General features: G+C 45.0%; 60 protein-coding genes and 1 pseudogene (1 of these 61 running past the window's edge). 44 read left to right on the top strand and 17 right to left on the bottom strand.

All coding sequences use genetic code 11. The features are described from left to right. The 7 genes from D4N35_RS01985 to D4N35_RS01955 form a co-directional block, all read left to right on the top strand. Nucleotides 1-941 carry the 3' portion of a fatty acid--CoA ligase family protein gene (locus tag D4N35_RS01985; protein WP_120069171.1) on the top strand. The gene continues 577 nt to the left of window position 1, outside the view, so the window shows 941 of its 1518 coding nt (coding positions 578-1518); its start codon lies beyond the left edge, outside the window; the stop codon is at nucleotides 939-941. 102 nt (nucleotides 942-1043) lie between these two features. Continuing rightward, nucleotides 1044-1820, top strand: a complete 777-nt coding sequence (locus tag D4N35_RS01980) for an enoyl-CoA hydratase-related protein (RefSeq protein WP_120069168.1) — start codon at nucleotides 1044-1046, stop codon at nucleotides 1818-1820. Between the two features lie 38 nt (nucleotides 1821-1858). Continuing rightward, on the top strand, nucleotides 1859-2038 hold the full coding sequence (locus D4N35_RS01975; RefSeq protein ID WP_120069166.1) for a hypothetical protein: 180 nt from the start codon (nucleotides 1859-1861) through the stop codon (nucleotides 2036-2038). Beyond that, the gene (locus tag D4N35_RS01970; RefSeq protein ID WP_120069163.1) at nucleotides 2031-3098 is read left to right on the top strand and encodes an NAD(P)H-dependent flavin oxidoreductase; all 1068 of its coding nucleotides are present in this window, start codon (nucleotides 2031-2033) and stop codon (nucleotides 3096-3098) included. The genes D4N35_RS01975 and D4N35_RS01970 overlap by 8 nt, the downstream gene beginning before the upstream one ends. A 100-nt stretch (nucleotides 3099-3198) precedes the next feature. Beyond that, nucleotides 3199-3921 (top strand): AzlC family ABC transporter permease, encoded by a 723-nt coding sequence (locus D4N35_RS01965; RefSeq protein ID WP_120069160.1) that lies wholly within the window; start codon nucleotides 3199-3201, stop codon nucleotides 3919-3921. Beyond that, nucleotides 3914-4225, top strand: a complete 312-nt coding sequence (locus tag D4N35_RS01960) for an AzlD domain-containing protein (RefSeq protein ID WP_120069157.1) — start codon at nucleotides 3914-3916, stop codon at nucleotides 4223-4225. The genes D4N35_RS01965 and D4N35_RS01960 overlap by 8 nt, the downstream gene beginning before the upstream one ends. Nucleotides 4226-4533: 308 nt before the next feature. Next, nucleotides 4534-5805 carry a M48 family metallopeptidase gene (locus tag D4N35_RS01955; protein WP_208646258.1) on the top strand — a complete coding sequence of 424 codons (1272 nt, stop codon included), beginning with the start codon at nucleotides 4534-4536 and terminating at the stop codon, nucleotides 5803-5805. An 83-nt stretch (nucleotides 5806-5888) separates the two neighbouring features. Here D4N35_RS01955 and D4N35_RS01950 read toward each other — a convergent pair whose 3' ends face one another. Then, entirely contained in the window at nucleotides 5889-6116 is a 228-nt protein-coding gene (locus tag D4N35_RS01950) for an IDEAL domain-containing protein (protein ID WP_120069151.1), read from the bottom strand. 229 nt (nucleotides 6117-6345) lie between these two features. Between D4N35_RS01950 and D4N35_RS01945 the strand changes: the two genes are divergently transcribed. Then, complete coding sequence (locus D4N35_RS01945; RefSeq protein ID WP_120069147.1) at nucleotides 6346-6897, top strand: competence protein ComK; 552 nt, start codon at nucleotides 6346-6348, stop codon at nucleotides 6895-6897. Between the two features lie 11 nt (nucleotides 6898-6908). On the opposite strand, the gene D4N35_RS01940 is transcribed toward D4N35_RS01945, so the two are convergent. After that, on the bottom strand, nucleotides 6909-7289 hold the full coding sequence (locus tag D4N35_RS01940) for a YhjD family protein (RefSeq protein ID WP_120069145.1): 381 nt from the start codon (nucleotides 7287-7289) through the stop codon (nucleotides 6909-6911). A gap of 183 nt (nucleotides 7290-7472) precedes the next feature. On the opposite strand from D4N35_RS01940, the gene D4N35_RS01935 reads away from it, so the two are divergent. From D4N35_RS01935 to addA, 3 genes are all read left to right on the top strand, one after another. Then, nucleotides 7473-8081 (top strand): TVP38/TMEM64 family protein, encoded by a 609-nt coding sequence (locus D4N35_RS01935; RefSeq protein ID WP_120069143.1) that lies wholly within the window; start codon nucleotides 7473-7475, stop codon nucleotides 8079-8081. A gap of 173 nt (nucleotides 8082-8254) precedes the next feature. Beyond that, nucleotides 8255-11749 carry a helicase-exonuclease AddAB subunit AddB gene (addB, locus tag D4N35_RS01930; RefSeq protein ID WP_120069141.1) on the top strand — a complete coding sequence of 1165 codons (3495 nt, stop codon included), beginning with the start codon at nucleotides 8255-8257 and terminating at the stop codon, nucleotides 11747-11749. Further along, nucleotides 11739-15485, top strand: a complete 3747-nt coding sequence (gene addA, locus D4N35_RS01925; protein WP_120069139.1) for a helicase-exonuclease AddAB subunit AddA — start codon at nucleotides 11739-11741, stop codon at nucleotides 15483-15485. The genes addB and addA overlap by 11 nt, the downstream gene beginning before the upstream one ends. 95 nt (nucleotides 15486-15580) lie before the next feature. Here addA and D4N35_RS01920 read toward each other — a convergent pair whose 3' ends face one another. From D4N35_RS01920 to D4N35_RS01890, 6 genes are all read right to left on the bottom strand, one after another. After that, nucleotides 15581-15799: a spore germination protein gene (locus D4N35_RS01920; RefSeq protein WP_120069137.1), complete on the bottom strand. Its 219-nt coding sequence runs from the start codon at nucleotides 15797-15799 to the stop codon at nucleotides 15581-15583. Nucleotides 15800-15810: 11 nt separating this feature from the next. Beyond that, nucleotides 15811-16209: a spore germination protein GerPE gene (locus D4N35_RS01915; protein ID WP_120069135.1), complete on the bottom strand. Its 399-nt coding sequence runs from the start codon at nucleotides 16207-16209 to the stop codon at nucleotides 15811-15813. A 16-nt stretch (nucleotides 16210-16225) separates the two neighbouring features. After that, complete coding sequence (locus tag D4N35_RS01910; RefSeq protein WP_120069133.1) at nucleotides 16226-16399, bottom strand: spore germination protein GerPD; 174 nt, start codon at nucleotides 16397-16399, stop codon at nucleotides 16226-16228. Beyond that, entirely contained in the window at nucleotides 16389-17003 is a 615-nt protein-coding gene (gene gerPC, locus D4N35_RS01905; RefSeq protein ID WP_164876261.1) for a spore germination protein GerPC, read from the bottom strand. The genes D4N35_RS01910 and gerPC overlap by 11 nt, the downstream gene beginning before the upstream one ends. A 605-nt stretch (nucleotides 17004-17608) precedes the next feature. After that, nucleotides 17609-17815: a spore germination protein GerPB gene (locus tag D4N35_RS01895; RefSeq protein ID WP_120069126.1), complete on the bottom strand. Its 207-nt coding sequence runs from the start codon at nucleotides 17813-17815 to the stop codon at nucleotides 17609-17611. Nucleotides 17816-17836: 21 nt separating this feature from the next. Then, nucleotides 17837-18058, bottom strand: coding sequence for a spore germination protein (locus tag D4N35_RS01890; protein WP_120069123.1), 222 nt, complete (start codon nucleotides 18056-18058; stop codon nucleotides 17837-17839). 242 nt (nucleotides 18059-18300) lie between these two features. Here D4N35_RS01890 and D4N35_RS01885 point away from each other — a divergent pair, with 242 nt between their 5' ends. The 5 genes from D4N35_RS01885 (at nucleotide 18301) to D4N35_RS01865 (ending at nucleotide 25386) form a co-directional block, all read left to right on the top strand. Then, a complete protein-coding gene (locus D4N35_RS01885; RefSeq protein ID WP_120069121.1) occupies nucleotides 18301-19500 on the top strand; it encodes a DUF418 domain-containing protein in 1200 nt (399 codons plus the stop codon). Next, a complete protein-coding gene (locus tag D4N35_RS01880; protein WP_120069118.1) occupies nucleotides 19481-20377 on the top strand; it encodes a fumarylacetoacetate hydrolase family protein in 897 nt (298 codons plus the stop codon). Before D4N35_RS01885 ends, D4N35_RS01880 begins: the two co-directional genes overlap by 20 nt. A 91-nt stretch (nucleotides 20378-20468) precedes the next feature. Continuing rightward, nucleotides 20469-20840, top strand: a complete 372-nt coding sequence (locus D4N35_RS01875) for a YisL family protein (protein WP_120069115.1) — start codon at nucleotides 20469-20471, stop codon at nucleotides 20838-20840. A gap of 1132 nt (nucleotides 20841-21972) precedes the next feature. Continuing rightward, complete coding sequence (locus tag D4N35_RS01870; RefSeq protein ID WP_120069112.1) at nucleotides 21973-23409, top strand: vWA domain-containing protein; 1437 nt, start codon at nucleotides 21973-21975, stop codon at nucleotides 23407-23409. A 456-nt stretch (nucleotides 23410-23865) separates the two neighbouring features. Beyond that, complete coding sequence (locus D4N35_RS01865) at nucleotides 23866-25386, top strand: alpha-amylase family glycosyl hydrolase (RefSeq protein WP_120069109.1); 1521 nt, start codon at nucleotides 23866-23868, stop codon at nucleotides 25384-25386. Nucleotides 25387-25467: 81 nt separating this feature from the next. Here D4N35_RS01865 and D4N35_RS01860 read toward each other — a convergent pair whose 3' ends face one another. Both D4N35_RS01860 and D4N35_RS01855 read right to left on the bottom strand, forming a co-directional pair. Beyond that, nucleotides 25468-26331 carry an SDR family oxidoreductase gene (locus D4N35_RS01860; RefSeq protein ID WP_120069106.1) on the bottom strand — a complete coding sequence of 288 codons (864 nt, stop codon included), beginning with the start codon at nucleotides 26329-26331 and terminating at the stop codon, nucleotides 25468-25470. Nucleotides 26332-26419: 88 nt separating this feature from the next. Beyond that, nucleotides 26420-26911, bottom strand: a complete 492-nt coding sequence (locus D4N35_RS01855; RefSeq protein WP_120069104.1) for a YajQ family cyclic di-GMP-binding protein — start codon at nucleotides 26909-26911, stop codon at nucleotides 26420-26422. A 66-nt stretch (nucleotides 26912-26977) separates the two neighbouring features. Here D4N35_RS01855 and D4N35_RS01850 point away from each other — a divergent pair, with 66 nt between their 5' ends. From D4N35_RS01850 to D4N35_RS18010, 7 genes and pseudogenes are all read left to right on the top strand, one after another. Continuing rightward, nucleotides 26978-27325, top strand: a complete 348-nt coding sequence (locus tag D4N35_RS01850) for a hypothetical protein (protein ID WP_120069101.1) — start codon at nucleotides 26978-26980, stop codon at nucleotides 27323-27325. Between the two features lie 9 nt (nucleotides 27326-27334). After that, nucleotides 27335-28525 carry an RHS repeat domain-containing protein gene (locus tag D4N35_RS01845; RefSeq protein ID WP_120069098.1) on the top strand — a complete coding sequence of 397 codons (1191 nt, stop codon included), beginning with the start codon at nucleotides 27335-27337 and terminating at the stop codon, nucleotides 28523-28525. 15 nt (nucleotides 28526-28540) lie between these two features. Beyond that, nucleotides 28541-29887 (top strand): annotated as a pseudogene (locus D4N35_RS01840) (polymorphic toxin type 8 domain-containing protein); the annotation flags it as partial. Between the two features lie 12 nt (nucleotides 29888-29899). After that, nucleotides 29900-30277 (top strand): DUF2750 domain-containing protein, encoded by a 378-nt coding sequence (locus D4N35_RS01835; protein ID WP_120069093.1) that lies wholly within the window; start codon nucleotides 29900-29902, stop codon nucleotides 30275-30277. A 62-nt stretch (nucleotides 30278-30339) separates the two neighbouring features. Next, entirely contained in the window at nucleotides 30340-30684 is a 345-nt protein-coding gene (locus D4N35_RS18585; RefSeq protein ID WP_306463611.1) for a hypothetical protein, read from the top strand. A 199-nt stretch (nucleotides 30685-30883) separates the two neighbouring features. Further along, entirely contained in the window at nucleotides 30884-31069 is a 186-nt protein-coding gene (locus tag D4N35_RS18575; RefSeq protein ID WP_328591053.1) for an RHS repeat-associated core domain-containing protein, read from the top strand. A 66-nt stretch (nucleotides 31070-31135) separates the two neighbouring features. After that, nucleotides 31136-31564, top strand: coding sequence for a hypothetical protein (locus tag D4N35_RS18010; protein WP_164876260.1), 429 nt, complete (start codon nucleotides 31136-31138; stop codon nucleotides 31562-31564). Between the two features lie 644 nt (nucleotides 31565-32208). On the opposite strand, the gene D4N35_RS18335 is transcribed toward D4N35_RS18010, so the two are convergent. Then, on the bottom strand, nucleotides 32209-32421 hold the full coding sequence (locus tag D4N35_RS18335) for a DUF4871 domain-containing protein (protein WP_235870261.1): 213 nt from the start codon (nucleotides 32419-32421) through the stop codon (nucleotides 32209-32211). 684 nt (nucleotides 32422-33105) lie between these two features. On the opposite strand from D4N35_RS18335, the gene D4N35_RS01820 reads away from it, so the two are divergent. The 7 genes from D4N35_RS01820 (at nucleotide 33106) to rbsB (ending at nucleotide 39651) form a co-directional block, all read left to right on the top strand. Continuing rightward, nucleotides 33106-33522, top strand: a complete 417-nt coding sequence (locus D4N35_RS01820) for a hypothetical protein (protein ID WP_120069089.1) — start codon at nucleotides 33106-33108, stop codon at nucleotides 33520-33522. Between the two features lie 437 nt (nucleotides 33523-33959). Beyond that, nucleotides 33960-34943: a LacI family DNA-binding transcriptional regulator gene (locus D4N35_RS01815; RefSeq protein WP_120069086.1), complete on the top strand. Its 984-nt coding sequence runs from the start codon at nucleotides 33960-33962 to the stop codon at nucleotides 34941-34943. Between the two features lie 13 nt (nucleotides 34944-34956). After that, nucleotides 34957-35853: a ribokinase gene (gene rbsK / locus D4N35_RS01810; RefSeq protein WP_120069083.1), complete on the top strand. Its 897-nt coding sequence runs from the start codon at nucleotides 34957-34959 to the stop codon at nucleotides 35851-35853. 4 nt (nucleotides 35854-35857) lie between these two features. Beyond that, entirely contained in the window at nucleotides 35858-36253 is a 396-nt protein-coding gene (gene rbsD / locus D4N35_RS01805) for a D-ribose pyranase (protein WP_120069080.1), read from the top strand. A 1-nt stretch (nucleotide 36254) separates the two neighbouring features. Next, on the top strand, nucleotides 36255-37757 hold the full coding sequence (locus D4N35_RS01800; RefSeq protein ID WP_120069077.1) for a sugar ABC transporter ATP-binding protein: 1503 nt from the start codon (nucleotides 36255-36257) through the stop codon (nucleotides 37755-37757). Beyond that, a complete protein-coding gene (locus tag D4N35_RS01795; protein ID WP_120069074.1) occupies nucleotides 37754-38692 on the top strand; it encodes an ABC transporter permease subunit in 939 nt (312 codons plus the stop codon). The genes D4N35_RS01800 and D4N35_RS01795 overlap by 4 nt, the downstream gene beginning before the upstream one ends. A gap of 20 nt (nucleotides 38693-38712) precedes the next feature. Continuing rightward, nucleotides 38713-39651 carry a ribose ABC transporter substrate-binding protein RbsB gene (gene rbsB, locus D4N35_RS01790; protein ID WP_235870258.1) on the top strand — a complete coding sequence of 313 codons (939 nt, stop codon included), beginning with the start codon at nucleotides 38713-38715 and terminating at the stop codon, nucleotides 39649-39651. Between the two features lie 212 nt (nucleotides 39652-39863). Here the strand turns inward: rbsB and D4N35_RS01785 are convergent, their stop codons facing one another. Together D4N35_RS01785 and D4N35_RS01780 are read right to left on the bottom strand one after the other, a co-directional pair. Further along, entirely contained in the window at nucleotides 39864-39998 is a 135-nt protein-coding gene (locus tag D4N35_RS01785; protein WP_120069071.1) for a DUF3941 domain-containing protein, read from the bottom strand. A 64-nt stretch (nucleotides 39999-40062) separates the two neighbouring features. Then, nucleotides 40063-40923, bottom strand: coding sequence for a DegV family protein (locus D4N35_RS01780; protein ID WP_120069068.1), 861 nt, complete (start codon nucleotides 40921-40923; stop codon nucleotides 40063-40065). A gap of 113 nt (nucleotides 40924-41036) precedes the next feature. Between D4N35_RS01780 and D4N35_RS01775 the strand changes: the two genes are divergently transcribed. Next, complete coding sequence (locus tag D4N35_RS01775; protein WP_120069065.1) at nucleotides 41037-41891, top strand: YitT family protein; 855 nt, start codon at nucleotides 41037-41039, stop codon at nucleotides 41889-41891. 62 nt (nucleotides 41892-41953) lie between these two features. On the opposite strand, the gene D4N35_RS01770 is transcribed toward D4N35_RS01775, so the two are convergent. After that, the gene (locus D4N35_RS01770; protein WP_120069062.1) at nucleotides 41954-42142 is read right to left on the bottom strand and encodes a DUF3813 domain-containing protein; all 189 of its coding nucleotides are present in this window, start codon (nucleotides 42140-42142) and stop codon (nucleotides 41954-41956) included. 1 nt (nucleotide 42143) lies between these two features. Then, the gene (locus D4N35_RS01765; RefSeq protein ID WP_120069060.1) at nucleotides 42144-42296 is read right to left on the bottom strand and encodes a competence protein; all 153 of its coding nucleotides are present in this window, start codon (nucleotides 42294-42296) and stop codon (nucleotides 42144-42146) included. A gap of 193 nt (nucleotides 42297-42489) precedes the next feature. Between D4N35_RS01765 and yjfP the strand changes: the two genes are divergently transcribed. From yjfP to clpB, 3 genes are all read left to right on the top strand, one after another. After that, a complete protein-coding gene (gene yjfP / locus D4N35_RS01760; protein WP_120069057.1) occupies nucleotides 42490-43257 on the top strand; it encodes an esterase in 768 nt (255 codons plus the stop codon). A gap of 75 nt (nucleotides 43258-43332) precedes the next feature. Beyond that, nucleotides 43333-43641 carry a metal-sulfur cluster assembly factor gene (locus D4N35_RS01755; protein WP_120069054.1) on the top strand — a complete coding sequence of 103 codons (309 nt, stop codon included), beginning with the start codon at nucleotides 43333-43335 and terminating at the stop codon, nucleotides 43639-43641. A 393-nt stretch (nucleotides 43642-44034) separates the two neighbouring features. Then, entirely contained in the window at nucleotides 44035-46629 is a 2595-nt protein-coding gene (gene clpB / locus D4N35_RS01750; RefSeq protein ID WP_120069051.1) for an ATP-dependent chaperone ClpB, read from the top strand. Nucleotides 46630-46654: 25 nt separating this feature from the next. Here the strand turns inward: clpB and D4N35_RS01745 are convergent, their stop codons facing one another. Next, nucleotides 46655-46837: a YjzD family protein gene (locus tag D4N35_RS01745; RefSeq protein WP_120069048.1), complete on the bottom strand. Its 183-nt coding sequence runs from the start codon at nucleotides 46835-46837 to the stop codon at nucleotides 46655-46657. 443 nt (nucleotides 46838-47280) lie between these two features. On the opposite strand from D4N35_RS01745, the gene D4N35_RS01740 reads away from it, so the two are divergent. From D4N35_RS01740 to D4N35_RS01715, 6 genes are all read left to right on the top strand, one after another. Next, on the top strand, nucleotides 47281-47829 hold the full coding sequence (locus D4N35_RS01740; RefSeq protein WP_120069045.1) for a Rossmann-fold NAD(P)-binding domain-containing protein: 549 nt from the start codon (nucleotides 47281-47283) through the stop codon (nucleotides 47827-47829). A 105-nt stretch (nucleotides 47830-47934) separates the two neighbouring features. Beyond that, nucleotides 47935-48867, top strand: coding sequence for a beta-ketoacyl-ACP synthase III (locus tag D4N35_RS01735; protein WP_120069041.1), 933 nt, complete (start codon nucleotides 47935-47937; stop codon nucleotides 48865-48867). Between the two features lie 125 nt (nucleotides 48868-48992). Continuing rightward, nucleotides 48993-50231: a beta-ketoacyl-ACP synthase II gene (fabF, locus tag D4N35_RS01730; RefSeq protein WP_430722758.1), complete on the top strand. Its 1239-nt coding sequence runs from the start codon at nucleotides 48993-48995 to the stop codon at nucleotides 50229-50231. An 88-nt stretch (nucleotides 50232-50319) separates the two neighbouring features. Next, complete coding sequence (locus D4N35_RS01725) at nucleotides 50320-51123, top strand: DUF2268 domain-containing putative Zn-dependent protease (protein WP_120069038.1); 804 nt, start codon at nucleotides 50320-50322, stop codon at nucleotides 51121-51123. 95 nt (nucleotides 51124-51218) lie between these two features. Continuing rightward, on the top strand, nucleotides 51219-51428 hold the full coding sequence (locus tag D4N35_RS01720; RefSeq protein ID WP_120069035.1) for a YuzI family membrane protein: 210 nt from the start codon (nucleotides 51219-51221) through the stop codon (nucleotides 51426-51428). Between the two features lie 90 nt (nucleotides 51429-51518). Next, complete coding sequence (locus D4N35_RS01715; RefSeq protein ID WP_120069033.1) at nucleotides 51519-52268, top strand: YjbA family protein; 750 nt, start codon at nucleotides 51519-51521, stop codon at nucleotides 52266-52268. Between the two features lie 201 nt (nucleotides 52269-52469). Here D4N35_RS01715 and trpS read toward each other — a convergent pair whose 3' ends face one another. Then, the gene (gene trpS, locus D4N35_RS01710) at nucleotides 52470-53456 is read right to left on the bottom strand and encodes a tryptophan--tRNA ligase (protein ID WP_120069030.1); all 987 of its coding nucleotides are present in this window, start codon (nucleotides 53454-53456) and stop codon (nucleotides 52470-52472) included. Between the two features lie 287 nt (nucleotides 53457-53743). Here trpS and D4N35_RS01705 point away from each other — a divergent pair, with 287 nt between their 5' ends. From D4N35_RS01705 to D4N35_RS01690, 4 genes are all read left to right on the top strand, one after another. Further along, on the top strand, nucleotides 53744-54952 hold the full coding sequence (locus tag D4N35_RS01705; protein WP_235870256.1) for a putative glycoside hydrolase: 1209 nt from the start codon (nucleotides 53744-53746) through the stop codon (nucleotides 54950-54952). A 295-nt stretch (nucleotides 54953-55247) separates the two neighbouring features. Next, nucleotides 55248-55643, top strand: a complete 396-nt coding sequence (gene spxA, locus D4N35_RS01700) for a transcriptional regulator SpxA (protein WP_120069027.1) — start codon at nucleotides 55248-55250, stop codon at nucleotides 55641-55643. A 345-nt stretch (nucleotides 55644-55988) separates the two neighbouring features. Continuing rightward, on the top strand, nucleotides 55989-56648 hold the full coding sequence (gene mecA / locus D4N35_RS01695; RefSeq protein ID WP_120069024.1) for an adaptor protein MecA: 660 nt from the start codon (nucleotides 55989-55991) through the stop codon (nucleotides 56646-56648). Nucleotides 56649-56751: 103 nt separating this feature from the next. After that, a complete protein-coding gene (locus tag D4N35_RS01690) occupies nucleotides 56752-57663 on the top strand; it encodes a competence protein CoiA (protein ID WP_164876259.1) in 912 nt (303 codons plus the stop codon). Nucleotides 57664-57671 lie beyond the last annotated feature (8 nt).

The following is a 57671-nucleotide window of genomic DNA, read 5'->3' as shown; positions in this document are numbered from 1 at the left end:
GCGACTATTTGAAAATGGGCGGGGAAGATACGGTCATTACAACATTGCCGATGTTCCATGTATTCAGCCTGACCGTCGTTTTGAATGCGCCGCTTATAAGCGGATCGACTTTGATCATCTTACCAAAATTCAGCCCGAAGGAAATTTTCCGTGTGGCCAAGAATTTTAAAGCGACCATTTTTGCAGGGGTGCCGACGATGTATAATTTTCTGTACCAGTATCCGGAAAGCAATCCTGATGATTTCTCTTCTATAAGGCTCTGCATCTCGGGAGGGGCTTCCATGCCGGTCGCTTTGCTGAAAAACTTTGAGGAAAAATTCAATGTCGTCATTTCCGAAGGGTATGGACTATCGGAGGCGTCACCTGTCACAAGTTTCAACCCGCTCGACAGGCCGCGGAAGCCCGGATCAATCGGCACTTCCATTATGAACGTGGAAAATAAGGTGGTCGATGAAGCCGGAAACGAGCTTCCTGCAGGCGAGGTGGGAGAACTGGCAGTCCGCGGGCCGAATGTCATGAAAGGATATTATAACATGCCTGAAGAAACGTCAAAGGCGATCCGTGACGGCTGGCTGTATACGGGAGATTTGGCGAAAATGGATGAAGAAGGCTACTTTTATATAGTTGACCGCAAGAAAGACCTTATCATTGTTGGAGGCTATAATGTATATCCGAGAGAGGTGGAGGAAGTCCTGTATGGACATCCGGGTGTTCTGGAAGCAGCAGTGATCGGCGTGCCCGATGCAGATCAGGGAGAAGCCGTGAAAGCTTTTATCGTACCAAGGGATGAAAAAGTGGATAAGGCGGAGCTTCATCAATTTCTTGCTGAAAGGCTGGCTTCGTACAAACTTCCTAAATCCATTGAATTTATTGAGGAACTCCCGAAAAATTCTACGGGCAAAATTATGAAAAGGGAACTGAAGAACCGGATTCTTCAATGATCACGGATGTTTTCTTCCGTGATTTTTCCATTGAAAGAAAGGTTTTTTTAAATATATCAAGAAATATATAATGGTGAGATCAATGAAGGAAGGGGATTAACCATGAAATATATTCAGTTGGATGTTCAAGATTTTATTGCGACTGTAACGATTAACCGTCCCGATTCTTTAAATGCTTTTAATTACGAAACACTGTGTGAATTGGGAGAAACAGCAGAAATATTAAAAACAGATAAAAATGTTCGGCTGGTGATTTTTAAAGGAGCCGGTGATAAAGCATTCAGTGTCGGTGCTGATTTGAAGGAAAGAAAGACATTGTCGGAGCAGGAGGTCCGCCGCAATGTCAATAAAATCGGAGATGTGTTCCATGCGGTTGAAAAGCTGCCGCAGCCGACTATTGCCGCGATGAATGGCCATGCTTTTGGAGGAGGTATGGAGCTTGCTCTGGCATGCGATTTCAGGATTGCGGCAAAAGGAGCGATGATGGGGTTGACGGAAACAAGCCTGGCCATCATCCCGGGAGCCGGGGGAACCCAGAGGCTTCCGCGCCTGATCGGGGAAGCCAAGGCGATGGAATTGATCTTGACAGCAAGGAGGTTGACGGCAGAAGAGGCATATACATATGGAGTTGTTACCGATATTGCGGGGCAGGAAGAACTGATGGGCAAGGTAATGGACCTTGCGGACGCGATTTTAGCCAATGGTCCGATTGCCGTACAGCAGGCAAAGTACGCCATCAAAACGGGAATGAATACAGACCTGCAAACAGGGCTGGAAATTGAAAGGAAAGCCTACGAGCTGACCATCCCCACCGAGGACCGCCTTGAAGCGCTTCAGGCATTCAGCGAAAAAAGGAAGCCGGTTTATCAAGGGAAATAGGAAATGCTCTTTCGGCCAAATGGAACGGGGTGCGGGTTATGAAGAAATATCATTGTTGTGCAACATGTATTCATTTTGTTGCTGAAAGAAAGGATGGAAAAATGAGCTATTATTGTAAAAGACTTGGATATGAAACGAAGACCCATTATCAATTCAATTGCTGGACACCCAAAGAAAACGTCCGCAGACTGATGGAAAAGGATGGAAAAAATGCTTAATTTAAAAACTTCCGTTTGTGATTTGTTAAACATCCAGCATCCGATTGTCCAGGCAGGGATGGCCGGCACTGCTACAGCCAAGCTTGCAGCTGCTGTTTCTGCAGCGGGGGCCCTCGGTACTCTGGGAGCAGCATATATGACGCCTGATGAAATGAGAAAAAATATCAGGGCCATTAAAGAATATACTGACAAACCTTTTGCGGCTAATTTATTCTGTGTCGATATGGAAGATCATTGGGAAGGCGTCGAGCAGGCTCAAAAAGTGCTGAACCGATTTAGAGCAGAACTGGGAATTGAAGAAGCAGAAAATTATTCAACGGCCAATATGTTTGATGACCAGTTTCAGGTTTTATTGGATGAAAATGTCCCGGTGATCAGCACTGCCTTCGGCGTTTTGCCTGAAGATAAATTGTCTCTGGCGAAGGAAAAAGGAGCCATCATCATTACGATGGCAACAACGGTCGATGAAGCAGTCCAGGCGGAGCGGTCAGGAGCGGATCTCATCGTGGCCCAGGGAAGCGACGCAGGTGGACACAGGGGGACATTCGATATAAGCAGGCAGCCATACGGTGCGAATATAGGGACTTTTTCGCTTGTTCCGCAAATCGCTGACAATGTCAGCGTCCCTGTCATTGCGGCAGGCGGCATCATGGACGGAAGAGGCCTTGTGGCCGCGCTGGCATTAGGAGCTTCGGGGGTTCAGCTCGGAACGGTTTTTCTGCCTTCGGATGAATCGGCTGCCCATCCTGTATACAAGCAACAATTGTTGGAAAGCACAGAAGAGAGCACCGTGATCACAAAAAGCTTTTCAGGGAGGCCGGCAAGAGGAATCAAAAACAAATTTATCAGAGAGTTTGAAGAGTCTGCAGAGCCGGTGGCGTTTCCCTCTCAAAATACCCTGACATCAGATATAAGGAAAGCGGCGGCAAAGCAGGATAATCCGGAATATATGTCCCTGTGGGCGGGGCAGGGTACGCGGCTGCTCCGTTCACGGAAGGAAAGCCGGGCTTCAGATATCGTAGCGGCCATTATGGAAGAGGCAAAAGAAATATTGGGATAGCGGGCTTTACTGGTCTTTTTCGCAAGTTTCCTTCTCTTGATGAAAAAAAAGTTCCTGTTTATAATGAGTAGATTAGTTGATTGTTTTGGAGGGAAGGAGATTGGAAGCAGTACAGAACGTAAAGTCCTCACAATTCCGCCTCGGTCTCCAGGATGGAGTGAGCATAGCGATCGGATATGCCCCGATTGCCCTCACCTATGGACTTTTGGCAAAAACAGCGGGTCTTTCGCTGTTTGAAACAGTCTTGATGAGCCTCATCGTGTTTGCGGGGGCTTCACAGTATATGGCGCTCAGCATGTTTGCTCTCGGTACAGGAGCAATTGAAGTGATCATGACGACCTTCATTGTGAACATCCGGCATTTTCTTATGTCTGCTTCATTGAATGAAAAAGTGGAGAAGGAAGTTCCATGGAAAAAAGCCGTCTATGCATTTGGAATTACAGATGAAACCTTTTCCGTTGCTGCTACGAAAGCGGGCACTGTTTCGACCGGTTATTTATTTGGAATCATTTCTTTGGCATATGGCAGCTGGGTTGTTTTTTCAGGCGTTGGCTACGGCATCGGGGCCAGCCTCCCGCAGGTGCTACAGGAAAGCATGGCCATCGCGCTTTATGCCATGTTTATCGGTTTGCTTGTACCTTCCATGAAAAAGAGTGCAAAGGTCATTTATCTTGCCCTTCTTGCTGCTGTTTTTAACAGTGTTTTTGTTTTTTGGAATGTAATGGGAAAAGGCTGGGCCATTGTGGCGGCTACCCTTCTGGCCTCAGTTTTGGTTGAAGCCGTTGAAACCATTAAAAACAGGGGGGAGTCAGCCGGTGACTAGTTCGTTGATCATTTTCACCATTATCGGCATGGCGGTTGTTACATACATACCTAGAATGATTCCGTTCGTGATGTTCAGGGGCAGGGAACTCCCGCCCTTTATTCAGGGAGTATTGCAAAATGTTCCATTCGCCACACTTGGCGCTTTGATTTTTCCTGCTGTCCTCCTTATTAATGAAGGAAACCTCCTTTACGGTGTGGTGGGAGCCGCTGCTGCTTTTATCATTGCATTTCTCGGTGCCAACGTCATCATCGTTGTCATCGGCGCTATCGCGGTTTTGAGCATTTATTCGCTGTTTATTTAACTTTGGCGGAGGCTTTTTTAAAATAAAAATTATTTGTTTTTAATGAATTTAATAGTAAGGATTCGTACGCGCTTTGTCCAGCTCCAGCGCCTAGCCCCTCGAGGTCACAAGCCGCTTCCCTGTGGTGGCTGAGGAACTGCCTCCTCGGGAATCGGCTTGTGCTTGTCGGGGCTAATCAAGGCGCTTTCGCTTTTCTTTTTAGCCTCCCGCTTATTTTTTTCTTTTGGGGAGACAATATGAGGTACCCGTTTTGTTCTGCCGGCTATTTATTCTACATATAATAATGAATGGACAAGGAGGGGAGACCATTGGTCAGAAAATGGGCATTGCGGGCAGTGATCGCTTATTTTTTGTTTGGTGCGGCCATGTATGTGTATCTGTTTTTCTTGGCGGACACTGCCATTCCGGATATGTATAAAGGGACGAGTATAGATCCCGCGACTTTTTTAAACAGCAGGGAACTGATGCTCAGCGAGGAATATTCAAGAATCCGGAACCTGATGTTTTTCCTTGCGACACCCTATCAGTGGCTGTTTTATTACCTGATTCTCCTGTTCGGCATATCAGCGATGTTTGAGCGATGGGCCGGAAAAACTGCAAAATGGTTCCCGCTTCAAACAATCATTTATCTGTTTTGGCTGTCGCTTGCCACATTTGTCGTCACCTTTCCGCTTGCCTACACATCCTATCTTTTTTCTAAGACATATAATATTTCCACGCAGCATTTCTCTTCATGGATGAAGGACCAGTTTCTGGACTTTTGGGTCGGCTATGCAACGATGTGTGTTGTGGTCCTTGTCATTTATTCGATGATGAAAAAGTTCAAAAAGAAATGGTGGCTGGCCGTCTGGGTGTTGTCCATCCCGTTTTCAATCCTCATGATGTTCATCCAGCCGGTCGTGATTGACCCGCTTTACAATGACTTTTACCCGCTAAAAGACAAGCAGCTTGAAATGAAGATCCTTTCGCTTGCGGATGAAGCGGACATTCCGGCCGAACACGTATATGAAGTGGATATGTCCAAAAAGACGAACGCATTGAATGCCTATGTGACAGGCGTCGGCTCAAATTCCAGGATCGTCCTCTGGGATACGACCTTAGAAAGGCTTGATGACGAAGAAGTTTTGTTCATCATGGCGCATGAGATGGGCCATTATGTGGAGAAGCACATCTATAAAGGGATTGCGGGATATGTACTGCTGTCTTTCGTCGGTTTGTGGCTGACAGCGAAGCTGATGGAGTTATGGGTCAGGAAGAGGGGAAAGGTCTGGAAAGTGGACAGTATGACCAGTATCAGCTCACTCCCGGCTTTTCTGCTGATTACATCCATTTTGCTTTTTGCCGCAAGCCCGCTGACAAACTGGGTATCGCGTTACCAGGAAATGCGTGCGGACCGGTATGCTTTGGAAATGACGGAAGACCGTGACGCTGCGGTGCGGACATTTCAGGATTTGACAAGAGCCGGGTTAAGCCAGGTCAATCCGCCGTATTTGGTAAAAATATTCCGGTACGGCCATCCCACAATGCTGGAGCGGATCAAAATGGCCGACGAATTTGAAAAACAGAAGGATGAAGATTAGGAAACAGAGATGGCTGCCGTTTTCATGGGACCCGAAGCCATCTGTAAGCAAAAAAATCCCCCTTTTTAAAGGGGGATGAGTTTTTATTTGTCCATGTGGCTTATGAGTTCTTTTGAAAGCTTCATAAAAGCTTCCTCGTCTCTTTGATCCAGCGCAAGATCAATTTCCGCACGCAGCTGTTCCTCTCTTCGCTTTTGCAAAAGATCATTTAGGAAAATTTCTGTGTACCATTCCAACGCTTTAGCTTCTTTTTGATTCTGTGTCATCGTGTACTCTTTCAACAGTTCCTGATAAGTTTTCTTCCTCTCCATCGATGATCACCTCGGAACCTTTTTTTAATTATACACGGATTTAGGCAAAAACACAAGAGAGGAATTTAAATTTTCTGATGCTTTTTCATTTGCTTTTTTATTAAAAAAATACAGATGGTTCTTTTATCCTAAAATACGTTTTGATTTTTTAGAATTTTGATGACATTTTTGGGAATCTATGTTATTATTATAGGCAAATTGTATTAATGCTGTAGAAAGGGGCAGAAAAATGGCGGAAAAAGGCAGAGTGCTGTCAAGTTATGAAATTAATCCTTATACGATGATGATTCGGCCGGCGGGCGATGAATACTCGGAAGTGATTGAAGCAGGCGCCCGCTATTTAGTCTCTTGCAGACCCTTTGACATTGTAAAAAGAAGCTGTGCATATTTTGGAAGCTCTTACAGCGGAAGGAGGGATGGGACAAAACAGTTAATCGGCATCACTTACAAGGCACCCATCATTGTAGACCCCTATACTTCCATCTATCTATTTCCAACCGCATCACCGGCTAGTCCTCAATGTGTATGGATTTCCCATGATTATATTGCTTCTTATGAAAAAAATGGTCCTTATGCAACAGTCGTCACGTTCCAAAACAGCGAAAGCTTTGATCTCCCGGTTTCTTTTTATTCCTTGGAAAATCAGGTTTCGCGTACAGCCATGCTCAGGATCAAGTTTACACAGAATATGAAGAGAATGGAAAAATTCAACAAAAAACCGGCTCACTTATTACATAACCGGGCATCTGAGCCTAATGGAGCCTATTGGATCAACGAGTAGAAGAAGGGCAGTCACGCCTTCTTCTCTTTTTTTTGAAAGGAACGGGGGCTTAAATAAAGGGACATTAATTCTTCGACCCTGTTTCGCAGCCGGGGATTGAAGTAATTATGGTGTTCTTCGTATCCCTTATACAGGAACAAGTACATCGTAAAAATTTCGTCCGATTTCAACCGTTCCACCCGAATGTTATTTTTGTGCAAATACCGTTTTACTTCCGCCAGCTCTTTCTGCACTTCCCGTATGGTGCTTTCAATCAAATGCTGATAGGGCTTTGGCAGTTTGAACGGGCTTTTTTCAACAACGGACAAATCACGCTGTAAAACTGTCAGCAGCATGGGCAAATAGATCGCTTGTTCAATGATATCCCGTTCATTCTCCGGAATTCTTGTCATTGAGCAGTCTCCTTTTCGCGAACGTATGTTCTCTATTTATCTTACTAAGGGATGAAAAAAATAGCAAGCTGAAAATTTTTCCTGCTGCAAGATGCCGGATAGAACAAGCAGGCCCGGCTATGATATAATTTATAAGAAATCAAGCTGCTGGCCCATTTACCTGCTTGGAATAGAGGAATGTTCATGGATTTGTTCTCATTCGAAGACTGGATCACGATAGAAAATATAATTGAACTGATTGAAAAATACCGCTCATTCGGCCCGCTTCCAGGAGTTTTGCTTCCTTTTTTGGAGGCTTTTCTCCCTTTTCTGCCGCTTTTCCTATTTGTTATGGCAAATGCCAATGCCTTTGGACTGGGATGGGGCTTTCTTTTTTCCTGGATCGGGGCTTCGGGAGGAGCCTACGTTGTATTCCTCCTTATTAGAAGGTTTGGCGAAGCAAGAATTTTTGGGCCTCTCCGCCGAAACACCAAGGTGCAGAGCCTGACGGCATGGGTGGAAAGACGCGGATTCGGCCCGCTGTTTCTTTTGCTTTGCTTCCCGTTTACTCCATCGGCGGTCGTCAATATTGTGGCGGGGCTTTCAGGGATCGGAATTTATCAATACATGCTGGCCGTATTGACAGGAAAAGCAGTGATGATCTTCATCATGAGTTTCATCGGCTACGATGTCATCTCATTGATCAGGCAGCCGATTAGGACGGGGATTGCTCTCGGGGTCATCGCGATTTTGTGGTATATCGGGAAGCGGATTGAAGTAAAGCTGAAACAAAAGAAATATGAACGGGGATAGTTATACATACATATATGCCAAAAACGCATAAATGGAAGCTGCTGCAGGATATAGCGGCTTTTTTTCGTCTTGCCGACAGGGAATATATGTTCGTTTTTTGCATTCCGTATATGGTATAATCCATATAAGAAAAATTAAAACGATGTTTTTTCAATAAAAGAGGGGTTGAAAGCATGTCACTACGCTTTGTCATTGGCCGTACAGGAACGGGAAAAACAACTTTAATCCAGGATGAAATCAGAAAAAAGCTGGCAGAGCAGCCTGATGGCCCTCCGATCCTGTATATCGTCCCGGAGCAAATGACTTTTTTATCTGAATATGAATTGGTCCAATCAAAGGGCCTTGCGGGAATGATCCGTGCACAGGTATACAGCTTTACCCGGCTTGCATGGCGCATTTTTCAGGAAACCGGCGGAGCAAGCCGAAACCATGTGACCAGCACCGGACTGAATATGCTCATAAAAAAAATAATTGAAGAACATAAAAATGAGTTGAAGCTGTTCAGGCAGGCGTCCGATAAAACAGGATTCATTCAGGAAGTTGAACAGATATTTACGGAGTTCAAACATTACTGCGTCAAGCCGGAAGATCTCGCCCAAAAGAGGGAAGAAGTGGGCTTTTTCCAATCTCAAAAAGCGCTTGCTGACAAGATGCATGACCTTGAATTGATCTACAGGCATTATGAAGATGCCCTATCGGGAAAATATCTGGATTCAAACGATTACCTGCGCCTGCTGGCGGAGTCGATTGATAAATCCCGTTTTCTGAAAAATGCCGAAGTGTATATAGATGGATTTCATAGTTTCACACCCCAGGAATATTTGGTTATCGAACGCCTTTTGACTGTTTGCAGCCGTGTATCTGTGTCCCTTATGCTCGACCGTCCATTCAAAAGTGAAACGCCTGATGAACTATATTTATTCAGGATGACGGGAGAAACATATGAAAATTTATATGAACTGGCATCCCAGGGGGGGATAGCAGTCGAAGATGATGTGATCCTTAGGGAAACTTTTAAATTTAAACATGACAGCCTGAAATTCCTGGAATCGCGGCATGCCGACAGGCCGGCGGGCCAGTATTCCGGCAGGCCTGCCGTCAGGCTGATGCAGTCCGTCAACAGGCGTGCGGAAATCGAAGGGATTGCAAGGGAAATACGGCGTCTCGTCATGGAGGAAGGCTACCGGTACAAGGATATCGCGGTGTTGATGCGAAACGGGAATCAATATCAGGGTGAAATGGAAACGATCTTTTATGATTATGATATTCCTTACTTCATCGACCAAAAGCGCTCCATGCTTAACCATCCGCTTGTTGAACTTATTCGATCCGTACTGGAAGTGATCAGCAGCAATTGGAGATATGAGCACGTGTTCCGTGCCATAAAAACCGACCTGCTTTTTCCGACGGAAGGTGATTTGAACAGTCTTCGGGAGCAGATGGACAGGCTTGAAAACTATGTCCTGGCCTATGGGATCAAAGGAAATGGCTGGACGAAAAAAGACAGATGGACATACCGCCGTTTCCGCGGATTAGAATTGGACAGCATGGTGCAGACGGATGAAGAAAAGGAAATTGAAAAGGAGCTTGCTGTATCAAGGGATATTGTCGCCCTGCCCATCCTCAGGCTTGCAAGGCGCCTGAAAAAAGCTGAAACAGGACGGGAACTGTGCGAAGCCGTCTATTTCTTTTTGGAGGAGCTTGAAATTCCCCGGAAACTGGAACTGCTCAGTGAAGATGCAGAAGAAAAAGGACAGCTTGTTGCATCAAGAGAACATGACCAGGCTTGGAATGGGGTAATGGAACTGCTCGACCAGTTTGTGGAAATACTCGGGGATACAAAAATGACATTGGAAGATTTCATCCCGGTGATTAACGCCGGCCTGGAAGAGATGAAGTTCTCCCTCATTCCGCCGGCAATTGATCAAGTTTTTGTGGCAAACCTTGAGCAGTCTCGCCTTTCACACGTTAAGGTTTCATTCGTCGCCGGGCTGAATGATGGCGTCCTTCCCGCCAAGTTCAGCGAAGGGGGAGTATTTTCGGATGAAGACCGGGCATCGCTGATGGATGCCGGCATGAATATCGCCCCTGACAGCAGAAGAAGACTTCTCAATGAGGAGTTCGTCGCCTACAGGGCATTTACTTCGGCGGAGGAGCAATTGCTGCTTTCCTGGTCTCTGGCGGATGATGAGGGAAAAGCTCTCCAGCCATCACCGTATATTGAAAGAATAAAAGGAATGTTTCCTGAGATAGTTGAAACAACTGCCGTGAATGATCCGGCAGAGTTAAGCGGCGATGATCAATTTGAATACATCTCCCACCCTGATTCGGCAGCGGCCTATTTGACGGGTCAATTGAACCTAAAGAAAAGAAATTATCCTGTTGAGCCGTTTTGGTGGGATGTCTACAACTTTTACATGTCCGACCCGCTTTGGAAAAGAAAGGCTGATAGGATCCTGTCGAGCCTGTTCTTTAAGAATGGGACGAAAAAGCTCTCCGAAGATACAAGCAAAGACCTGTATGGGGAAAGCATTACCGCAAGTGTATCGAGAATGGAGCTTTTTAACAGCTGCCCTTTCTCCCACTTTGCATTGCACGGCTTAAAGCTCCGCGACCGTGAAATTTTTAGGCTTGAAGCGCCGCATATCGGTGACTTATTCCATGCCGCCTTGAAGTGGATTTCAGACCAGGTGAACAAAAACAACTTGAAGTGGGCAAACCTGACGAAAAAACAATGTGAACAACTGGCCATGGAAGCCGTTGCGTTTTTGGCGCCCAAACTTCAAAATCACATTCTGTTAAGCTCCAACCGCTATAACTATATTAAAAGAAAGCTTGAACAGGTGATTGGAAGGGCATCTTATGCAATGAGCGGGCATGCGAAGGAAAGCGGCTTTTCACCTGTCGGATTAGAGCTGGCCTTTGGTCCGAAACAGCAGCTTCCGCCTTTGGCCTTCACATTGAAAAATGGAATGAAGATGGAACTGCAGGGCCGGATTGACCGCGTGGATAAAGCGGAGAATGACAATGGGATTTATTTGCGGGTCATTGACTATAAATCCAGTGCAAGAGAGCTGGATCTGAGTGAAATCTATTACGGGCTTTCATTGCAGATGCTGACGTATTTGGACATTATCATCACTTATTCAAAGCAATTGATCGGAAAAGAAGCATTTCCAGCGGGCGTATTTTATTTCCATCTGCATAACCCGATGATCCAGACTGATAAAATCATGACATTATCTGAAATAGAGGAAGAAATATTCAAGAAGTTCAGGATGAAAGGACTGGTCCTGGAAGATCCAGAGCTCGTCCGCCTGATGGATTTTTCCTTGGAGACAGGCGAATCCAATATCATTTCGGCGGGGATAAAAAAAGACGGTACGCTCAGTGCGAGATCGAAATCCGCAACGAAGGAAGAGCTTGGATTGCTGAGGCGCCATGTGCGCTCCCTTTATCAGCAGTCGGGGAATGGAATCATATCGGGGAAAGTGGACATAGACCCATATCGGATGAAGGATAAAACGCCGTGTAAATTTTGTCTGTACAAACCGGTGTGCCAGTTTGACCCGGCTCTGCCGGAAAATGAATTCCGGCTGATCCAGCCGGAGAAGCGGGAAACTGTCATCACACGTATCCGGGAAGAAGGTGAAGAACTTGAAAACTGATATTCCAATTAAGCCTGAAAATAAGACATGGACGGACGAGCAGTGGAAAGCCATTTTTGCAAAAGACCAAGATATATTGGTGGCAGCGGCAGCCGGTTCCGGAAAAACCGCAGTGCTTGTCGAGCGGATCATCCAAAAAATAATTGCAGAGACAGATCCGCTTGATGTCGACCAGCTGCTCGTGGTTACTTTTACAAATGCCGCAGCAGCAGAGATGAGAGCGAGAATAGGGGACGCGCTGACCCAGGCAATCAATGAGCGGCCGGAATCCGGCCATTTAAGGAAGCAGCTCGGCCTTCTGAACAGAGCATCCATTTCAACGCTCCATTCCTTTTGCCTCGATGCATTAAGAAAGCATTATTACATGATTGATATCGATCCTCGCTTCCGGGTGGCTGACGATAATGAAATCGCCCTCCTTCGTGATGAAGTCCTGGATGATCTGTTTGAAGAAGAATACGGAAAAGAGAAGAATGATCAGTTTTTCAGGCTGGTCGATACTTTTACAGGGGACCGGAGTGATGAAGAGCTTCAGGTACTCGTACTTAAATTATACGATTTCTCCAGGTCTCACCCGTATCCGGACCATTGGCTGGACGCTCTTGTTGACATGTATGATGTTCCGGAAGGTACCGGCATCCAGGAGCTTCCATTTACGCAGATATTGTTGTCTGATATCGAGCTGCAGCTTACAGGCGCAAGACAATTGCTTGAAGAGGCTTATGAAATGACCCAAATGCCGGGAGGCCCGGCTCCAAGGGCTGCCAACTATCTGGAAGATTTGGAAGTAGTAAGCCGTATGCAAAAAGCAGCAAATGAAAGCTGGGCAAGTCTCCACAGCGAGATGAACAACTGGAAGTTTACCAGAGCGAAAAGCTGCCGCGGGGATGAATATGACCAAGAACTTCTGAAAGATGCCGATGCACTTCGCAAAAAAGCAAAGGGTATTTTGGAAAAGACGGCCAAGGATATTTTTTCAAGAGAAGCGGAAAGCTTTTTGCGTGACATGCGCCGAATGCATCCGATATACCAGGCCCTGGTCCATTTGGTAAAGTCATTTGCCGACCGCTTCGCTCTTGAAAAGAAAGAGAGAGGCATTGTTGATTTTGCTGACCTTGAGCATTTTGCCCTGCATATTTTAGTGGACGGCGATCTTTCGGATAATGAAGTCCGACCTTCAGAAATTGCCCTTGGATACCGGAATCAGTTCAAAGAAGTGCTTGTAGACGAATATCAGGATGTAAACATGGTTCAGGAAACGATTCTTCAGCTTATTTCGGCCGACGGTGAATCCGACGGGAATTTATTTATGGTCGGGGATGTGAAGCAGTCGATTTACCGATTCCGGTTGGCCGAGCCGAATCTGTTTTTAGAGAAATACACCAGGTTTACCCCTGATGGAGAAAATAACGGCCTTCGGATTGACCTGTCCAGAAACTTCCGGAGCCGGGCAGAAATATTGGACGGCACGAACTTTTTATTCAGGCAGATCATGGGAATAAATGTCGGGGAAATTGATTACAACAAAGATGCCGAGCTTGTTCCCGGTGCACGTTATCCTTCAGATGACGTTTACCCGATAGAGGTGGCAATTATCGATCAATCGGAAGAGCCCGATTCAGAAAATAGTCTCCAAGAGGGAGGATTCGATGAAGAGGAAATCGAGCAGTCCCGCTTGGAAGCCAGATTTTTGGCCAAGAAAATCAGGGAGATCATCGATGAAGAAAGGCCCGTATATGATCCGAAAACCGGGCTGCATCGTCCGGCACAGTATAAAGATATCGTCATACTGATGAGATCCCTCACCTGGGCTCAGGATATCATGGATGAATTCAAACACGAAGGAATTCCTGTATATGCGAATCTTTCGTCCGGTTATTTTGAAGCGACAGAGGTAACGGTGATGTTATCGCTTCTGAAAGTCGTCGACAACCCGGATCAGGATATACCGTTGGCGGCGGTCCTGCGTTCTCCTATTGTCGGCCTTGACGAAGAAAGCTTGGCCCGAATCAGGGTGAACTTCAGGAAGGGCAGCTTTTATGAAGCTGTAAAAAAATTCATTAAAAATCCGGGTGACGCAGCCGACGAGAGGATAAGAACAAAGCTTATTTCATTCATTGAAAACCTTCACGGCTGGAGGAGTATGGCGAGAAGCGGGGCGCTTTCCAGCTTGATTTGGCAGTTGTATCGGGATACGAACTTTTATGAATTTGCGGGCGGGCTTCCCGGCGGAAAGCAAAGACAAGCCAATCTGAGGGCACTTTATGACCGGGCTTCCCAATATGAGGAAACGTCCTACAGAGGTTTGTTCCGCTTCCTGCGCTTCGTTGAAAGGATGCAGGACCGCGGTAAGGATTTAGGGGCAGCCCGTGCACTGGGAGAGCAGGAGGATGTTGTTCGGCTGATGACGATCCATTCCAGCAAAGGATTGGAATTTCCGATTGTATTTGCTGCCGGTTTAGGCCGCCAATTCAATATGAAGGACATCAACAGCCCGTTTTTGTTCGATAAGGACTTCGGCTTTGCCAGCAAATATATTGATTCGGAAAAGCGGATCTCTTATCCATCCCTGCCCCAACTGGCATTGAAAAGAAAAAAGAGGATGGAACTTGCTGCAGAGGAAATGAGAGTTTTATATGTAGCCCTCACGCGTGCAAAGGAAAAGCTGTACCTTGTTGGAATCGTTAAAAACCTGGAAAAAGAGATTAAAAAGTGGTCTAAAGGAAGCCTTGGGGGAGAATGGCTCCTGAAGGATTTTGACCGGGCATCCGCCACGGCATTCATGGATTGGATCGGACCTGCGATCATCAGGCACAAAGACTGCAGCATTGCCCGCTCCCCGGCTGATAATGGGGATGTCAGCGGTCATCCTTCAAGGTGGAAAGTGGATATATTGCCTGCTTCCATCCTGCAGCGGACAGAAGAGGAAGAGACAAAAGAGCCTGACGTCTGGCTTGAGACAGTGAAGGAAGGGCTGCCCAGCAGCATCCAATCACCTTTGAAGGAGAAGGTGTTTTCAAGGCTCAGTTGGAGTTATCCTCATTTGATTGCTTCAAAGAGGATGTCCAAACAAACGGTTTCGGAGCTGAAGAGAATGGCGGAAATAAAAGATGAGGCCAGCGCTGCAACGTTAATGGGTGGAAGCCCTCGGACGAGTGCCCCGATTTTTAATAAGCCGAAGTTTCTTGAAAAGCAATCCATATCGCCGGCTGAACGCGGAACAGTCATGCATGCGGTCATGCAGCATATCCCTCTTAATGAAGTTCCGACACTGATGTCTGTTGAACATCTGCTGGACGACTTGATTCAAAAAGAAATTCTTACGCTTGAACAGGCGGATTCCGTTTCAGTGGAGCAAATTGTACAGTTTTTTCAAAGTGATCTGGGCAGGCGGCTTCTGCAAGCGTCCGAAACTAAACGGGAAGTGCCTTTCACCATGGGTATCCAGGCAAAAGAAGTCTACTCCGACTGGGATGGTGAAGACGAATCTGTCATTGTCCAGGGAATGATTGACTGCATAGTGCTGGAAGAGGATGGCGCCGTATTGCTCGATTACAAAACGGATGCTATCAGCGGCCGGTTTCCGGGAGGCTTCGATCAGGCTAAGAGGGTGCTTGAAAAAAGATATCAGATGCAAATTCATTTATATGGACAGGCTATCGAACAAATCTGGAAGAAGAAAGTGAAGGAGAAGTATCTATATTTCTTTGATGGCGGCCACATTTTAAAAATATAATAAAAGAGTGCCAAGTTGGAGGCGAATCAGCCCCTCCTTGGCACTCTTTTTTGTCCGCTTTAGCGCGTTAACGCAGCGGGGGCCTGGCCCCTGGCTTAGTTATTGCCGACAGTCGGCTGGTCAACCAGGTTTGTATCAAGTGTATTAGTTCCACTGATTCCATTATTCGTGACGATAAAACCGCCGGTGCTGGAAGAACCGGAACCTTCAAACGTTTTTGAGGCGCTTTTTGGAGAAATGACAGCTGTGTCTCCAAAGTGAACAACGCCTCCCCCGACATTAAAAATTTGGATTGGTCCAACGATTGCAGGCATTTGTCATCTCCCTATCTTTTTTTTATGCTATCCTTTTGGATCCCAGGGGAAATCTGCCGAATATGAAGAACCCTTGCTTCAGTATTAATATGATTTGTAGTGCCTATTTGCACGATGGCAGATGAAGAAATCGTAATAATATGGACATTGCCGACTTTGATATCCGGACACTCGTTATACTTTGTAATAGACGGCGGCGGAACGGGAAGAGAAGGGATTGGGATAGGCTTGTTGAACGCATTGTAATTTCTGAAGTTGCCTTCGTTGACAAAAAACAATTCTTTATTTCTCTGAACAGCCAAAGCATCTGTGAATGCTTTCAAATGTACAGTGTCGCCGATTTCAACGACGGAGCCGAAGATCATACTTTTAATATCCATTGTCTTTACGACAGAACCTCTTAGCGGCATAATTGCATCTCCTTATTTAACGGGAAAGAGGAACAAAAGGCCCGATGATCAAAGATTCCGGCGGTGTGTCAAAAACGGACGCCAACTGGATTGTATTCGCATCTCCTACCAGCAGAACGGATGAAGCACTCACCCCGATCACCCGGATCTGCCCGACACATAATTCACGGTTCACCACATTAAGTTCCATGGGGGTTCGCCCCTCCCTGTTGATTTGGAATTTGAGAAATGAAGCCATGTACAGCTTTGTTAATATCCGCCAGTAATGTCTTGTATACTTTTTCGTACAATTCTTCTTCTTTCAGATCTGCGCCCGGCTGCGCGCTGAAGAAGCCCAGATAATGATCGGCTCTTGCGGGAATCTGTTTGCGGATATCTTCCTTGATTATGTCGATATAGGGCTCTTCAAGATTCCTGCCGATCTGTTTTTCTGTATCTTTTATCAGGGTGTCCAATTCATTATCGATATAATGATTCAGTTTTTCCAGTGTCTCATCATAAAGGTCGGGATGGCGTACAAAAGCCTGGGTTTGCTGCGACCCTGGCGGTACTGAAAAATCTTCCACAGAATCCAGGTCAGCAGGGTTGATACCGATATTTAAAGTTCCCTCCAATGTTTCCACTTTTAACTGGTCAAACTTATATTCTAGCCTTTCCACAGTCACAGCGGGCTTTTCTTTCATTTGTTTCAGTTCATTTGTCAGGAATTGGATTGACTTTCTCAGTTGGGTAATCTCCTTCTGCTGCCTTTCTATGAAGAAATATAATTGCTGCATCGTGTAATTTGTCTGCATTTTGTACATCCACCACCCTTTTTTAAAAATTATAAAATGCTAAGGTTGTGAGTAACTTATTTGTCACTTAATGCTGTGTCCGGCTCCGACGGACAGGAGGTTCTAGTGTCGCCGGCGCCACAGGACGTGGCGCCTTAAGGCGGCCAGCGCCTAGCGACTAGCAAACTTCGACCTCCTTTCCTCGAAAAAGCTTTGCTTTTTCTGCGTGGATGTTTATTCGAGGAAGTTGCTCAGAGCACTACGATAAGTCAACATCGGCTCCGACGCACAGGATGTGCTAGTGCAGGCGAAGCGACAGGACGTCGCTGCTTGAGCCTGCCTTCGTCGCCGTGTTTCCTTTATCTCATTGCGGAGGGCTCCAGTTTGTACGTCGCTAAACAAGCGCTTGCGCCTTTGTTCTCAGAGTAAGGAAGCATAAGATTTTTTAGCATTAAAATTTTGAACAAAGCCTTTTGTTGTCTAGCTCCAGCGCCTATCGACTAGCAGACTTCGCACCTCCTCCTACGATAAGTCAACATCGGCTCGTTCCTCGCCGTGTTTCCTTTATCTCGTCGGAGGCCACTCCAGTCTGTACGTCGATGGGCAAGGCGCTTGCGCTTTTCTAATTATAATGGAATTAAGCTGATTTCCTGCTGCGCCAGTTCGGTTTCGCCTGTTGCAGCAGGAGCAGGAGTAGTATAACCGCCCGTATTATATAAATGGGAAGAAGGGGTTATGACTCCCGCAGTACCGATTTGCAGCACCGAAGAGTTGGTAATACCGCCGATTTTGATCATTTGTATATGAATGGTCTGCTGAACATTTACAATCATGGCTTCCTCCTGTGCCATTATTTATAGGTTCAATAAGATGCCCTGATCCAGCCCGTCGGCATCATAACTGTTAGTGGCAGAGTTTTGGTTCCGAATCCTGATTCCTTCACCTGTATTAAATGATCCTGCACCCGCAAACGTTTTGGCATAGGAAATCGGATGGATTTGAAAAACATCCCCAATATTGAATGTCGCTCCTGTATTTACATTGATAATTTGAACGGCACCAACGAATCCGGGCAATACCGTTCACATCCTTCCATATCTCCGTATTGATCCATGCAATGTATTTTATGAAAAAAAATCGAATTGGTGATATTGCTTCTATTTTATGCATGATAGCCTCCATCCAAAAAATTCATCGCAGCAAGTATTATTGATTGTAGTTTTTTAGACAAACTTATACGATGGTGGTATAAAGAAATACGGAAGGGTTATGAAACTATTCTCATAAGGGGGCTTGGAATGGCCTGAAAGGAGTTGCGATGAATAAACATTTGGAACCGGTAAATGCAATGGAGAGAATCCAGGCTCTCGATGTTCTCAGGGGTCTTTCCCTGCTGGGGATTCTGCTGGTGAATATGATCGGCTTCCATTCGCCATATGGTTACTATAATCCATATGAATGGTGGAAGTATGGGGACCTGACAGTGTATGCGTGGCTGGATGTTCTGGTACAGGGAAGTTTTTATCCGATCTTTGCGATGATGTTTGGCTATGGATTGGTGATCATGCAGAGGCGTTCCGCAATCAGGGGAACTTCTTTTTGGAAAATCAGTTTAAGAAGACTTTCCGTTCTGCTCATTTTTGGAATCATACATGCTTTTTTTATTTGGTATGGAGATATTTTGATTACATATGCGTTGATGGGAATGGTCCTGCTCATGTTTTTGAGGCTGTCCGGTCCATGGCTGATGGCATTGGGCTGGGCGCTTTATTTGCTGCCGCAGCTATTCCTTTCGGGCATGCTTGTCCTAGCGTCACTGTTTGATACTGCATCCCTCGCGGATTATATTGATATTGCGGGCCTCCAACAGGCTGAGATCACATATTCAAGCGGGAGCTTCATGGATATTACAATCCAGAGGATTGCAGACTGGAAGGCGAGCAATTTATCGGGTGGCCTTATCATATATCTGTTTTTAATATTGCCGATGTTGATGATCGGGGCAGGGGCCGGGAAAATGCAATGGCTGGAAAAAGCAGGCAGCCAGTGGAAGAAGTGGCTTGTCATTTTACTTATTGCCCTTCCTGTCGGTATTGCCGTAAAAATGCTGCCTTTTTTCGCAGGTCTTTCCATCAGTTTTCAATACATACAAGATGCAATTGGCGGGCCCATTCTCGGCATGGCCTATGTAGCCGCCATTGTTTTAATTATGAGGAGCGCCAAAGCTGCAAAATGGCTGCATCCGCTCAGTTCAGCGGGACGGATGTCGATTACGATCTATATCATGCAGTCCGTGATCGGGACATTGATATTTTATCATTACGGATTGGGGCTTTACGGAGAAGTTTCACTGGCGACGGGGACTTGGCTTGCTTTTGCCATTTATATTATTCAAGTAATATTCGCCGAAATCTGGCTCGCCAAATTTAAACAGGGGCCCATTGAGAAGTTTTGGCGGTTTTTAACATATGGAAATAATAAAAAAAGAGGTGCAGTCAATGAAGTTAATGAGCTTTAAATTTGAAGGTACAGAAAAATATGGAGTTGTTGACGACAGCGGCCAAAAGGTTTGGGATGTGCCTGCATTGGCGGAGGCAGCAGGCAAGGAAATGCCGGCTTCCATTCTCGCAGGTATCGAAAGCGGCGGCCAATTTTACGAAAATGTAAAAGAGCTTGTTGAGTGGGGTGTGCAAAATGGAAAAGAGGAGTGTTTGCATTCGTTGGAAAGTATCACATGGATGGCGCCTATTCCGAGGCCAAGAAAAAATATTATGTGCGTCGGAAAAAATTACCGCGACCATGCGATAGAAATGGGGAGCGAAGCGGATATACCGGAGCATATCATGGTTTTCACCAAAGCTCCTACAACTGTTATCGGGCATGAAGCGCCTGTCGATGCTCACACAGAAGTGACCAATGAGCTTGATTATGAGGGAGAGCTGGCTTTGATCCTCGGAAAGGAAGGGAAAAATATTCCTGAAAATGAAGCGCTCGACTATATTTTCGGCTATACAATCCTTAACGACGTAACAGCGCGTGATCTTCAAAAAAGACATAAGCAATTTTTCATCGGAAAAAGTCTCGACACCACCTGTCCGATGGGGCCATGGATTGTGCACCATTCAGAAATCGATAATCCGAATGAACTTGCCATCCAGACGAAAGTCAACGGTGAAGTCAGGCAGGATTCCAACACGAAGCATTTCATCTTTCCGACGGAAGAAATTATTTCTACATTGTCACGTGGAATGACGCTTGAACCTGGGGACATCATTGCCACCGGCACTCCGGCAGGAGTAGGGAAAGGCTTCAACCCTCCGCGTATGTTAAAAAGCGGGGATCAGATCGAGATTACGATAGAAGGCATCGGCAAATTGCACAATTCTGTGAAATAGCATGTTTCCATTTGTCCGCCAATGCTAGTATGATAAGATTGAAAGGGAATCTATGGAAACAGCAAACACGTTTTTCGGGAGGGAAGTTTATATGTTTGATTCGACTCATGCCCACATCACAACATGGGCAATTGCTCTCATTTTATTTGTCGTCGTTTTGGTGCTGCAAAAAGGCGGCAATCATAAAGGTGCCAAAATCACGCAAATGATACTGCGGGTCTTTTATTTGCTGATTATCGCAACCGGAGTGCTTCTTTTCTCAAAACACCAAAGCTATAATCCTGCACTCTACGGAGTAAAGTTCTTGGGCGGCGTCATTGTCATTGTCATGATGGAAATGCTTCTTGTCAGAACGGGGAAGGGAAAGAATACCGGCATTCTTTGGGCCGTATTTGTCATCGCCCTGGCCATCACTTTTTTCCTGGGGCTGAAATTACCGCTCGGATGGAATATGCTTTCATAGAAATTGGAAAAAACCGTTGATGATCAGCGGTTTTTTTGTTGTTTAGGAAATTATAAAATGCTCAGGTTGTTAGTAACTTATTTGTCAATTAGTGCTGCGTCCGGCTCCGACGGACAGGAGGTCCTAGTGTCGCCGGCGCCACAGGACGTGGCGCTTTAAGGGGGCCAGCGCCTATCGACTAGCAGACTTCACGCCTGGTGTGCTCCTGCGGCGTAGCTTATTCGAGGATGTTTGGCTCACCTCGTCGCAAAGCTGCACGACCCCAACTCAAGGAAGCATCACACGAGGCCATTTCAAGTAGTAGCTTTCCTACGATAAGTCAACATCGCTCCGCTCCGCTGCGCGTGCTGTCCGGCTGCGAGAGCCATCGGCGCAAGGATTAAGCCAATCGCTGCTGAAGGCAAACTACGCCTTCTTCAGCGCTCGTCTAGCTTTGCGCCGATAAGCAGGCACTCTCCGCCTTTCCTTATCCTTTATCTCGTCTTAAGCGCTCCAGTCTGTACGTCGCTAAACAGGCGCTTACGCCTTTGTTCTGATATGGAAATCAAAAAAACTTCAGCATTTAAATATTCTTCCTCACTGAAACCTCTCCCCATTGAAATGGGGAGGTTCCCGGACCCTAAAGGGTCACGGTTCCATTGCGGTAAATCGCAATGGCGCGTGTGTACTTTGTGCTTTTCCCTTTCCGGATGAGGTTCTGGCTGCGGACTGGAGCTTTTCCACACGACGTTCGCGCACAAATCGTTCTGTCGAACGAGGGACTCGCTCGAGGCTTCCCTTGCGGTCGGCTCTCACAATTTAACGTACGCATCCGGTGTTTGACCTATACAACACCAATAGACATTTGCATCCACTGTCTTGCGACAGGAGATATGCCTATCTTTCGTGGGTTTCATCACGACAAAGGTTATATCTTTCGAACTCACGTTCTGTGTATTAATAATATAATATTTAAAAAATAAATGCAAGGACCGATTTCTTTTTTAAATCTATGCTACTGGCATTCATCTCGGCATTGAAATACCGGGCCTTCTGCCAGTCGTTCGTAAAATACGACAAAAGGTCCTAGAAAAGCATATGCAGACTTGCTAATATGGATGAAATAAGATGAAGGAACAGGAAGGGGAAATCCATGTTACGGAAATGGCTTCTGCTTTATACTATGATTATCCTGGTTGGGGGATGCTCCGGCAAAAAAGTTGAGGATGAAACAAAACCGGCGGCGCGTCCGGATTCTTCTGAAAGCTCTCTTGCTGAAGAGGAAAAGCCGGGTGAAGGAGAAAATAGGAAAGCATCGGAAATGGACCTTTCCGAACTTGAAAGAATAAAGATTCCTGAAACAAAGGAAGAATTAGCCGCCCAGCCTGGAGGAATCTTGACGAATGATATTCCTTTTGAAGAAGAAACCAATATGTGGCCGAAAATCGGTCTTGGTGACTATAAGGAAGAGCTTTTGGATAAGCTGGGAGAAGTTACAGGAACGGTACAGGATCCGGAAACGATCTTTAAGGCCATGCAATACTATATTGGAAGTTCAGCTTTTGGGCGTGCGATTAAAGAGCTGGAAGATTATAAAATGGATTGGTATGAACCTTATTTGCCAGAACCCGAGGAACTGGAAAGCCACAAGGGGCAGGGGGATCCCGGCAAAGTATTAATTCTTCTTGATGCCAGCTCAAGCATGCTGCTTGATATTGAAGGAAAACAGAAAATGGACGTGGCAAAGTCAGCGGCCACCCGGTTTGCCAATACAATCGGCGGGACGCATGATGTTTCTCTCATTGTTTATGGGCATGCCGGAACGCAAAATGACGAGGATAAGGAATTGTCCTGTACAACCATTGATGAGGTGTATCCGCTACAGCCTTTTGATCCAAAGAAATTCACTGAAGCGGTTGATGGTGTAGAAGCAAAGGGATGGACACCAATTGCGAATGCGATTAAAAAAGCAAGGGAGAACATGTCAGGTTTAAAACAACCGGTCACTTTGTATATTATCAGCGATGGTGCGGAAACATGCAATGGCGATCCGTCGGCGGAAGCAAAAGCATTTGCTGATGAAGACAAGAGAAGGGCTGTCAATATAATCGGCTTTGATGTAGATACTTCCGGGGAAAGCTCCCTCAAAAAAGTGGCAGCCGCCGGCAACGGGGAATATATTTCTGCCAAAACGATTGAAGAATTAAACGGATCCATTGAGAAAAAATGGGTTCCATCCTTTTTGGAGGTAATGAGCAAATCGAATGAATTAATCAAGCATTGGGGTCAATCCTATGATTCATTAACGGCTGTGAACAGCCTGAAAAGCCGTATTTATAACGCCGGCGTGGCTGAGAAAAACCGCTATTACTCTGCTCTGGATAGTATCCGGGGAGAAGGAATGATCTCTCCTGAAATATACGAAGAAATTAAGAAGCTAATTGAAAAGAAAGCAGATTTATCATTAGAAATATCAAAAGACATGGAGACCAAAAAGCACGATGAGCTGGAGGCGGACCGCCAAGCAGTCATTCATCGGGTGAATGAGTGGAGCGAGCGGATGAATAAAATCCGGAATTCACAAAAATAAAAAGAATACAGGGAAGGGGGTGCGCAGAAATCATTTTTACTTTTCGGACACCCCCTTCATTTATTTGTCAATAACCGCAATAATTCTCTCTTTTTCATCCAGTACAAGCTCTATTCCGGTAAAAGGATCCTCATCTAACATTTCATTCAGCCACGAACGGATGGCTTCCATGGTGTGAATTGTTTGCAGAGAGTATCTTTGTCCTCGAATATAGGCATCTTGCAGAGGGGAAAAGTGTCTTTTGGTACGACTATAAAGCTCATTTAGCGGTTGGTACGAAGAGTCAATACATTTTGAGTCTCTCTTTCTACTTTCAGAGGTACTGATTGAAGAACTGCTTGAAGCCAGGCGTTCTGCAAAGCGGTAAAAAAACGCATTGTCTCGATGCATAAAATTGACGGAGGCGGGTGAAAAGGCTAATCTTAAAGGCGTAGATGTTATAGGGAGGTTACGGTTTTGAGCAAAAAGAGTCTGGTTTTCCTGCTGATTCCGTTTCTTCTTTTTTCCGCCGCCTTTTCAGCAAGTGCCGACAAAAAAGAAGAACGATTGTGGGAAGATGAAATCGTGTATTCACTTATGGTGGACCGATTTAATAATGGGGATAACAGCAATGATGAGGGAGTCGACCTTTCCGACCCGGCCAATAAATTCCAGGGCGGAGATTTCAGGGGCATCATCCAGAAATTGGATTACTTGAAAGATATGGGATTTACGACAATCATGCTGTCACCTGTTTTTAAAAATGAGGAAAATGGTTTTCACGGGGAATGGGTCAACGACTTCTATGAGACAGATCCTCACTTCGGAACGGTTGACGAGTTAAGGGAGCTTGTGAATGAAGCTCACAACAAAGATATGAAGATCATGTTTGAATTTGTGACGACTCATGTGGGACAGAACCATCCATGGACAAAAGATCCATCCAAGAAGGATTGGTTCAAAACAGAAGCCATGGATTCGGATAATAAATGGCTGAATGGACTGCCGCAGCTTGACCTGAATAACAGGGAAGTCCAACGGTATCTGATCGATGCAGCCAAATGGTGGATCGGAGAAACAGGAGTTGACGGCTTCAGCCTGTCAGGAATTGACCAGGCGCCAATTGAATTTTGGGAAGACTTCTCTGCTGCCGTAAAAGAGCAAAATGATCACTTTTACTTAACCGGGACAGCTAGCGAAGGCACTGAAGACTTGAAAAAGTACCAGGAAGCGGGAATTGCCGGCGTCGTTGATTCGGCCTTGACCAAGCCTTTAAGAGATTCCTATTCCATTATAGATGTATCTTCAAAGTCATTGATGGATGTATGGGAAAAGAATAGTGCAGTCTATCCTGACCCTCAATCTTTGGGAGCCCTTTTCGACGACCGAAACTCAACCAGGTATACCAAAGATATGGTGGACAAAAAACAATACCCTGGAGCCCGGTGGAAGCTTGCACTTTTTTATCTGTATACACAGCCGGAAGTCCCGGTCGTTTTCTACGGTACCGAAATTGCGGTGAACGGGGACTTGCCTCCTGACAATGTCCCGGTGATGAATTTTCGGGCCGATGAGGAATTGATGGAATTTATCGGCCGTGTAGGGATAATCAGGCAGGAACAGAAGGCGCTTAGCCGCGGGGATATGGAGCTTTTATATGAGAAAGACGGGATGCTTGTTTTTAAGAGGGAATATGAGGGTGAAACGGTTGTAGTCGCCATTAATAATACGACGAAGGACCAGACCGTAGTGATCCCGTCAGAAAAAATTGAGAATGATAAAGAGCTGCGGGGATTGTTTGCCTCTGATCTGGTAAAAAGCGAGAACGGTAACTATAAAATCGTTGTAGACAGGGAAATGATGGAAGTGTACAAGCTTGCTGATAAGGCAGGTTACAATGTGCCGTTCATCTTTTCGATTTTTGCCGTATTTATCGTCTTTGGCCTCTTTATGTATTTTGCCTGGAAAAGAGGGAAAAAGCGAAATCCATATGAGTAAAGCTGAGCTGCCGAATTTTCGGCAGCTTCTTTATGAATATTAAGCGTACTATGGAATGCTTTAATGTGGATAATTTTGTTCTCAACCATTAAGCACTTCTCCGCCATTTACATGGATCATTTGCCCCGACACGTAGCTTGCGTCATTTGAGGCCAGATAAACATAAGCCGGTGCCAGTTCATGCGGCTGCCCAGGCCTTTTCATCGGCTGGGTTGAACCGAACGTCCCGACATGCTCCGCTGAAAAAGTCGATGGGATCAGGGGTGTCCAAATCGGTCCCGGCGCTACCCCGTTCACACGGATTCCTTTCGTTGCCAAGGATGCCGAAAGAGAGCGGGTGAATGATACGATGGCACCTTTAGTCGCCGAATAATCGATCAAACCCGGGCTGCCCTTATAGGCTGTAATGGATGCGGTATTGATGATGCTGCTTCCCTGTTTCAGATGAGGGAGAGCGGCCTTTGTCAAGTAGAACATCGAGAACACATTTGTTCTAAAGGTTTTTTGCAGTTGTTCATCCGTTATTTCGAGAAGGCTCTCTTTCGGATGCTGTTCGCCCGCATTGTTGACAAGTATATCTATTTTTCCAAATTCGTCGATCACCTGTTTTACGATCCGCCGGCAATGGGCTTCATCACCGACATCACCGCGTATAAGCAGGCATTTTCTTCCTTCGTCTTCAATGAGTTTTTTTGTGTTTTTCGCATCTTGGTCCTCTTCCAAATAGCTGATGGCAACATCTGCCCCTTCTTTGGCAAAATAGATGGCAACAGCTTTTCCTATCCCGCTGTCTCCTCCGGTGATAATCGCCGCTTTTCCGTCGAGCTTTCCGCTTCCCCGGTATCCCGGATCAACGGATTTGGGAACAGGATCCATTTCCGACTCTATGCCGGGCTGATGATTCTGGACCTGCTCGGGCATCGTTTGCTTTTTGTTTTCGCTCATGCGTAGCCCCTCCTTGATCTATTGCATAAAAAATGCGAATGGATACATGTATCATTTACCCATTCGCATATGAAATATTCAATTTGATTTATCTATAGTTGATGAACTGTACATCGATCGGCAGGTCTGCAGAGCGGATGGCACTGATGATTTGCTGCAGATCATCCCTGTTTTTTCCGGTAACCCGTATTTGGTCATCCTGGATTTGGCTTTTTACCTTTAGCCGGCTTTCTTTAATGATTGTATTGATTTTCTTGGCATTTTCCTTATCAATGCCCTGAACGAGTTTGCCGCGTTGGCGAACGGTGCCTCCTAGGGCGCTTTCGATTTTGCCGTATTGGATATTCTTTACAGGGACATCACGCTTGATCAATTTTCCAAGCAAAACATCCTTCACTTGCGACAATTTAAATTCATCGTCAGAAATGAGTACAAGCTCATCATTCTCCAAAGTGATATCACTTTTGCTCCCTTTAAAGTCAAATCGGTTCTTTATCTCTTTCATTGCAATATTAATCGCGTTGGTCACCTCGGAAAGGTCAACCTTGGATACGATGTCAAATGAATTTTCCTTTGCCATAATCTACCTCCGGACCGCTTTTCCTTCATTATAGGTGAAAGGGGAGGGCAGGACAATAAGGAAAAAGTGTTTCCTCCAAGTATCCTTACTATCGAGGGAAAATACATCGTTTATTATCAAATAATTTTGCTGCAAGTGACCTTCAAAACGGCGTCCAATGTCAATAACGTGCGGCTATATTTGGAAATCGACCACAACAGTCCAACTTCTTCAGGAGAAGCATGGTTTGACCGCATCCAATTGGAAAAAGCGGATGTCTCATCCCCTTATAATCCGATCGGAAACAGCAGCTTTGAGAATGGATTAACGAGTTGGACGAAAACAAGCGGTACAGCCACAGTGGATCAGGCAAATGCTTACGATGGAAAGACATCCCTTAAAATGACCCGAACAACTGCCCAGGACGGCATTTAATACAAATAAGTGTTTAACATCAATCAAGCCATTGAATCTCCCAAGCCGTTTACCGTTACAGGGATGTCAAGAAGCAGCAAAGTAACGAACACGGTGGACAATGGGCCGAACAAAGATTATTCATTATGGGCAAAGATTGTGTATGCGGATGGAACGTCAGAAGATAAACAGGCCATGTTCCCGATCGGCACACAGGAGTGGAACCGCTCGGCCATTTATATCAATCCCTCAAAGGCGGTACAATCAGTTGAAATCTATCCGACTTTTAAGGGGAATAATGCAGGTACCGTATGGTTTGATTCGATCCGGCTGATCGAAGGAAACATCCTCTCTTCGGCTGTGTATGATGCAAAGAAAAACTATGCCGAGGCATTGACGGATGTCCTCAACCGCAAAACACAGAAGAAATATGATGAAGTCGGAAATCTGCTGGAGGAAACGGATCCAAAAGGCAATAAGAAAACCTATGCGTATGATGCCAATAATCGATTAAAGACGCTCAGCCTCCCTAATGCGTCGGTCGTTTCCTACGACTATGACAAAAACGGAAACAATACCGCGAAAACCATCAGTGCCGGCGAAAAAAGACAAACTTTCACCTATCAATATGACGAAGACAATAAAGTGACATCGGTCACCGATCCATTGAATCACAAGACCAGTTATCAATATGACGATAACGATAATTTGGTACAGACGATTCTGCCAAACGGGCAAATCATTAAAAACACGTATGACAACGCGGATCGCATCGATAAAATCTACTATAACAACAGCCTGGCCTTTGAATTTGTCAAAGATAAAAACGGTAACGAAACATTGATTGCCGACTCTCTTAATCAACTGAAAAAAGAGCAGGCATTTGATACGAAGAACCGGATGACGAACCAGACAATCAAAAAGAATGATGCCATCCTTGAGACGGTATCCTGGAAATATCCGGCCAACTCCGACAAGCTGGAGTCCACAAGTTTCTCGCACAAGGGAACGGCTCAAACGATGAGCTATGAGTATAATAAACTCGAACAAAATACGGTCGTAAAAAATAACGGCCAAACATTCCGGCTCGACTATGACGAGTTGGGCAATGTGACAACCTACTCCCCGCCAACGGAGTCGGCACCACCTATGTCTATGACCCGGCCGGACAGGTCATCTCCATGTCCACAAACAAAGTGGACACGTCAACCGGAGCCATGACGACCGTCATAAAAATACACCTATGATGCCAACGGGAACCGAACGGAAATTCTTTATAATGACGGGAAGAAAGAAACATACACGTACGACCATATGGACCAGCTTGTCCGTGAGACAAAGAAAGACGGTTCCGTTAATGAATACAAGTACGACGGATTCGGCAACCGGATTTATCAAAAGATCGGCAGCCAGGCAGCCGTTACGTCGACTTACAACATGCTCAACCAGCTGACTTCTTACGGGAACGAAACCATCAAATACGATCAAAACGGGAACCGGTTGGAAGATGGGAAGTTCACCTATCAATGGAATGCGGCCGACCAACTCGTATCCGTCACGAAAAAAGGAGAAAGCTCCCCTTTTGCAGAATACAAATATGATGATGACGGCCGAAGAATCCAAAAGAAGGTAAATGGCACCATCACCAATTACATCTATGACGGTGATAGCCTGAACGTCCTGTATGAAACGAATGCCAATGACCAGGTCCAGCGTTCTTATGTCTACAGCGCCGACGGCCAATTGCTGGCCATGAACAAACACAGTGGGAATACAGTCACTGCGACCTATTATTATCATTACAACCCGCGCGGCGATGTCATCGCCTTAACGGACCAATCAGGTAACGTTATCGCCAGCTACTCTTATGACAGTTGTGGCAACCCTTTGGAGGTAAAAAGGACCGGGATTACACTGGAAAATCCATTCCGCTATGCAGGCTATCAATATGATGAGGAGACCGGACTTTACTACTTGATGGCTCGTTACTACCATCCAACACATGGCGTCTTCCTGTCAATGGACCCGGATCCCGGTGATGACGACGATATCCTGACGCAAAATGGTTATACGTATGCCAATAACAACCCCATAATGATGGTCGATCCTGATGGAAAATGGTTCTGGTTAGCGGTGAATGCCGGTTTTGCGGCTTATGATGGATATAAGGCTTATAGAGCTGGGAAAGGATGGAAAGGTGTTGCAGGGGCAGCCGCTTCCAACTTTGGCCCAGGGAAAGTGTTTAAGGGTGCGAAGAAAGTCTATAGGTTTGCAAAGGGCACTGGTAGGCAAGGAAAACAAGCAAAGTTGAGGTCATTGATAAATGACCCTAAACAGCCGAAGCATGTAAGAGGTTGGATTCGGAATGAAAAAAGGCACATAAAAAACGGAAAAAGAAAAAATATTCGCGTTCCAATAGGATACGAGTTAGCTCATAAAAGGAGTTATGAAGCTAGAAAGGGGGCAAGTTACAAACATTCAAGCCTACAAGTTATAAGGAACCATCGATTACAGCACTTCTATGATGGATATGGTAAGGGTAGAAAAAATAAAAACGTTAGATGGAAATATGTGAAACGTTGAGGAGGTCACTAATTGAATAAGATAGAAATCGAAAAAACAATGCAAATGGAGCCGCGTAAGAGGTACGAGTATTTTATCAAAAAAATTGTTGACTTTGAAGAAGTCTGGTCTTTAAGTAATGAAAAAGGTTGGGTTACTTCAAAGGCGTCCGATGGCAGTTTAATGTTGCATTTCTGGCCTACAAAAGAGCACGCAAAATTATGTGCCATTAAGGAATGGGAGAACTCTACTCCGGAATCAATAGATTTAGAAGATTTTGTTGGTAATTGGTTACCTGGCATGCTGAATGACGGAGTGAGCATATCAATATTTTATAACAATATAGATTCAATCACTCTTCCAATAAATAAAATTATGGAGGATATTGAGGAAGAGTTAGAAAACTACTGAGTCCATCCTAGCAAGATAAGAGTAAAATAATCCCCATCTGTCTTTAGATGGGGATTTTACATATGTTTATTTATATTTATTGGACAATGTCAGAATGTATTCTCGTGCCCAACGCTGTCGGAAACACTTATGTATATGACCGAGCCGACCAAATTATCTCCATGTCCACAAACAGAGTGATATCAACCGGTTCCCGTTTTGACCATCATCCATTACGGTCAAATCTGGGAACTGTTTGGAGACGGTACAATACGTACCGATGGAATTTGTCCGACCAACTAGTATCCGTTAGGAAAAAAGGGGAAAGCACTCCTTTTGGAGAATACAAGTATGACGATGACGGCCGGAGAATCCAAAAGATAGTAAATGGCACCATCACCAATTACATTTATGCGGTGACAGCCTGAATGTCCTGTGTGAAACGAATGCCAATGACCAATTCCAGCGTTCTTATGTGTATAGTGCAGACGACCAATTGCTCGCGTTGAACAAACACAGCGGAAATACAGTCACAGCCACCTATTACTACCATTACAACCCGCGCGGTGATGTCATCGCCTTAACGGACCAGTCAGGAAACGTAGTCGCCAGTTACTCATACGACAGTTGGGGCAATCCATTGGAGGCAAAGCGGACCGGGATTGCACTGGAAACCCCTTCCGCTATGCAGGCTATCAATATGATGAGGAAACGGGTTTATACTACTTGATGGCACGCTACTTCCATCCGACCCATGGTGACTTCCTGTCAATGGACCCGGATCCCGGCGACGATGACGTTTTCCTGACATAAAACGGCTATACGTTCGCCAATAATAACCCGGTAATGATGGTGGATCCGGATGGACATTGGTTTTGGATGGCGGGAGGAGCTTTAATTGGGGGAGTATCTTCCTATAAAGCGGCTAAGAAAAAAGGGGCTAGAGGTTGGAAATTAGCCGGAGCAACTCTTGCAGGTGCAGCGATAGGTTCCGTTGGAGGGGGTGGAGCCGGGACTTTCAGAGCTGTAAAGGTTGCTAGAGCTGCTTATAATGCAAGAAAAGGGAGTCAATTTGTCAAGGGAAGAGCCGCTCACAACGCTTGGACGAAAGCAATGAAAAGAGTGGTCCCAGGTGGAAAGTATGATAAAAGATTAAGAGGAACAAAAAAAGCCCGGATGCAAAAGGTATATTCCTGCCGGGAGACACTAGCATTGCAGGAGGTTTTTATTCAAAAGTCAAGCGATTTTAACTTACGAAATAAGTTAGAAAACCGTCCAAAGACTGGTTGGCATAGAGAGAATAAGTAAATCACAGCTTTCGCGTAAAAATGGGGATATACCGCACTAGGTTTTCCAGGTCATCTTGCATTATTTAATTCAGAAACTGCACCAATTACTTGGTCCCAATAAAGCAGACCAAGCTACTCGGAAAGCTTAATCTAATAGATTCATCAACCATTTCGATGTATCTTAACCAATATGAATGGGCAGATTTTCGAGAGACAAAATCGGGGGATAAAGATGAATACCTCCATTGTCTTTTCCGCTGGCATTTCCCAACCAAATAAAATGATCCTTACATCCGCGAGGCCTGTAGATGAAACGTAATTGGACGCATTAATTGTGGATAAACACGCCCTTCATGTATTTGACCGCGGTTATTTTAACTTTAAAAAGTTTGATGCCTATTTCTACGACGGTAAAGTGAAGTGTAGGAGTTTTCGTAATTCTCAGCAACCTCAATACCTGATTTTTTGCCGAGATTGTTCATAAATCATTATTTTATAAAAAGGGGGACATTCGGAATAAAAGGCTCTTTTATTAATAATAAAATATCCGCACAGGGGTTATTCGTGGAAAATGTCATATCAACCTAAATTACGAAAGTAAATTTGCTGAATACATTTTCCCTTATAAACCTAAAGTAAAAACAAGGCTGAACAAAATCTGAACTAGTTTACATTAACTACAATATAATCTATATATTTATCACCTAGATAAACAAGCAAAGCCCATATCCCTGATTCATCCAACTGCATATTTGAAGGTAAATGAGCATCAGCTCCATTATTTGGGCCTCCTAGGAAGGATGTTGTCCAAACCTTTTCTCCATTTACAACTAATGCCGGCGATACTTTATTTTTCCCTTTTTTAACAGCGACTATTGATAATTCACCTTATGGGAGTGACTTTCCCCAAAAATGCCACATATATTTGCCTGTTTTTTTCTTTTCAAACGGGAAATCAATAAACCCAACTTTATTCTTTAAACCCTCATCTCGTAATTTCCGGATTGAAAAGTGGGACTCTCTTCCCACTCAATAGATTTAATAATTTCTTCATTTATCGCAAAGGGCAAAGTCTTTGTCTCATCATTAGTATTTGTTATAATATCCGTTTTTGAATTATCAGCATTGTCTTCTGAACCATACTTTTTTGAATTATCACAACCTATTAAACAAGACATAATCATAAAAATTAAAATATATCTAATTGAACTCACTCCCAACACTGAGTTTGTTAAACGAATTTTTTGAAAGGGGCTGTCCAGAAAGTCAGTGAAAATTGATTTTCTGTGACAGCCCTGTTTTTGATTTATATCGAAAGATGCCTACAAAAAAATCGTCCCTTCTAGTAAAATGAAAATGACCAAACCAACATTTCAGAAAGGACGATTTTTTATGAGTAATCCGAAGATCACTAACAATGAGTATAACACACAAATGAGCCTTCCTCTAGAGGTAAAAGGCATTCAATGAAATGCGGTTTGCGGCTTATGACCGATATGAGGCTTTTAGGCTGGGAAGGGCAAAAAGCATGGCCATTAGTTAAAGAAAGGAGATAACTACATGTGTTATTTCATTACTATTGGATTAGACAGGGAGATACCGAATGAAATAAAAAACGAATTTGAAATAAAGGACATTTTCATTGAAAGAATATTTGATAACAAACCTGCTGATATTTTTAGTTGTAAATATAAATATGTTTATACGATTACTACTGGAATGTGTTCTTGTGACTTTTTTAAAAAAACGAGTAATGAAAGAAAATTCACGGAATCCATGTCTCTTTTAAAATCATTTTTTCGCATTTTGAAGGAGAAAGGGTATAGTATTGCCTTTTATTTTCATATGTACGCAGGGACTTATGGGGAAGAAGATTTGCCAATCTTATCAAAAACTAAAATGAAAGCACATGATTTTATTTCTAATCTCCAAAATCTTGAAGAAGATGTTATTTATCTTACAAATAAGTATATGTAATTTTTTAATTGCAATATACAACGATTAAGCCCAAATCAACCGCAATTTTGGTAGAAGTATCAAATACTGGATGCCCTAGGACATATCGGATAACTTAATTTGAATAGCGGGATCTTGTACGGGCGCGGTAAATTTGTTTATCCTACCGCTTGCTTGAGAAATCATGCCCAGGGTGGCTCCGTGTCAATCCTACAAGATCAAAATTTTTCCTATAAAAAAAGATTGACAGAGAAATGTGGAAGTGGTTACATTGTGTGTAAAGGGTTACACCACATATTTTTTAACCCATGTGTAAAGGGTTACACACTAGAGTACATTAGTAAATTCTAACTAATTTGGACTTGTATTCGTAAAATATTCGTTTCTTATTTCACTATTATGTAACGGGTTACACATAAGAGATTCATAGATTCATATTGTAGAACGGGGGTGAGCAGGTGGCAACAATCAGAGATGTGGCGATGGCGGCGGAGGTTTCGGTCGCGACGGTTTCGCGGGTGATCAACAATTCAGGCTATGTCAGCGAGGATACAAGAAAGAAAGTGGAAAGCGCGATTGAAAGTCTGAATTATAAGCCGAATGCCGTCGCACGGAGCCTTTTTAAGAAGCAGTCGAAAACGATTGCCCTGATTCTTCCGGATATCAAAAACCCGTTTTTTCCCGAGGTGGCAAGAGGGGTGGAGGATTTGCTGAACACTAGGGAGTACACACTGCTTTTGTGCAATTCGGATGAAGACATCGAGAAAGAGATCAACTATATGGAGATGGTCGAGCAAAAATATGTCGATGGCGTCATCATCGTGACGAGCACGCTGACGCCAAAGCATATCAAAAATAGGGCCGTTCCGGTTGTGGCGCTCGACAGGCCGATCGGCGAGAATGTTCCTTCCGTTTCGGTGAACAACTATGATGGTTCGAGGCAGGCGGTCAGGCACCTGAAGTCGGCCGGTTGCAAGAGGATTGCGCATATCCGCGGCCCGATGAATGTCATCAACTCCGATGAACGGTACAAAGGTTATTTGAAAGAAGTGGGCAATGAGCCGTGGTTTGATCATAAATACATAGTTACAGGGGAATTTGATGTCAGGAAAACAGCTGAGGTAACAATGCGGTTATTGGCGGAGAATCCGGAGATCGACGGAATTTTTGCCGGAAACGACTACATGGCCATGGGTGTCATGAAAGCCGCAAGGCAGCTCGGGATCCGGGTTCCGGAGGAGCTGTCCGTGATCGGTTTTGACGGAATTGAGATGGGCCAGCTGACAAGCCCGGAAATCACGACGATGGCACAACCCATTTACGATCTGGGAAGAACGGCTGCCGAACTTCTCCTTCGGATTATTGAAGGAAAATATGTGGCAAAAAAACATTACGTATTTGAGGTCGAGCTGATTGCAGGCCAGACCACACTACGAAATTGACGAGGTGCTAGAAATGAAGAGGAAAATAACCGTCATCGGCAGCGTCAATATGGATCTGGTAACGTTGGCGGACCGGACCCCAAAAGCGGGTGAGACGATTCTCGGCAAAGCATTCCATACGATTCCCGGAGGAAAAGGGGCGAACCAGGCGGTTGCGGCCGCTCGCCTCGGCGCCGAGGCCACGTTTATCGGCTGTGTCGGAGACGATGATTTTGGCCGACTGATGACACAGCGTTTGCAGGATGAAGGTATCAATATCGACTATGTAAAACCGGTTACACATGTATCAACAGGGATCGCCGCCATCACGATTTCAGAAGGCGACAACCGGATTATCGTGGTACCGGGTGCAAATTCACATGTAACCGCAGAATACGTTCAAAAGCATGAAGAAGTCATTGCGGCGAGCGACGCGATAGTTCTCCAGCTTGAAATTCCTGTTGACGGGGTAAAAAAAGCGATGGAACTTGCACGCAAGCATCGGGTGAAAATCATTTTAAATCCCGCTCCATTCCAGGTGCTTTCGAAGGAAATGCTGCTTCTCGCCGACTACTTGACGCCAAATGAGCATGAACAGGCGGAACTCCTTGCCGCGGGAAACTGGACGGAAGCCGAGCGGGAAGAGATTTTGCAAAAGTGCATTGTGACAAGAGGAGCCGCTGGAGCTTCCATTTACCAAAACGGCGAAAAGCTAATCCCTGGCTATCCTGTTGAGGCCGTCGATACGACCGGTGCCGGTGATACGTTTAACGGAGCGCTTGCCTTTTCGCTGAGCGGCAATGCGGACCTTGAAGAAGCGTGCCGGTTTGCGAACGCGGCCGGGGCCCTCTCAGTCACCAAGCTCGGTGCGCAGGGCGGCATGCCGACGAGCGAAGAAGTCGCCGAATTTTTACAACGGCAGGAAGGGTGAGAAGATGAAAAAGCATGGCATACTAAACAGCCATATTTCCGAAGTGCTGTCGAGATTGGGCCATACGGATACGATCGTGATCGCGGATTGCGGACTCCCCATCCCCGATCACTGCATCCGGATTGACGTTTCCCTGAAAATCGGTACGCCCGGCTTTATCGAAACGCTTGAAGTTCTGCTTGATGACATGCAGGTTGAAAAAGCGATGCTGGCCAAAGAGATCAAGACGCACAACCGGCCCGCCGAAGAAGAGGCGGCAGCGCTTTTAAAAGGAATTCCGGTCGACTACCTGTCCCATGAGGAATTCAAAAAAGAAATGGCGAAAGCAAAGGCCGTGATTCGAACGGGTGAGGCTACGCCTTATGCAAACATTATTTTGCACGCCGGGGTGATTTTCTGATATGAGCGCAAGACCAATTGTTCAAATGAAAGGGATTAGCAAGGCGTTTTCAAACGTTAAGGTGCTCGAGAATGTGGACTTTGAGATTTTGCCGGGTGAAATTCACGCCTTGATGGGTGAAAACGGAGCGGGTAAATCGACGCTGATGAAAATCCTGACTGGGGTCTATGAACGGGACACCGGCACGGTGAGCATTAAAGGCAAGGAAGTCGATTTCAAAAACCCGAAAGAAGCCGAAGACACCGGAATCGCGTTCATTCACCAGGAACTGAACATCATCCCGAATTTGACAGTGGCCGAAAATATGTTTCTCGGAAAAGAGCTGACGGTAGGCCGGTTCGGAGTGACGAAAGATAAAGAAATGAAACGAAAAACCCGTGAGTATCTGAACCGTCTTGGCATTGACATCGATCCTTCCGCAGAAGCGGGGCAGCTGTCGGTCGGGCAGCAGCAGATGATTGAAATTGCCCGTGCGGTAGCCGCCAACACGGAGGTGTTGATCATGGACGAGCCGACGGCCGCGCTCACGGACCGCGAAATTGAAGCGTTGTTTGCCGTGATTGACTCGCTGAAAAAACAGGGAGTCGGCATCGTCTATATATCCCACCGCATGGAGGAAATCTTCCGGATCTGCGACCGAATTTCGGTCCTCAGGGACGGCCGGTTTATCGGCGTAGAAAGAATTGCCGAAACATCCTACGACGACATAGTTCGAATGATGGTCGGCCGCCAGCTTGGCGATCGTTTCCCCGATCGCGAAGTCTCGGCCGGCGCTGAGAAACTTCGGGTTGAAAATCTAGCGAGTAAAGGAAGTTTTAGCGGCATCAGCTTTTCTGTCAAGAAAGGGGAAATACTTGGCGTCGCCGGATTGATGGGTGCGGGGCGCACAGAAATCATGGAAGCCGTTTTTGGCTATCGGAAAGTCACAGACGGGAAACTTTTTATTGATGGAAAAGAAACGATGATCCATAGTCCGACAGATGCGATTCGGGCAGGAATCGGGTTTATCACGGAAGACCGGAAATCGAAAGGTCTTGTTCTCGGCATGTCGGTCCAGGAAAACTTCACGCTCGCCAACCTGAAACGAATTTCGAAGCGGGGCGTAATTTCCGAAAAGGAAGAAGCACGCTTTGCCGAAGAGATGATTGGCAAGCTGCATGTCAAAACGTCCGGGAGGGACCAGGCTGTCAAATCGCTGAGCGGCGGGAACCAGCAGAAGATCGTCATCGGAAAGTGGCTCGGAATCCGCCCGGAAATTTTGATTTTGGATGAACCGACACGCGGCGTCGATGTCGGTGCCAAAAAGGAAATCTACCATCTGATGGATGAGCTGACCAAGGAAGGTGTCTCGATCATCATGGTTTCTTCTGAGCTCGAGGAAGTGCTGGGAATGAGTGATCGAGTCATGGTTATTCATGAAGGAAAATTGGCTGCCATCCTTGATAGGAGCGAGGCGGACCAAGAAAAAATTATGCAGGCAGCAACAGGGGGAAATAAAAAATGAAATCCTCGTTTTCAAAACAATTACAGAAGCTTGGCGCATTACTTGGTCTCGTACTTTTGATCATTATACTGGCAATTGTCAGCCCGAGCTTTTTTACCTTAAATAATATATTCAACGTCCTCAGGCAGGTGTCGATAAACGCCCTGATCGCTTTTGGAATGACTTTCGTCATTTTGACAGGGGGGATCGACCTGTCGGTGGGCTCCATATTGGCTCTCGCTTCCGCGTTGACCGCGGGGCTCTTGGCGGGTGGCATGGATCCGCTGCTTGCCATATTAATCGGGCTTTTGGCCGGGGCGGCGATGGGAGCATTGAACGGCCTGATCATTACAAAAGGAAAAGTCGCTCCGTTCATTGCCACGCTGGCAACGATGACGATTTTCCGAGGGCTGACGCTCGTCTATACCGATGGCCGGCCGATCACCGGACTGTCCAACAGCACGCTGTTCGAGCTGTTGGGCAAAGGGTATCTCGGCTGGATCCCCGTGCCAGTCATCTGGATGCTGGCTGTGTACTTTATCCTGTATTTTATTTTGAAAAAGACGGTTTTTGGCCGTCGGGTTTATGCGATCGGCGGAAACGAGGAAGCCGCTATTCTCTCGGGGATTCGCGCCGACCGCGTCAAGCTGTGGGTATACACGATAACTGGTACGCTGTCTGCTCTTGGCGGAATCATCCTTGCATCGAGGCTGAATTCGGCACAGCCGACCGCGGGTGTTACCTATGAACTCGATGCGATCGCAGCGGTTGTGCTTGGTGGAACGAGCCTGTCCGGCGGACGCGGCTGGATTTTTGGAACATTGATAGGAGCCCTCATCATTGGGGTTTTAAATAATGGGTTGAACTTAATGAATGTCAGCTCCTTTTATCAACAAGTTGTGAAAGGGGGAGTTATTTTACTCGCTGTGCTGCTTGACCGCAAAAAATCTGCTTAAAAATCTAAGGGGGAATTACCGTGAAAAAAGCATTCAAAGGTTTATTGATTCTGTCGATCATCATGATCATTGCTGCCGGCTGTTCGACAAAAGCACCTGGTTCAGACAAAGCGTCGGATGGCGATTCCAATGGCAAAAAAGACGATAAGGTCAAAATTGGACTGTCGATTTCAACATTGAACAACCCGTTCTTCGTTTCCTTGAAAGACGGCGCGCAAAAAGCAGCTGATGCCGAGGAAGCAGAGCTTGTGGTTGTTGATGCGCAAAATGACTCCGCAAAACAGGTTTCCGACGTGGAAGACTTGATCCAGCGCGGCATTGACGTGCTGTTAATCAATCCGGCGGACTCTTCCGCTGTTTCCGCTGCGATTGAATCCGCGAACAAGGAAAACATTCCGGTCATCACCGTTGACCGCAGTGCTGAAGGCGGCGAAGTCGTTGCTCACATCGCTTCCGACAATGTGGCAGGAGGACAAATGGCCGGCGAGCTCATTTTGGAACAATTGGGCAACAAAGGGAAAGTCGTTGAGCTTGAAGGGATCCCGGGTTCTTCCGCCGCACGTGAGCGTGGCGAAGGCTTCCACAAAGCGGTTGACGAAGTTTCCGATATTGAAGTTGTCGCCAAGCAAGCGGCTGATTTCGACCGTTCCAAAGGGCTTTCTGTCATGGAAAACATCCTGCAGGCCAACAAAGATATCCAGGCCATTTTTGCCCATAATGACGAAATGGCTTTGGGAGCGATTGAAGCTTTGGAAGCTGCCGGAATCAAGGATGTCATCGTTGTCGGTTTTGACGCTACCGACGATGCCGTGAAAGCAGTCGAAGACAAGAAAATGGCGGCAACCGTTGCGCAAAAGCCTGAAGAAATCGGGCAAAAAAGCGTGGAAACCGCATTAAAAGTAAATGCTGGAGACAAAGTGGATGAATTCATCCCGGTTGATCTTGAGTTGGTAAAATAAGGGAATTGTAAGGCCGCCGGTGCTTGTTTTCCGGCGGCTTTTTGGTTTTTACCGGGATTTAATTTTCTCTATTCTGCCATACACTGCCATTCCCGCAAGGAGCGCTGGACCAAATTAAATCGAAATCCCCACCAAAAAACTGGCGGGGATTATTTGATGCTTAGAAATACACGGTCTTTAACCCGAACAGCCGGGATGAATCCGCATGATAATTAAAGATGATCCGTTTTCTTGGAGTATTGATGTTTACCGGCTTTGCGTTCTTCTTCGCGCTGAATGTTTTTTACTTCCCTGCGTGCTTGATTATCCCTTGCCTTTTTGTCATTGTCTGATGTATTGTATCGCATAAGTGAGTCTCCCTTTCCTTATGTTTGCGGTTAGTATGTCCTGACAGGGATTCCCTACTCATTGTCAATCGGCCTGTTTTTTAAGATAGAAGACAGCGAGCGTTCCCGGGCCCGCATGAGACGCGACGATGGCACCGATCAGACGTATGTAAAAATTCTTTGTTCCGAAACGCTCTTCGATCATTTTTTTCATCAGCAAGGCAGTTTCTTCATCATCGCCATGGCTGATGCCGATCAATTGATTCTCAAGATCGTCACCGCGTTCCTCCATGAGGTCAAGCATTCTTTTTAAAAGTTTCTTTTTACCGCGGATTTTTTCAAGGGGGACCAGTTTTCCTTCTTCAACATGCAGAAGGGGCTTGATATTTAAAAGTCCCCCGAAAAATGCAGATGACCTCGATAAGCGTCCGCCTGCTGCAAGAAATTCAAGATCTTCGATTGTAAATAGATGTTCCATGCGGTTACAATTGGATTGTGCGAATTTGATGATGTCTTCCTTTGGTTCGTTATTGTTTATTTTTTCCGCAACAGCCATGACGGTCAAACCATATCCCAAAGAAACGGCCTTTGAATCAATAATCGTCAAATCCAAATCGGGAAATTCTTCTTTTACCTGTTCTTTCACCATGACAGCCGTTTGATATGTACCCGAAAGGCCGGAAGACATGGATATGTATAATCCGCTTTCGCCTGTTTTCGCAAGGTCCGTAAACAGTTCATGAAGCTGCTGGGGGGAGGCCTGGGATGTTTTGGGCATTTTTCCTGCCCTGATTTCTTCATATACTTGTTCAGGCGTGATGTTCTGTAAATCTTTATATTCCCGGTCATCAATATGCACCTGAAGAGTAATCAACACAACGTTATTCTCTTCATAGAAAGACAGCGGCAGGTCGCATGCACTGTCGGCAAAAAGTTTCAATGTCATAAAAATACACCTTCCGTGAAAAAATAATTTGACAATCTTTGTCCTTTTATATAAGTGTATCTGCTTTTATAAGAAACCTCAACGTAAAAAAAACGCTGAATTAGGGTGAAAAAATGAGAAAACAATCATTATGGGAAGTTATTAAAAAACTAATTGTCATCATAGCAGGGGCAATCCTCGTTGCCGTTGCGATGAATTATTTCCTTATACCGGCAAATGTTTATGCCAGCGGCTTTGCGGGTGCTGCACAGCTCTTATCAAAAGTCATCAGCCAATTTACGCCGCTAAACGTATCAACGGGACTTTTATTATTGCTGTTCAACATTCCTGTGGCTGTGCTTGGGTGGTACAAAGTCGGAAAAACCTTTACGTTCTATAGTTTTATATCGGTTGCTGTCACTTCTTTTTTCCTTGAAATTATTCCTGTCAAGGCCCAGACGGCAGATATCATGCTTTACGCAGTGTTTGGCGGAGTCATCACAGCCATTGGAATCGGGATCACATTGAAAGTGGGGGCATCCACGGGAGGATTGGACATCATATCGATGGTCCTATCCCGAATAAGTGATAAATCTGTCGGGACGTACTTCTTTATATTGAATGCCGTCATCATACTGACAGCGGGCGCTTTATATGGGTGGGATAAGGCATTATACACATTGCTGTCGGTCTACGCGTCCACAAGGGTGATCGATGCCATTCATACGCGCCATCAGAAACTTACGGCCATGATTGTCACGAAAAAAGCCGCTGAGCTAAAAGAAGCGATTTATAAGAGATTGGTCAGAGGCATTACGATGGTACCGGCCAAAGGGGCGTTTTCCAACCAAGAAAAAGACATGATGATCATCGTCATAACCCGGTATGAATTGTATGAGCTTGAACATGTCATCAAAGAGGTCGATCCTGAAGCATTCACAAATATTGTGGAGACAGCGGCGGTTTTCGGTTTCTTCCGGAAAGATTAAGGGGTCAGGCCCCCGGTGCGTTAAAGCACTAAAGAGGGTCTGACCCCCGATGCGTTAAAGTGCTAAAGAGAATTTGACCTCCTGTCAAGCTGCTCCTGCAGCTCCCTTAACTGGCTCTGCTGGGCGAAGGTTGAGTTGGCATATGCTGAAGAAAGGGCATTCTTGGCAATCTCAACGGTTTTAGGTGACGTGTTATTTAAAGCCTGCTCAACAAAGTGCCTGGCCTCCTGAAAAAGTTTGTCTTTTCCCACCTTAAATACCTCCAAGCGATGATTCTTTCATGAACTCAATTTTTTCCTTTTCTGCCTCATCCAATGTGGAGCGATATGGAAAACGTTGTGCATGTTGTTCAACAGAGTTTTTTCCCTGATTCGTAAAGCGTCTGGATTTACTGTTTTTAGCCATGACAACACACCGCCTTTTTGAAATGGTAGGAAGGAACGCATCACGCGTTCATATCTTATTTTGGACGAAAAGCGGACAAAAACTTCGGGGAATTAATGACAGCCAATCCTCATCTTTGGCAAGAGGAAATAAGGAGTGTTAAAATATAACATTAATTGGCATTCCAACAAGTCAAGCCTAAGGAGAGAGTCGATTGATTGAAATCCATCACGAATCCATAAGTAATATACCGGTTTTACATGTCGTAAAAGAAGGACGAAAAAATGCAAAACTGCCGATCGTCTTTTTTCTGCATGGTTTTACTTCAGCTAAAGAACATAATCTTCATTTCGGCTACCTGCTTGCGGAAAAAGGGTTCAGGGTCATCCTTCCGGATGCAAAATTACATGGGGAACGAAGTGACGGCAGGCATCCAGAAAAACTGATCTTCGAATTTTGGAACATAGTTCTCCAATCAATCCGCGAACTGAACGATATGAAGGAAGAATTATCCCAAAAGGATTTGATCAACAGCCGGATTGGAGTTGTCGGCACCTCCATGGGCGGCATCACGATGTTCGGCGGACTGGCCCAATACGATTGGATTAAAGCGGGCGTTTCCTTGATGGGAAGCCCGAGTTACGAAAAATTGGCCAGGGCGCAGATTGAGTCATTGGAAAAAGCAGAAATGACCATTCCTTTTTCAAGCAAGGAGCTTGATAGTATATATGCTGAATTACGGAAATATGATTTAAGCCTTCAGCCTGAGGGACTTGCAGGAAGGCCGCTCCTGATTTGGCACGGGAAAAAGGATAAGGTGGTACCGTTTCAGCCAACATCTGATTTTTACCAAAAAATTAAAGCTGATTATGAAAAGAGTCCGGAACGCCTATACTTCCTTGCCGACAACAATGCCGAGCATAAGGTGACCCGTGAGGCTTTTTTAAAAACAGTTGACTGGTTCAGCGAATTTTTATTGTAAAGAAAACATTTCTGTTTGAATTTATAATGGATTTGGTATGATAAGGATAGAAACCATTTGAAAGGAGCGGGGAACATGGACGAAGCATTGAAAGAGAATATTTACGGCGCCCTTGAACAGGTGATCGACCCTGAACTGGGCATCGATATCGTGAATCTTGGACTCGTTTATGATGTTGACTTGGATGAAAGCGGCACGGCAAAAATAACGATGACCCTCACATCAATGGGGTGCCCGCTTGCGCCTGTTATTGTAGACCAGGTGACAGCGGCATTGGCGGATATACCGGAAGTCAAACAGACGGAAGTGGATATTGTCTGGACTCCTCCCTGGACAAAAGATAAGATGTCGCGTTATGCGAAAATTGCGCTTGGCGTTACTTGATATAAGAAAGGCGGAAGCGCCCGTTTAGCGACGTACAAACTGGAGCACTCCGCAATGAGATAAAGGAAACACGGCGACGTAGGCAGGCTCAAGCAGCGACGTCCTGTCGCTTCGCCTGCACTAGCACATCCTGTGCGTCGGAGCCGATGTTGACTTATCGTGGTGCTCTGAGCAACTTCCTCGAATAAACATCCACGCAGAAAAAGCAAAGCTTTTTCGAGGAAAGGAGTGTGAAGTTTGCTAGTCGCTGGGCGCTGAAGCTGGACAAAGAACATATCTTCCGTTTTGCCATTCTGCTGAATGGGAATTGTATAGGCGAAGCTCCTTTTTGGCAGCTTCGCTTTTATTTTGAAGATAAACAGGCTCTTTTGGTTTTGAAAAAGGAGGAGAAATATGGATCTGAGCAAGATGACGATGACCATGCAGGAGTCTTTCGCGCAAAGCCAGCAAATTGCCAGAAGGCTGAATCACCCGGAACTGGATATACCGCATCTGTGGAAAGCTCTTATAGACAGGAATGACAGCCTGCTTTCAACGCTTTATGAGCGCCTTGGGTTGACGAAAGGGCAAATACAGCTTGAACTCGATAAAATATTGGACCAGAAGCCGCAGGTGACGGGCCAGGGTGTGCAGGGCGGCCAGTACTTGAGCAGTCCATTATCGACGCTCATCAGCAAGGCTGAGGAAGAAATGAGCGGGTTTGAGGATCAGTACCTGTCCGTGGAGCATTTTGCACTTGCTTTAATGGATATGCCGGATAACGGCATATCACGGTTTTTATCCCGCTGCGGGATAACGAAAAACAGCATTTTGGAAGAAGTAAAAGAAATCAGGGGGGGACAGCGGGTGGAGTCACAAAACCCGGAAGCGACCTATGAAGTTTTAAAAAAATACGGACGTGATCTCGTGGCGGAAGTGAAGTCCGGCAAACTGGACCCGGTCATCGGACGGGATCAGGAAATAAGAAATGTCATCAGGATTCTGTCACGCAAAACGAAAAACAACCCAGTTCTGATCGGCGAGCCGGGTGTCGGGAAAACCGCCATTGTAGAAGGGCTTGCCCAGCGAATCGTAAGAAAAGATGTGCCGGAGGGGTTAAAGGACAAGACGATATATGCGCTGGATATGGGATCCCTGATCGCCGGAGCCAAATTCAGGGGAGAGTTCGAAGAACGTCTCAAAGCGGTATTGCAGGAAGTAAAAAAGAGCGAAGGCAAGATTCTGCTGTTCATTGATGAAATCCATACAATTGTCGGAGCCGGAAAAGCGGAAGGTTCCATGGATGCAGGAAACATGCTGAAGCCAATGCTCGCAAGAGGAGAACTCCACTGCATCGGAGCAACGACTCTGGATGAATACCGGCTGTATATAGAAAAGGATGCTGCATTGGAAAGGCGTTTTCAAAAGGTGCTTGTTCCGGAACCGACAGTGGAAGATACGATTTCCATTTTGCGCGGATTGAAGGAAAGGTTTGAAATCCACCACGGCGTCAATATTCATGACAGAGCCCTTGTAGCGGCAGCAACTTTATCTGACCGCTATATTACGGATCGTTTTTTACCAGATAAAGCGATTGATGTCATTGATGAAGCCTGTGCCAATATACGGGTGGAAATCGATTCCATGCCGAGTGAGCTGGATGAGATTACGAGAAGAGTCATGCAGCTTGAAATCGAAGAAGCGGCCTTAAGGAAAGAGGAAGATGAAGCAAGCAAAGAACGGCTTGAGCTGCTGCAAAAAGACCTCGCTGACCTGAAAGAAAAGGCAAATGAAATGAAAGCGAAGTGGGAAAAGGAAAAAAGTGAAATTTCCAGCATCCAGGAAAAGCGGGAGCAATTGGAAAAGCTCCGCAGAGAGCTTGAAGAGGCGGAAAACGAGTATGATCTGAACCGTGCTGCCGAGCTTCGCCACGGCCGCATCCCGGCTTTGGAAAAAGAGCTGAAGCAAATGGAAGGCCAGGAGCGAAATGAGTCGCGTCTTGTAAAAGAGGAAGTGACAGAAGATGAAGTGGCCGAAATTATTTCCAGATGGACTGGCATTCCGATCACAAAGCTTGTTGAAGGCGAGCGGGAAAAACTGCTGAGGCTTGAAAGCATATTGCACGAACGGGTTATCGGGCAGGACGAAGCGGTGGAGCTTGTGAGCAATGCGGTGCTCAGGGCAAGGGCCGGAATCAAAGACCCTAACCGTCCAATCGGATCTTTCATATTCCTTGGACCAACCGGAGTAGGTAAAACCGAATTGGCCAAAGCATTGGCGCAAAACTTATTTGACAGTGAGGAGCAGATGATCCGCATTGATATGTCCGAATATATGGAAAAACATGCGGTATCGCGCCTGATTGGAGCCCCTCCCGGCTATGTGGGATATGAAGAAGGCGGACAGCTGACAGAGGCTGTCAGAAGGAAGCCATATTCAGTTGTTCTGCTCGATGAAATTGAAAAAGCGCATCCGGAAGTGTTCAATATTTTACTGCAGGTCCTTGACGATGGCCGTATCACCGACTCGCAGGGAAGAAGGGTTGATTTCAAAAATACGGTCATTATCATGACTTCCAATATCGGGTCGGCATTTCTGCTGGAAAGGGAGCAAAATGAAGACCAAATAGATGAGGAGACGAAGGACCTTGTCCTTGGCCAGCTAAGAGCTTCGTTCCGTCCGGAATTTCTTAATAGAGTGGATGACATCATCCTGTTCAAACCGCTCAGCATGGATAACATCAAAGGAATTGTTTCAAAGCTTGTGAGGGAGCTCCAGGAACGTTTGCGCAACCAGCACATTCAAATGGAGATGACAGATGCCGCAAAAGAATTTACAGCCCGTGAAGCTTATGACCCCGTGTATGGCGCGCGGCCGCTAAAACGGTATTTGCAAAGCAAGATTGAGACAGGCCTTGCAAAGGAAATCATTTCGGGGAATGTTCATCCTTTCGATACAGTCATTGTCGATTTGCAGGATGATGAACTGAAAATAAGGATTAAAAAATAAAAATAACTCGCCGATCGCCGGCGAGTTATTGTTCTTCTGTTGGCTGTGCTGGTATCAGTGCAGAGACGATGAAAATCAAAATAACTGCGATGACGCCCAAAGTTGTTGCAGTTCCGAAATCATAGCTTGATCCAATCATGGAACCTGCTACATACATCAACATGTTTACAAGCAAAAGTGTCCAAAAAATTGTGACCAGATATCTCAATTGTGTTCCCCCCGTTTCAGAAACTTCTCTATGTAAGTCACATAATCAATATTATTATTCACCACGTTAGTATACCATAAACAAATGCGGCGTTCCAATAAATCCAATACAAAAAAGAGAAAAGAGGTCAGTCCCTTTCAACTTTGCATACGATAATTTTAGAATAAGAAAAGCGCAAGGCGCCCGTCTATCGGCGCAAAGCTAGACTACGCTTGCGAAGGCGTAGTTTGCCTTCATCAGCGATTGGCCTAATCCTTGCGCCTATGGCGCCTGAAGCTCGACATTACGTTAATCTTGTTTGGAGAGAAAATTCTGTAAAATTTTATACTTGCTTATCTTTGAACAAAGGCGCAAGCGCCGGACGCAGCATTAAGTGACAAATAAGATACTCACAACCTGATCATTTTATTATTTCCTTAACCACAAAGAAAGGGGATGTCGAGATGAAAACAGCCGTATTATTTGGAGCCCGCCAGCCTTTCGGCTTTGAATTATGTTCCCTGCTGCTTGAAAAAGGCTATGATGTATTCGCAATCGACCACAGTGATTGGATAACGGATGAGCAGGAGGAAAAATGGCTGCTTATCGGACGAAATGCCAATTTAAGATATATGGAGCTGGAAAATGTTGAAGATTCCATTCAACAAAAATTATCGGACGAAAAGTGCCTTTATATCATACCAACGCTAGATTATTTAAACCGCTGCCATCCAAGCGCAAGGAACGAGCTGATCTATCAGCTTGAAAGGTTTTCGGAACGGAAAAAAACTGAAGCATCACTGCTGTTGATTCATCCGCCTGCCACGGAGAGGTCGCAGTCTTCATTTGCAGGCAAGCTGAATGGAATTTTTGAATCATTAAAGAAATTTCATAATGTATGGGAGTACTGTCCTTCAGATGCTTATGCGTCCGGACTTCGTGAAAATCTTTCTGCCGCTGCCAATGACGCGGTCAACTATTTAGAACAGCAAAAATTGCTGGAAAGCAATTGAAATAGTGATGACAGGTTAATGAACAAATGCTATAATTAGTACCAAGTCTTAATATAAGATAACAAAACCAATTTTCATAAGGAACGGAAAGAAGGGACATTTTCTATGAATGCAGGAATAATTGGAGTCGGAAAGTACATACCCGAACGGGTGTTGACAAATAAAGAGCTGGAAACAATGATGGATACTTCCGATGAATGGATTCGGACACGGACCGGCATTGAAGAGAGAAGGATTGCATCGGATGATGTGAACACTTCTGATATGGCCTTTGAAGCTGCAAAAAAAGCCCTCGAAAACGCGGAGGTTGGTCCGGAAGAGATCGATATGATCTTGGTCGCAACAGTGACGCCTGACCATCCATTCCCTTCCGTTGCGTGCATGCTTCAGGCGAGACTTGGATGTGTCAATGCTTCTGCAATGGATGTCAGCGCCGCATGTGCCGGATTCATGTATGGGGTGGCAACTGCAAAACAATTCATTGAGACAGGATCTTGCAAAAATATTTTGGTTGTCGGCGTCGAGAAGCTTTCCAAAATCACCGACTGGAATGACAGAAATACGGCTGTCCTCTTTGGTGACGGAGCAGGAGCTGTTGTCATGGGGCCTGTTTCCGAGGGACGCGGGGTCCTGGCATTTGATCTTGGTGCTGACGGGACAGGCGGACAGTATCTTTATCAGGAAAAATATATTATGATGAATGGCAGGGAAGTTTTCAAGTTTGCGGTAAGACAAATGGGAGAGTCATCTGTTAAAGTATTGGAGAAAGCAGGTCTTACAAAAAACGATGTGGATCTGCTGATTCCCCATCAGGCAAATATCAGGATCATGGAGGCGGCAAGACAAAGACTGGAATTGCCGGTAGAGAAAATGTCCAAAATGATTCACAAATATGGAAATACATCTTCCGCATCCATTCCGATGGTCATTGCTGATGAAGTGGAAGCCGGAAAAATAAAAGATGATGATCTGATCGTGTTGGTCGGCTTCGGCGGTGGGCTCACATGGGGAGCTATTGCCATTAGATGGGGCCGTTGAGGAAAAGCGGAAGCGCCCGTTTGCCGGGCGCCGGGGCTGGACAAACAGATGCTTAAATAATGAATACTTTATTTTTTGAAACAAGCAATATCTTCTTCAGAGGGGCAGAAAAGGAGATGAACAATTTGAAAAGAAGAGTTGTAGTTACAGGATTGGGAACTGTCTCTCCTGTAGGAAATGATGTTGAAACTTCATGGAATAACATTTTGGCAGGAAAATCGGGAATCGGTCCTCTTACAAGGCTGGATCCTGACAACTACTCAGCCAAAGTAGCGGCAGAAGTTAAGGATTTTGAAATTGAAAACTTTATTGAAAGAAAAGATGCCCGCAAAATGGACCGCTTTACCCATTACGCTCTTGCATCTGCGATGATGGCTGTAAAAGACGCGAACTTGGACATCAATGAGAGCAATGCGGATCGGATCGGTGTATGGATCGGATCCGGCATCGGAGGAATGGAGACACTTGAAAATCAATTTCAAATTTTTCAAAAGAGGGGATACCGCCGGGTCAGCCCGTTCTTCGTTCCAATGATGATTCCTGACATGGCGACTGGACAAGTCTCTATTTATCTTGGAGCCAAAGGAGTTAACTCCTGTACAGTTACTGCATGTGCGACGGGTACAAACTCCATTGGCGATGCCTTTAAGGCCATTCAACGTGGAGATGCGGATGCCATGATTGCCGGAGGGACGGAAGCGCCTATTACGCAAATGTCTGTAGCAGGATTCTGTGCGAATACAGCTCTTTCCACGAATCCTGACCCTGATACGGCAAGCAGGCCGTTTGATTTAAACCGGGATGGATTTGTAATCGGGGAAGGCGCGGGCGTCATTGTACTTGAAGAACTTGAACATGCTACCAGCCGCGGGGCCAAAATATATGCTGAAATTGTCGGCTATGGTTCGACCGGGGATGCCTATCATATCACGGCACCGGCCCCAGGCGGCGAAGGCGGTGTACGGGCAATGAAAATCGCTCTTGAAGACGGAGGGCTTGCTCCTGAGGACATCGATTATATTAATGCCCATGGCACAAGCACACCTTACAATGATAAATATGAAACAATTGCTGTTAAAGAAGTGTTCGGCGATCACGCATACAAACTTGCCATCAGTTCAACCAAATCAATGACGGGCCATCTTCTTGGGGCAGCCGGAGGGGTGGAGGCGATATTCTCTGTACTTGCCATAAAAGACGGAATCCTTCCGCCTACAATCAATTACGAAACGCCTGACCCTGACTGTGATCTCGATTATGTGACAAATGAAGCAAGGAAAAAAGAGATTAACGCGGTGATCAGCAACTCGCTCGGATTTGGCGGCCACAATGCCACGATTGCGTTTAAAAAATATTCTTCTTAAAAAAGGTACAGCTCCAACTTTGGGAGCTGTATTTTTTTAGGCACTTTTTTTCTCTTTCCTCAGTAGGATATGGAGGGAGGGATGCAAAATGGGAGTAATCCGGACAGATAATTGGATGGATGAACACTTCTTCAACCCGATGGAGCTGTGTAAGCTCGCTTCGCCGGATGTTGAAAACCATGCGCATTACTATCAATATTTGCGAAGATTTGGAATGTACCAGCCATCAAGGAGAACTCACGATATGTATACAAGGCTCAAAGAACAGAAGGCATGGGAGCATATGGAAAAGTTTTATGCAAAATATAAAAGACTGTGGAAAGCACCGGAGGTAGACATTTATATTTTTCCGATTGAGCCGGCGCGCCAATTCATGGTGGACCTTAAGGGGCGTTCAGGATTGACGTTTCCGAACAAGATCTTTTTGTTCCTTTCACCTGCAGATGATGTCAAAGTATGGGAATCATTGCTTGTACATGAGTACCATCACGCTGTACGGATGAACCGGTATAAAAAAGATCCGGAAGAATATTCTCTGCTTGATTCGCTTATTTTTGAAGGGCTTGCAGAACATGCTGTACTTAAATATTGCGGAAAAGAATATACAGCTGACTGGCTGGGCTTTTACAACCAAGACCAACTTCAGCATTTCTGGAACAGGGTCTATAAAGAACATTTAGAGCTGAAAAAAGAACATCCCTTGCATGATAATCTGCTTTTTGGAAGGAGAGGCATCCCCAATATGATGGGATATGCCCTCGGGGCGGACATCGTAAAAGAGTATGCAGGAAAGAAGCCGTTGACTGTACATGAGTCCTTTAAAGTTCCATCAGAGCGCATTGTTGAGAATAATAAGGCATACACCCGTGAAACAGAGCAGGCTTCCGGATGAACGGAGGCCGATTTCTTTTTCTGTAATGTATGGCTCTTTTTTGAATATAAATGGTGTTAGACAAGCTGTCAGAAACAATGTTCCGGGGGACTGCCATGCTGTTTAGAGGGGCAATTTATTTGATAGGATTCGGTCTGTCTGTTGCTGGTGGAATCAATATCATCGCTTATATGAACCTCTTGCCGATGGGATACAGCTATTCATATTACTTTTTGTATATTGGCAGGCGTCCTGAATGTTATTTATTTATAGCCGGCCTTATCTTAATCTGGTTTTCCATTTACGGGACCAATTCCGAAGAATGACCGTATTGCCCGATGATGGATTCACAGGAATAAATTAACTGCAGCCTGCCCATACTGAAAAACAAATAGTTATGAAGTGAGGGGTTAAGGATGCTTTATCTTCATGATGTATGGGTCAATTGGTTCGAAGGGGAAGAAAATGGATATAACGTTTGCCATTTTCACGAGTGGAGAAGAGGGGAAGATGTCATTGAACTTCTCGATCAAGTTCCGTTATTGTACATCGAGCATCTCTTATTCGACATGATTGAAAACGATATGGCCGACATACCACAGGAATTATTAAATGACATTTACCAAAAAGCCTATTTAAGAAAAAATCATGAGCGTATAGCGCTGGATTCATGCTTTGTCGTTACGGATGGACAAGGTATCCTTGCGGTGGATACGATGGGATATACGATTCCGCTCAGAAAAAGCAGGCTGATCCCTCGCCAGGAACAGCTTGTATTTGAAATGATTGAAAATAATGAACCGACAAAGTATAAGTTTAAACACGAAGGTGTGAAAAAGGAATTTCATATTCTATCTCCCGATCCCGTCTTGATGAGGGGCTTAACACGCAGAGAGCGCCATTTAAAACAGCTTCTGTTCATGGCACTTGACCAGTTGTACAATTCCAAGAATACGGCGGAAGTCAGATACTGGTATACCGAATGGTGCCCGCACCTATATACCGAAATTCAAACGATGGATTTTGAAAGTGTTTGGAATAAGCTTTATGAAGAGGCGAAAGAGGGATGGACGGAAAAACATCAAACCCTTTGTGAAAATATGGTGAAAGGGCAGCCGTTCTTTGAGAAGCTTTGGGAAATGGAATATGATTCAAAAGTAAATTAAGCAAGTCTTTGGAAATGAAAAATTCCCCTTCATGATCAAGGGGAATTTTAGTGTTTTAAGTAAAGAAAATATAAAATCTAGGCTCATTTTTCCATTCAGAAAGATATATCTATGTCTAGCTCCAGCGCTTGTCGCCCCTAAACAGCCGTCTTCCGCATTTCCGTTTGTACGTCGCTAAACGGGCGCTTGCGCTTTTCTTTTTTATTTTTTTCTGCCCAGGCCCATGGCATTTTCCATCTTTCTCAGCATCCGGTTTGCCTGCTGTTTTGCCTTCTCCGCACCTTCATCAAGAATGTCATCGAGCTCTTTTGACTCGACAAGTTCATAATACCTTTCTTGAATAGGTAATATTGTCTTGACAACGACCTCAGCTAAATCAGCCTTAAAATCTCCATAGCCTTTTCCATCATATTGTGCTTCAAGCTCCTCGATCGTTTTTCCGCCCAAAATCGAATAGATCGAAAGAAGATTGGAAACACCCGGCTTATTTTCCCGGTCGAATTTTATAATGCCTTCAGAGTCTGTAACGGCACTTTTTATTTTTTTCTCAATCTGTTTAGGTGTATCGAGCAACGTGATGAAAGCTTTCTGATTGGAATCGGATTTGCTCATTTTCTTTGTAGGTTCCTGCAAAGACATGATTCTTGCCCCAACCTTTGGGATTCGTACATCTGGAATTGTAAAAATCTCTCTATATTTCCGGTTGAACCTTTCAGCAAGATCACGTGTGAGTTCCAAATGCTGTTTCTGGTCTTCTCCTACAGGCACAAGATCAGCTTCATACAGCAGGATATCTGCAGCCATTAAAGGCGGATAGGTCAACAGGCCGGCAGAGACTGCTTCCTTTCCTGTAGATTTATCCTTGAACTGCGTCATTCTTTCCAGTTCACCGATATAAGAGATGCACTGCAGCATCCAGCTGGCCTGAGCATGGGCGGGCACCTCGGACTGAATAAATAAAGTCGCCTTCTTTCGGTCAAGGCCGGCAGCGACATACAGCGCCGCTAAGCCTCTTATATTTTTGCGAAGTTCAATCGGATCCTGGGGAACCGTAATGGCATGCTGGTCAACCACACAAAAATAACAGTCATATTCGTGCTGAAGTTCAATAAATTGCCTGATAGCCCCAACGTAGTTGCCCAGGGTGATCACACCGCTTGGCTGAATACCTGAAAAAATTGTCTTCATATGTAATCCTCCTAATATGATAAAAGCACTGACGCCCCGCAATCCCTACTCATGCAGCCGGCCGTCAAGTATCTTTGCACTCCTTAAAAATGTCGCAGATGGGGAATATATCCCAATAATTATAACGGCTAAAAGCTTGACAATCAAGCAAAGGCGGTGCTTCACCCGACTTTGGGTCCAGAAGAGCAGGAAAAAACAATCATTTCATTCTTAAGCAATTATTGCTAAAATAGTAATGAATTAACGGACATATAAGTTTTGCCAGATAAAAAGGAGTGTAGGACATCTTGAATTTTAGAAAGCTGATGGCTACAGCCGGAGTGTTCGGCATGTTGGCGCTTACAAGTCAACCGGCGATGGCACAGGGAGCCAAACAGGTTCACTCCTTCAATCCGACAAGGGAAAATGCAATCGCAATGAAGTCTCTGCCGCTGGAGTCCCCCCGCTTTATATACGATTCCGGCTTGAACTTTGAATATCCGGACGCTGTCCGCGGAATTTATGTAACAGGACAATCAGCAGGGGGAAGCCGTTTTGATGAATTGATGAAGCTGATAGAATCAACGGACTTAAATACAATGGTCATAGACATCAAGGATGACTGGGGCAACGTGACATTTAAAGGTGACAAAGACTCACCATTTGCAAAGATCGGAAAAAGCTACATAAAGGATCCAAGGGCAATGCTTGAAAAAATGGAAGAGAAACAGATTTATCCGATCGCAAGGATTGTTGTTTTCAAAGATTCAATCCTTCCGAAAGAAAAGCCCGAGCTCTCATTCCAGGACGGAGGAAAAATCTGGGTTAACGGCCGGGGAGAAGCTTTTGTTAATCCTTTTTTAAAAGAAGTGTGGGATTATAATGTCGATATTGCCATCGAAGCCGCTAAACTGGGGTTCAAGGAAATCCAGTTTGATTACGTAAGGTTTCCGGAAGGATTCGAAAACCGGGATGAACAGCTCAAATATGGAATGGGCGAATACAAAGACATGAAAGAGGACAATGTACAAAAACGCGTCCATGCGGTTACCGACTTTGTTGCCTATGCCCGTGAAAAATTGAAGCCGTATGGCGTCAAGGTTTCAGTGGATATTTTCGGCTACACCGCCACGCTGCCGGAAGCCCCGGGAATCGGGCAGAACTTCAGCAAAATATCGGAGAATGTTGACGTTATATCGTCCATGATTTACCCAAGCCATTGGACATCCTATTTTGGCATTGCCAAGCCGGATTTGGAACCGTATAAACTTGTCCGTGAATATGCAAAATTGGAAAATCAAAAGCTTGCGGAATTGAAAAATCCTCCGATTTCACGGCCATGGCTCCAAGATTTCACAGCTTCATATTTAGGAAGCGGAAACTATCAGGTGTATGGAAAAGCTGAAGTGGAGGCCCAGATCAAAGCCCTTAATGATTCGGGAATTGAAGAATATCTGCTCTGGAATGCCGGCAACACATATACACCAGGTGTGGACTACACCCCGGGGACCGAGTAAAAAATAACGGCCCGCATGAATGGAAAAACAGAAACAGGTTAAATTAATTCAAAGAGGGTGTTTCAGACCCTCTTTTGAAGGGTAAAAATGCTTTAAGGGCTACTATAACAGAATGAAAGACGGGAGGAATACAGTATATAAAAAATCTAAATAAATCTATTCATGAATGAGGAAATAGTGTATAATACATAATATAAAGTGTTTCATAATATTGATTTTAATCTGGCTGGTTTTAAAAACTGATCAAAATCAACCCTTTAATATATTTTAAAATAAAATAGGAGTGTGCTAAAATATGGTCACATTATACACTTCACCAAGCTGTACATCATGCAGAAAAGCAAGAACTTGGTTAGAAGAGCAGAACATTCCATATACTGAACGGAATATTTTCTCGGAACCATTGACCCTTGAAGAAATCAAAGAGATATTGCGGATGACGGAGGATGGTACGGACGAAATCATTTCTACACGTTCAAAGGTCTTTCAAAAGCTCAATATCGATTTGGATTCTTTGCCTCTTCAACAGTTATTTGATATCATACAAAAGAACCCGGGATTGCTGCGCAGACCGATCATCCTTGATGAGAAACGTCTTCAGGTAGGGTATAATGAAGACGAAATCAGGCGTTTCCTGCCGCGCAAAGTCAGAACGTATCAGCTTCGTGAAGCACAGAAAATGGTCAACTAAACGGTTAAGTTTAAGCATAAATAAGAAACCTTCATACTCTGGATCAGAAGTATGGGGGTTTTTTTAATAAAACAGTTGTTGGCGCCGCATGCTTAAGTCCGCACAGTCGAATTTTCGGAAAAATCGCTTGATTTCTTATAATTTATTGGTTAAGATAGGCGAAACATCGATTTTCTTTGGTGGGCTTTTGATGGTTTATAAATTGGGAGCAAATATTGTTTCCCTTTTACAAGCGTTTATCATAAAATAAAGAGTACAAGGGGAAGACTAATTATAATTTATACCTTTGTCGGGATACATGTCCCTTCAACACCGCCACCCTACAAAAGAAGGGAGAGTTGTTTTGTGGAGATTGAGCGTATAAATGAAAATACAGTGAAATTTTACATTTCATATGTCGATATAGAAGAAAGAGGCTTTGACCGCGAAGAAATATGGTACAGCCGCGAAAAAAGCGAAGAGCTGTTCTGGGAAATGATGGATGAGATCCATCATGAAGAAGAATTTGTACCAGAGGGCCCGTTATGGATCCAAGTCCAGGCACTGGACAAAGGGTTGGAAGTTTTGGTAACAAAGGCACAATTGTCCAAAGATGGACAAAGGTTCGAGCTGCCCATTCCGGATGAAAAATTGAAGGACTTGCCGATTGATGAAAGGATCGAGGAGTTTCTGGACCACCATCTTCAATTGAACCAGTATGTCCGCAGTGATGATGATCTGCTTGAATTCGTCCTTATGTTCAATGACTTTGAAGATGTACTTGCGCTCTCCAAGAGGCAGGGCCTTGAAGAAATTGAAACAAAGCTCTTTGCGTACGAGAACAAATACTACTTATACGTGAAGTTTCCGGATGAAGAGTCTGATGAGGACCAGATCGAGGATGTGTTGAGCATCCTGCTGGAATACGGGAATGAATCAGCGTTCACAATCCACCGCCTTGAAGAGTACGGGAAAAAAGTCATCGACCAAAATGTATTTTATACGTTGAACGAATACTTTGCATAAAAAACCGATTTCACTGGGAATCGGTTTTTTTATTTTATGGCAAATTAAAGGAAAAGCAGGCCCGATTGAAGAATACATATATGAAAAGAAGGGAGTGTGTTGTTTGTTAACTGCATTAAACAAAGAAGGAGAACTGTTCACGCTGTCCGGCGATATGCGGAATCGAGTCCCTCAGCTCCGGAAGCATGAACGATTCTTTTGCCCCGTCTGTAAAGAACCACTTATTTTAAAAGCCGGCCATGTAAGAATCCCCCACTTTTCCCATCGGCATCATTCCCAATGTATCGAAACAGCATCCGAACCGGAAAGTCCAAGACACTTGCAAGGTAAACTGGACTTGTTTGAATGGTGTCGATCCAACCAACTGGCTGTCTCACTAGAACATTATCTTTCTGATATCAGACAACGGCCCGATTTACTTGTCGAAAAAGCTGGAAGACAATTTGCTGTAGAGTTTCAATGCACTCCAATTTCCGTCCAAAGTGTGGAAAGGAGATCCCTCCAATACCTTTCATCGGGCATCATCCCCATATGGATAGTCGGCGGACAGCCTTTTCATAAAAGAAGGGCCAATGACATGTTCGAAATGACGGAATACCTATGGTCTCAGACGATGAGAAACAATGGACAAACTATGCTTGCCGGATATGAGCCGGAAAGCGGAAGGGGATTCCTTTTAACGAATATTACACCGTATACCTCAAGAAAAGTATTTGCCAGGCTGCATCAGTGGCCAATCTCGAAAATAAAATACCCCTTCCCATCTTTTCCTGCCCGTACCAATTTTCCATATAAAAATTGGCCAGATGAAAAAATGAATTGGATACAACAGAAGGTCCGTTATGGAAACCTTATGCGTGACAGTTTTTTAAGAGCTGTTTACATGGAAGGATCCAATCCATTCCTTTTATCACCTCTAATAGGTCTCCCTGTGAAATATATGGAAAGCTTCATTTCCCATCCTGCTGAATGGCAATTTTTCATTTGGTCCGATTGTCTGTATATGGTAATCTAAAAATGAAC

The sequence above is a fragment of the Siminovitchia fortis genome, from assembly GCF_003605365.2.
Lineage (GTDB): Bacteria > Bacillota > Bacilli > Bacillales > Bacillaceae_C > Siminovitchia > Siminovitchia fortis.
This window is presented reverse-complemented; position numbering and strand designations above follow the sequence as displayed.

Coding starts and splice junctions, on each gene's coding strand:
- D4N35_RS01980 (WP_120069168.1), top strand. CDS start 1,044: ATGAAATATATTCAGTTGGATGTTCAAGATTTTATTGCGACTGTAACG.
- D4N35_RS01975 (WP_120069166.1), top strand. CDS start 1,859: ATGAAGAAATATCATTGTTGTGCAACATGTATTCATTTTGTTGCTGAA.
- D4N35_RS01970 (WP_120069163.1), top strand. CDS start 2,031: ATGCTTAATTTAAAAACTTCCGTTTGTGATTTGTTAAACATCCAGCAT.
- D4N35_RS01950 (WP_120069151.1), bottom strand. CDS start 6,116: ATGGAGAGGAAGAAAACTTATCAGGAACTGTTGAAAGAGTACACGATG.
- D4N35_RS01945 (WP_120069147.1), top strand. CDS start 6,346: ATGGCGGAAAAAGGCAGAGTGCTGTCAAGTTATGAAATTAATCCTTAT.
- D4N35_RS01940 (WP_120069145.1), bottom strand. CDS start 7,289: ATGACAAGAATTCCGGAGAATGAACGGGATATCATTGAACAAGCGATC.
- D4N35_RS01935 (WP_120069143.1), top strand. CDS start 7,473: ATGGATTTGTTCTCATTCGAAGACTGGATCACGATAGAAAATATAATT.
- addB (WP_120069141.1), top strand. CDS start 8,255: ATGTCACTACGCTTTGTCATTGGCCGTACAGGAACGGGAAAAACAACT.
- D4N35_RS01920 (WP_120069137.1), bottom strand. CDS start 15,799: ATGCCTGCAATCGTTGGACCAATCCAAATTTTTAATGTCGGGGGAGGC.
- D4N35_RS01915 (WP_120069135.1), bottom strand. CDS start 16,209: ATGCCGCTAAGAGGTTCTGTCGTAAAGACAATGGATATTAAAAGTATG.
- D4N35_RS01910 (WP_120069133.1), bottom strand. CDS start 16,399: ATGGAACTTAATGTGGTGAACCGTGAATTATGTGTCGGGCAGATCCGG.
- gerPC (WP_164876261.1), bottom strand. CDS start 17,003: ATGCAGACAAATTACACGATGCAGCAATTATATTTCTTCATAGAAAGG.
- D4N35_RS01895 (WP_120069126.1), bottom strand. CDS start 17,815: ATGATTGTAAATGTTCAGCAGACCATTCATATACAAATGATCAAAATC.
- D4N35_RS01885 (WP_120069121.1), top strand. CDS start 18,301: ATGAATAAACATTTGGAACCGGTAAATGCAATGGAGAGAATCCAGGCT.
- D4N35_RS01880 (WP_120069118.1), top strand. CDS start 19,481: ATGAAGTTAATGAGCTTTAAATTTGAAGGTACAGAAAAATATGGAGTT.
- D4N35_RS01875 (WP_120069115.1), top strand. CDS start 20,469: ATGTTTGATTCGACTCATGCCCACATCACAACATGGGCAATTGCTCTC.
- D4N35_RS01870 (WP_120069112.1), top strand. CDS start 21,973: ATGTTACGGAAATGGCTTCTGCTTTATACTATGATTATCCTGGTTGGG.
- D4N35_RS01860 (WP_120069106.1), bottom strand. CDS start 26,331: ATGAGCGAAAACAAAAAGCAAACGATGCCCGAGCAGGTCCAGAATCAT.
- D4N35_RS01855 (WP_120069104.1), bottom strand. CDS start 26,911: ATGGCAAAGGAAAATTCATTTGACATCGTATCCAAGGTTGACCTTTCC.
- D4N35_RS18585 (WP_306463611.1), top strand. CDS start 30,340: ATGTTTATTTATATTTATTGGACAATGTCAGAATGTATTCTCGTGCCC.
- D4N35_RS18010 (WP_164876260.1), top strand. CDS start 31,136: ATGGCGGGAGGAGCTTTAATTGGGGGAGTATCTTCCTATAAAGCGGCT.
- D4N35_RS01820 (WP_120069089.1), top strand. CDS start 33,106: ATGTGTTATTTCATTACTATTGGATTAGACAGGGAGATACCGAATGAA.
- rbsK (WP_120069083.1), top strand. CDS start 34,957: ATGAAGAGGAAAATAACCGTCATCGGCAGCGTCAATATGGATCTGGTA.
- rbsD (WP_120069080.1), top strand. CDS start 35,858: ATGAAAAAGCATGGCATACTAAACAGCCATATTTCCGAAGTGCTGTCG.
- D4N35_RS01800 (WP_120069077.1), top strand. CDS start 36,255: ATGAGCGCAAGACCAATTGTTCAAATGAAAGGGATTAGCAAGGCGTTT.
- D4N35_RS01795 (WP_120069074.1), top strand. CDS start 37,754: ATGAAATCCTCGTTTTCAAAACAATTACAGAAGCTTGGCGCATTACTT.
- D4N35_RS01785 (WP_120069071.1), bottom strand. CDS start 39,998: ATGCGATACAATACATCAGACAATGACAAAAAGGCAAGGGATAATCAA.
- D4N35_RS01780 (WP_120069068.1), bottom strand. CDS start 40,923: ATGACATTGAAACTTTTTGCCGACAGTGCATGCGACCTGCCGCTGTCT.
- D4N35_RS01775 (WP_120069065.1), top strand. CDS start 41,037: ATGAGAAAACAATCATTATGGGAAGTTATTAAAAAACTAATTGTCATC.
- D4N35_RS01765 (WP_120069060.1), bottom strand. CDS start 42,296: ATGGCTAAAAACAGTAAATCCAGACGCTTTACGAATCAGGGAAAAAAC.
- D4N35_RS01755 (WP_120069054.1), top strand. CDS start 43,333: ATGGACGAAGCATTGAAAGAGAATATTTACGGCGCCCTTGAACAGGTG.
- clpB (WP_120069051.1), top strand. CDS start 44,035: ATGGATCTGAGCAAGATGACGATGACCATGCAGGAGTCTTTCGCGCAA.
- D4N35_RS01740 (WP_120069045.1), top strand. CDS start 47,281: ATGAAAACAGCCGTATTATTTGGAGCCCGCCAGCCTTTCGGCTTTGAA.
- D4N35_RS01735 (WP_120069041.1), top strand. CDS start 47,935: ATGAATGCAGGAATAATTGGAGTCGGAAAGTACATACCCGAACGGGTG.
- D4N35_RS01725 (WP_120069038.1), top strand. CDS start 50,320: ATGGGAGTAATCCGGACAGATAATTGGATGGATGAACACTTCTTCAAC.
- D4N35_RS01720 (WP_120069035.1), top strand. CDS start 51,219: ATGCTGTTTAGAGGGGCAATTTATTTGATAGGATTCGGTCTGTCTGTT.
- D4N35_RS01715 (WP_120069033.1), top strand. CDS start 51,519: ATGCTTTATCTTCATGATGTATGGGTCAATTGGTTCGAAGGGGAAGAA.
- trpS (WP_120069030.1), bottom strand. CDS start 53,456: ATGAAGACAATTTTTTCAGGTATTCAGCCAAGCGGTGTGATCACCCTG.
- spxA (WP_120069027.1), top strand. CDS start 55,248: ATGGTCACATTATACACTTCACCAAGCTGTACATCATGCAGAAAAGCA.